The following is a 57671-nucleotide window of genomic DNA, read 5'->3' as shown; positions in this document are numbered from 1 at the left end:
AGGGTTTTTTCGAGGCGCGATTTCGCCAGTAAAAATTCGTTGTTGCCCGCAGACAGCTCTTCCAGACATTTTAAATAGGCGCACAGGGCGTCGGCCTGCTTTACGATGGCGCGCTCTTCGTCACTGCTGTAGTGCTCGTCAATCAGCGGCATAAAAATATCGCGCAGTTCTTCAGGCACCATATCCACCAGTTTTTGCTGGGCGATTTTTTCGATCGCTTTGTACTCATGGGCGATTTGGTTATTGAAGTACTTTACCGGCGTTGGCAAGTCTCCGGTTAACACTTCGCTGGCGTCGTGGTACATCGCCAGCAGCGCGATGCGCTCGGCATTCAGCGTACCGCCGAATTTGCGGTTTTTAATCGCCGCCAGAGCGTGGGCGACCATCGCCACCTGCAAACTGTGCTCGGAGACGTTTTCAGTGCGCACATTGCGCATCAGGGGCCAGCGGTTAATTAATTTCAGACGAGAAAGATAGGCGAAGAAGTGGCTTTGATTCATTTCAGGCGGTCTCTGGCTACGACAGAGTGCCATTGTGCGAGGTGTTGGGGGAAGATGCAAACCTTCCCCCTCGGGGTATTACTGATGGTAGTGCGACAGGAAACGGCCAAAACGGTTAATCGCCATTTCCAGATCGTCAAGACGCGGCAGCGTCACGATGCGCACATGGTCCGGCCAGGGCCAGTTAAAGGCGGTCCCCTGTACCAGCAGCACTTTTTCCTGTAACAGGAAATCCAGCACCATTTTCTGGTCGTCGTGAATGTTAAAACGCTTGCTGTCGATTTTTGGGAACATATACAGCGCGCCCTGCGGTTTCACGCAGCTGACGCCCGGAATATCGTTAATCAGCTCCCACGCCCGGTTGCGCTGCTCGTAGAGACGGCCCCCGGGCGTAATAAACTCGCTGATGCTCTGGTAACCGCCCAGCGCGGTCTGAATCGCATGCTGCGCCGGCACGTTGGCGCAAAGACGCATTGAGGCCAGCATTTCCAGCCCTTCAATATAGCCTTTGGCGTGTTTTTTCGGCCCGTTGAGCACCATCCAGCCCTGACGGAAACCCGCCACGCGGTAGGTTTTGGACAGTCCGTTAAAGGTCACGGTCAGCAAATCCGGAGCCAGCGCGGCGATGGAGTGGTGCTGCGCCTCGTCATACAGGATTTTGTCGTAGATTTCGTCAGCGAAAATAATCAGGTTGTGCTGGCGGGCGATCTCGACGATCTCCAGCAGCAACTCTTTTGAATACACCGCGCCCGTCGGGTTATTAGGGTTGATCACCACAATGCCGCGGGTGCGCGGCGTGATTTTGGCGCGAATATCGTCCAGATCCGGGAACCAGCCGGCGGATTCATCGCACAGGTAATGCACCGCTTTGCCGCTGGACAGCGAGACTGCGGCGGTCCACAGCGGGTAATCCGGCGCAGGAACCAGCATCTCGTCACCGCTGTTCAGCAGCGCCTGCATCGCCTGCACGATCAGTTCCGACACGCCATTACCGATATAGATGTCTTCTACCGTGACATCGCGCATATCATGCGCCTGGTAATGCTGCATGATCGCTTTACGTGCCGAATACAGACCTTTGGAATCACAATAGCCTTGTGCAGTCGGGAGATTGCGGATCACATCTACCAGGATTTCATCCGGGGCATCGAAGCCAAACGGGGCAGGGTTTCCGATGTTTAATTTGAGGACTTTGTTCCCTTCTTCTTCAAGGCGTTTCGCTTCTTTAAGAACGGGGCCACGAATGTCATAACAGACATTGTCGAGCTTACTGGATTTTTCGATGGGGGACATGCATCAAACCTTTTTGTGAGCCGTGCTTCCTGCCGTGGAAGCGGATGCGCACAATGTACTCTCCTGCAGGAGGGTTTTGAAGGTGTGCGCAAAGAGGCATAATAAAATCCCCTTCGAGCATTAGCATGGTTTGTTATCACATTTCGATATTAAATCCTAAATAAACAAGTATGTGTGGTTTTTAATATTGATTTACAGCGTAGCGCTGGGAGGTTTATACTTTTTATGTGAAATATCTGCTGCGTGAAGTAAGGCCTGAGCAAATTACTTCTGACAAATACTCAGAAAAAATGAATGTTTAATTTTACGCACTGATGTGTGTATCCCCTTTTCAAGGATGCAGTCACCGCAAGTCTGGCTTCTGTGTAAACAAAATCTTATTTGTAATTATTAAGGAAATTTAATTATTAGTCGAAAGCCTGGCGAGTTAAACAGATTATCTGAACAATCTTAATTAGCTCTTAAAACATTAACTCGATGAGATTAATCGTATCGAGACTTAAAAAATAGGGCGATTTAGGATATTATCGCCAGGTTCTACCTGAGTCTTAACGGTGTTTCATCGTTTTTTTCGTGTTATCTAACCAGTATGTTGAATTTAACTTATTGTTTTAACTGGCTTATTTTATTTAAGAATAAAAATTAAATTCTTACAATGATTTGTCTGGTAAACCCGCGTTAGGCGTTTTCACGTTACGCTTAACTGAAACGAATAAAAAATTATTTCATCCAGCGGATCTAGCTACTGGTAATTTTTTTTTAGGGTTTGTATGTTATATCTGTAGATATTATTCAGCGCGCAAAAGTCAGCTATATGTATGACTTAAAGGACTAATTCAGAATGATTGCGCTGGAAATCTTCTCCAGCAGATTTTTACCGAAAGGATGCATGCTTCAAATGGAATTGCTGGCGCTTCGATAACACATAGCAACAGATCCGGGGCAGCTCCCTATGAGCCACCTGATAGTGAATAACAATATGATAAACGCAAATCGTCCGATCCTTAATCTCGACCTCGATCTGCTGAGAACGTTTGTTGCCGTTGCCGATTTGAACACGTTTGCGGCGGCAGCGGCGGCAGTATGCAGGACTCAATCAGCCGTAAGCCAGCAAATGCAGCGGCTGGAGCAGCTCGTCGGCAAAGAGCTTTTTGCTCGCCATGGTCGCAACAAATTGCTTACTGAGCATGGTATCCAACTGCTGGGCTATGCCCGTAAAATTTTACGCTTCAATGATGAAGCATGTACGTCGCTAATGTTTAGCAGCCTTCAGGGCTCCCTGACTATCGGCGCATCCGATGAATCCGCAGATACCATCCTGCCTTTTATTTTAAATCGCATTAGTTCGGTTTATCCGAAGATTTCGCTTGATGTGAGAGTTAAACGCAATCCTTACATGATCGAAATGCTGATGCAGCATGAAGTCGATCTGGTGGTGACGACCACACAGCCGGATAACGCGGAATGCATGGTGCTGAGAACGTCTCCTACGCTGTGGTATTGCGCGGCGGATTTCATTCTGCCGAAAGGCGAGCCCGTGCCGCTGGTGGTGTTAGACGAACCCAGTCCCTATCGCGATGTAATAATTTCACATCTCAATAGCGAGAACATTCCCTGGCGGATCTCCTATATGGCCTCCACCCTTGCGGCGGTGCGCGCGGCGGTGAAAGCGGGGTTAGGGATAACGGCCCGTCCGGTCGAAATGATGAGCCCGGAGTTACGCGTGCTGGGTATCAGCGAAGGGCTGCCGATGTTGCCGGAAACGGAATACCTGCTGTGCCGTAATCCGCAGAGCGGCAACGAACTGACCCAGGTAATTTTTCAGGCCATGCAGACCCACTATAATCCGTGGGGCTACCAGATGGCCGCGACGGAAGGAAACAGCATGCTCATCGAGGATGGGCTCGAATAGCCTCCTCCCAAAGGATAACTGTTATAAACAAGCCCCTGATGCTTATAATGGCATCCGGGGCTTATTTTTTGCACATAACAGGGACAGTAAAGCGGCAAAATGTTCCCGCATTTCATCCCAGCGGAATCAGGCGAAGGCCGAGCCAGAAGCAAAACAGCCTTTCAAAATGATTGGAACGGCACCTAATGTTAAAAAATCAGCATTTTTGTTGTTTTTTTTTCCTGTCAATTAACAGAACCGTGTCTCAGATCAAGAAAATACCCTTACCAGGGGGGATGAATAGTTGAGAATTCCTGCCAAAATAAAGGGGCGTTTTTACACAGCTCACACAACGGACACGATTCAACAACATGAAAACTAAGATCTGCTGGCGTCAGAAAGCAGGTTAAAGGCATTAAATGTTAATGATGTGCTGCTGATGTAAATTAATGTGAGGATACTTTTGTTAAAGTTGACAAAAGGTTATAGAAAGGAGTAAAAATGCCCATCAATTCGCTGCTTGAGCCCTGTTTTGGTAGTGGTTGTACGGTTTTTTTATTCCTCCCCATGAATCAATGTGACGTTCATCTGCCAGTAAGAGCAGAGATTAACATCGTCACCATTAGAGTTAAGCAATGAGTATGTCTACATCCACTGAAGTCATCGCTCATCATTGGGCATTCGCTATCTTTCTTATCATCGCCATCGGCCTGTGTTGCCTGATGTTGGCGGGCGCTTTCTTTCTGGGTGGTCGCGCGCGCGGTCGTCAGAAAAACACGCCTTTCGAATCAGGGATCGACTCCGTCGGCACCGCTCGTCTGCGACTTTCCGCTAAGTTTTATCTGGTGGCGATGTTCTTCGTCATCTTCGACGTGGAAGCCCTGTATCTCTTTGCATGGTCAACCTCTATCCGTGAAAGCGGATGGGTTGGCTTTGTTGAGGCCGCAATTTTCATTTTAGTGTTACTGGCTGGTCTGGTTTATCTGGCACGTATCGGTGCGCTGGACTGGACGCCCGCTCGCTCGCGTCGTAGCCAAATTAACCCTGAACCTGGCAGTCACACTAATCGTCATCCGCAGTAACAGCGAGGCATTAAGATGGATTATACGCTCACCCGCATCGATCCTGACGGTGAGAATGACCGTTACCCCCTGCAGAAACAGGAGATCGTGACCGATCCCCTGGAGCAGCACGTTCATCGTAGTGTGTACATGGGCAAACTCGAGAATGCCGTACACGACATGGTGAACTGGGGTCGTAAAAACTCAATCTGGCCTTATAACTTTGGCCTTTCCTGCTGCTACGTGGAAATGGTGACGTCGTTTACCGCAGTCCATGACGTAGCGCGTTTCGGTGCAGAAGTATTGCGTGCGTCCCCGCGTCAGGCTGACCTGATGGTGGTGGCTGGCACCTGCTTTACCAAAATGGCGCCGGTTATCCAACGTCTGTATGACCAGATGCTTGAGCCAAAATGGGTCATCTCCATGGGCGCGTGCGCAAACTCTGGCGGCATGTACGACATCTACTCCGTGGTTCAGGGCGTGGATAAGTTCATACCGGTGGACGTGTACATCCCTGGCTGCCCGCCGCGTCCGGAGGCTTACATGCAGGCGCTGATGCTGCTGCAGGAGTCTATCGGCAAAGAGCGTCGCCCTCTGTCCTGGGTGGTTGGCGATCAGGGCGTATACCGCGCCAATATGCAGTCAGAACGCGACCGTAAACGTGGCGAACGCATTGCTGTAACTAACTTGCGTACACCAGACGAGATTTAATTTGCGCCTGTTGGATGTGGAACAGCCTTCGCATATCAATAAACAATAGCGCGAAGCCACTTCCGGCAGTCACCAAAGAACCATTTGCAATGGTGAAAAATATGACCGATTTAACCGCGCAAGACGCCGTACTGCCAGCATGGCAAACCCGCGATCATCTCGATGATCCGGTCATCGGCGAACTGCGTAACCGTTTTGGGCCGGATGCCTTTACTGTTCAGGCGACCCGCACCGGCGTACCGGTGGTGTGGGTAAAGCGTGAACAATTACTGGAAGTAGTGGATTTCCTCAAACGGCTCCCTAAGCCCTACGTCATGCTGTTCGATTTGCATGGCATGGATGAGCGTCTCCGCACCCACCGCGACGGTTTACCGGCCGCGGATTTTTCCGTTTTCTACCACCTGATTTCTATCGATCGCAACCGCGACATCATGCTGAAGGTGGCATTTTTAGAAAACGATCTGAACGTGCCGACGCTCACCAACCTGTTCCCGAACGCCAACTGGTATGAGCGTGAGACCTGGGAGATGTTCGGTATTACCTTTACCGGACACCCGCACCTGACGCGCATCATGATGCCGAACACCTGGGAAGGCCACCCGCTGCGTAAAGACTACCCTGCACGTGCGACTGAATTCGACCCGTTCGAACTGACAAAGCAGAAGCAGGATCTGGAAATGGAGGCGTTGACCTTCAAACCGGAAGAGTGGGGGATGAAGCGCGGGACAGAACATGAAGATTTCATGTTCCTGAACCTCGGCCCGAACCACCCGTCTGCGCACGGTGCGTTCCGCATCATCCTGCAGCTGGACGGCGAAGAGATTGTCGACTGCGTACCGGATGTCGGTTACCACCACCGTGGCGCCGAGAAGATGGGCGAGCGCCAGTCCTGGCACAGCTACATCCCGTACACCGACCGCATTGAATATCTTGGCGGTTGCGTTAATGAAATGCCATACGTGCTGGCGGTAGAAAAACTCGCGGGGATCACCGTGCCGGATCGCGTTAATGTGATTCGCGTAATGCTCTCCGAACTCTTCCGCATTAACAGCCATCTGCTTTATATTTCGACGTTTATTCAGGACGTTGGCGCGATGACGCCGGTGTTCTTTGCCTTTACTGATCGCCAGAAAATTTATGATTTAGTCGAAGCCATCACCGGCTTCCGTATGCACCCGGCCTGGTTCCGCATTGGCGGCGTCGCCCACGATCTGCCGAAAGGCTGGGAACGTCTGCTGCGCGAATTCCTCGACTGGATGCCGAAGCGTCTTGATTCCTATGAAAAAGCGGCGTTGCGCAACACCATCCTGAAGGGCCGTTCCCAGGGCGTTGCCGCTTACGGCGCGAAAGAAGCGCTGGAGTGGGGCACCACGGGCGCGGCGCTGCGTGCGACCGGTATTAACTTTGATGTGCGTAAATCACGTCCGTATTCCGGTTATGAGAACTTCGACTTTGAAGTGCCGGTGGGCGGTGGCGTCAGCGACTGTTACACCCGCGTGATGCTCAAAGTTGAAGAGCTGCGCCAGAGCTTGCGTATTCTTGAGCAGTGCTACAAGAACATGCCGGAAGGCCCGTTCAAGGCGGATCACCCGCTGACCACGCCGCCGCCGAAAGAGCGCACGCTGCAACATATCGAAACCCTGATTACTCACTTCCTGCAGGTTTCCTGGGGTCCGGTAATGCCGGCCAACGAATCCTTCCAGATGGTTGAGGCAACCAAGGGTATTAACAGTTACTACCTGACCAGCGACGGCAGCACCATGAGCTACCGCACGCGCATTCGTACCCCGAGCTTCCCGCACCTGCAGCAGATCCCGTCTGCCATTCGCGGCAGCCTGGTGTCCGACCTGATTGTCTATCTGGGTAGTATCGATTTTGTTATGTCTGATGTGGATCGCTAATTATGCACGAGAATCAACAACCACAGACCGAGGCTTTTGAGCTGAGTGCGGCAGAGCGTGAGGCAATTGAGCACGAAAAGCACCACTACGAAGACCCGCGTGCGGCGTCCATTGAAGCGCTGAAAATCGTACAGAAACAGCGTGGCTGGGTGCCGGACGGCGCAATCTATGCCATTGCCGAGGTGCTGGGCATCCCGGCGAGCGACGTCGAAGGCGTGGCCACGTTCTATAGCCAGATTTTCCGCCAGCCGGTTGGCCGCCACGTAATCCGCTACTGCGATAGCGTGGTGTGCCATATCACCGGTTACCAGGGCATTCAGTCGGCTATTGAAAAGCATTTGCAGATCAAGCCGGGCCAGACGACCTTTGATGGCCGTTTCACCCTGCTGCCGACCTGCTGCCTGGGCAACTGCGACAAAGGGCCGAGCATGATGATCGATGAAGACACGCATGCTTACCTGACGCCAGAGAAAATCCCTGACCTGCTGGAGCAGTACAAATGAAAACCGTCATTCGCACTCCAGAAACCCATCCGCTGACCTGGCGTCTGCGCGATGATGAACAGCCAGTGTGGCTTGACGAATACCGCAGCAAAAACGGCTATGAGGGCGCGCGTAAGGCCCTGACCGGTTTGTCGCCGGACGACATCGTCAATCAGGTAAAAGATTCGGGCCTGAAAGGCCGCGGCGGCGCAGGCTTCTCCACCGGTTTGAAGTGGAGCCTGATGCCGAAAGACGAATCCATGAACATCCGTTACCTGCTGTGTAATGCCGATGAAATGGAGCCGGGCACCTATAAAGACCGTCTTCTGATGGAACAGCTGCCGCACCTGCTGGTGGAAGGCATGCTGATCTCCGCGTTCGCGCTGAAAGCTTACCGTGGCTACATCTTCCTGCGTGGCGAATACATCGAAGCAGCGGATCGTCTGCGTCGCGCTATCGCAGAAGCCACCGAAGCGGGTCTGCTGGGTAAAAACATTCTCGGTTCCGGCTTTGATTTTGAGCTGTTCGTGCACACCGGGGCGGGCCGTTATATCTGCGGGGAAGAAACCGCGCTGATTAACTCGCTGGAAGGCCGCCGCGCTAACCCGCGCTCCAAGCCGCCGTTCCCGGCGAGCTCCGGCGTCTGGGGTAAACCGACCTGTGTGAACAACGTCGAAACCCTGTGCAACGTGCCGGCAATCCTCGCTAACGGCGTGGAGTGGTATCAGAACATCTCGAAGAGCAAAGATGCGGGCACCAAGCTGATGGGTTTCTCAGGCCGCGTGAAAAACCCGGGCCTGTGGGAATTGCCGTTCGGCACCACCGCGCGCGAAATCCTTGAAGACTACGCGGGCGGCATGCGCGACGGCCTGAAATTTAAAGCCTGGCAGCCAGGCGGCGCGGGGACTGACTTCCTGACTGAAGCGCATCTCGACCTGCCGATGGAATTCGAAAGCATTGGTAAAGCGGGCAGCCGTCTCGGCACCGCACTGGCGATGGCCGTGGATCACGAAATCGGCATGGTCTCGCTGGTACGCAACCTTGAAGAGTTCTTCGCACGTGAATCCTGCGGATGGTGTACGCCATGCCGTGACGGTTTGCCGTGGAGCGTGAAGATCCTGCGCGCGCTGGAGCGTGGGGAAGGGCAGCCGGGGGACATCGAAACCCTGGAGCAGCTGTGCCGCTTCCTGGGCCCAGGCAAAACCTTCTGCGCGCACGCGCCAGGTGCAGTCGAGCCGCTTCAGAGTGCGATTAAATATTTCCGCGACGAATTCGAAGCCGGGATCAAACAGCCGTTCAGCAATACCCATCTGATTAATGGGATTCAGCCGAACCTTTTAAAAGCACGCTGGTGATCCTGCCGTCTTAAGAGCAAAAGACGCGAAAAGCCTAATTTGATTAACGCTCAGTTTTAAACTGAGATAACTGGAAGCATGCTGACTATGGCTACGATTCATGTAGACGGCAAAGAATACGAGGTCAATGGAGCGGACAACCTGTTAGAAGCTTGTCTCTCTATGGGTCTTGATATTCCTTATTTTTGCTGGCATCCAGCGCTGGGGAGCGTTGGAGCTTGCCGCCAGTGTGCGGTGAAGCAATATCAGAACGCGGAAGATACCCGCGGTCGCCTGGTGATGTCCTGTATGACACCGGCAACCGACGGCACTTTTATTTCTATTGATGACGAAGAAGCGAAGCAGTTCCGCGAAAGCGTTGTGGAATGGTTGATGACTAACCATCCGCATGACTGCCCGGTGTGTGAAGAAGGCGGTAACTGCCATCTTCAGGATATGACGGTCATGACCGGTCATAGCTTCCGCCGCTATCGTTTTACCAAACGTACCCACCGCAATCAGGATCTCGGTCCGTTTATCTCCCACGAGATGAACCGCTGTATCGCCTGCTACCGCTGCGTGCGTTACTACAAAGACTACGCAGACGGCGAAGATCTGGGCGTGTATGGCGCACACGACAACGTCTACTTTGGTCGCCCGGAAGACGGCACGCTGGAAAGCGAGTTCTCCGGCAACCTGGTGGAAATCTGCCCGACCGGCGTATTCACCGATAAAACCCACTCCGAACGCTATAACCGTAAATGGGACATGCAGTTCGCGCCGAGCATCTGCCAGCAGTGCTCGCTGGGTTGCAACACCAGCCCGGGCGAACGCTATGGCGAACTGCGCCGTATCGAAAACCGCTACAACGGCACCGTGAACCACTACTTCCTGTGCGATCGCGGCCGTTTCGGCTATGGCTACGTCAACCTGAAGGACCGTCCGCGTCAGCCGGTTCAGCGCCGTGGCGATGACTGGATCACCCTCAACGCCGAGCAGGCGATGCAAGGGGCGGCGGATATTCTGCGCCAGTCGAAGAAAGTGATCGGCATCGGTTCCCCGCGCGCCAGCGTGGAGAGCAACTTCGCGCTGCGCGAACTGGTGGGCGCGGAAAACTTCTACACCGGTATCGCGGCGGGCGAACAACAGCGCCTCCAGCTGATGCTGGACGTGCTGCGCAACAGCGGCGTCCATACCCCGGCGCTGCGTGAAATCGAATCTTACGACGCGGTATTGATCCTCGGCGAAGACCTGACCCAGACCGGTGCCCGCGCGGCCCTGGCGGTGCGTCAGGCGGTGAAAGGCAAAGCGCGCGAAATGGCGGCGGCCCAGAAAGTGGCCGACTGGCAGATTGCGGCGATCCTGAACATCGGCCAGCGCGCTAGACACCCGCTGTTCGTCACCAACGTCGATAACACCCGTCTGGATGATATCGCCGCGTGGACCTACCGCGCGCCGGTTGAAGACCAGGCGCGTTTAGGTTTCGCCATTGCCCACGGCCTGGATAACAGCGCCCCGGCGGTTGACGGCATCGATCGCGATTTGCAAAACAAGATCGACGTGATCGTACAGGCGCTGGCCGGTGCCAAAAAACCGTTGATCATCTCCGGCACCAACGCTGGCAGCGCTGACGTGATCCACGCAGCGGCTAACGTGGCGAAAGCCCTGAAAGGCCGTGGCGCGGATGTCGGCATTACGATGATTGCCCGTGCGGTTAACAGCGTTGGCCTCGGCATGATCGGCGGCGGTTCGCTTGACGACGCGCTGACCGAGCTGGAAACCGGGGCCGCCGACGCGGTTGTGGTGCTGGAAAACGATCTGCACCGCCACGCTTCTGCCGCGCGCGTTGATGCGGCGCTCAGCAAAGCGCCGCTGGTGATGGTTATCGACCATCAGCGCACCGCGATCATGGACAAAGCCCATCTGGTACTGTCCACCGCGAGCTTCGCCGAGAGCGACGGTACGGTTATCAACAACGAAGGCCGCGCACAGCGCTTCTTCCAGGTGTATGAGCCGTCTTACTACGACAGCAGCATCACCATGCTGGAAAGCTGGCGCTGGCTGCACTCCCTGCACAGCACCGTGAAGAGCCGTGAAGTGGACTGGACGCAGCTTGACCATGTCATCGACGCGGTGGTTGAACAGTTGCCGCAGCTCGCGGGCATTAAAAACGCCGCGCCGGATGCCTCTTTCCGCATTCGCGGACAGAAACTGGCTCGTGAACCGCACCGCTACAGTGGCCGTACCGCGATGCGCGCCAACATCAGCGTGCACGAACCGCGCCAGCCGCAGGACAAAGACACCATGTTCGCCTTCTCCATGGAAGGGAACAACCATCCGGATGCGCCGCGTTCTCAGGTGCCGTTCGCCTGGGCTCCGGGCTGGAACTCCCCGCAGGCCTGGAACAAATTCCAGGACGAAGTGGGCGGGAAACTGCGCCACGGCGATCCGGGCGTGCGCCTGATCGAAGCGTCGGAAACCGGTCTGGATTACTTCAGCGACGTACCGGCAGGCTTCACGGCGCAGGACGGTGAATGGCGTATCGCGCCGTACTACCACCTGTTCGGCAGCGATGAGATGTCGCAGCGTTCGCCGGTGTTCCAGAGCCGTATGCCGCAGCCGTACATCAAGCTCAACCCGGTGGATGCCGCGAAGCTTGGCGTGAACGCGGGCGCGAAGGTCTCCTTCAATTACGACGGGCAGACCGTGACCTTACCGCTGGTGATCTCCGAAGGGCTGACGGCAGGGCAGGTCGGCTTACCTATGGGCATGCCGGGTATCGCGCCAGTGCTGGCCGGTGCGCGTCTTAAGGATCTGCAGGAGGCTCAACAATGAGTTGGTTAACACCGGATGTTATTGAGATTCTGCTGACCATCCTGAAAGCGGTTGTCATTCTGCTGGTAGTGGTAACTTGCGGGGCGTTCATGAGCTTCGGCGAACGCCGCCTTCTGGGCCTGTTCCAGAACCGCTACGGACCGAACCGCGTAGGCTGGGGCGGTTCGCTCCAGCTGGTCGCGGACATGATCAAGATGTTCTTTAAAGAAGACTGGGTCCCGCGCTTTACCGACCGCGTCATCTTTACGCTGGCGCCGATGATCGCCTTTACCTCGCTGCTGTTGGCCTTTGCGATTGTGCCGGTCAGCCCGAACTGGGTAGTGGCCGATCTCAACATCGGCATCCTGTTCTTCCTGATGATGGCAGGCCTCGCGGTGTACGCGGTGCTGTTCGCCGGCTGGTCGAGCAACAACAAATACTCCCTGCTGGGGGCGATGCGTGCGTCTGCGCAGACCCTGAGCTACGAAGTGTTTTTAGGCCTCTCTCTGATGGGCGTGGTGGCGCAGGCGGGTTCATTTAACATGACCGACATCGTCAATAACCAGGCGGACATCTGGAACGTCATTCCGCAGTTCTTTGGTTTTGTAACCTTTGCGATTGCCGGCGTGGCGGTGTGTCACCGTCACCCGTTTGACCAACCGGAAGCCGAGCAGGAACTGGCGGATGGTTACCACATCGAATATTCCGGTATGAAATTCGGTCTGTTCTTCGTGGGCGAGTACATCGGTATTGTTACCGTGTCGGCGCTGATGGTCACGCTGTTCTTCGGTGGCTGGCATGGCCCATGGTTGCCTCCTTTCATCTGGTTCGCGCTGAAAACCGCGTTCTTCATGATGATGTTTATTTTGATTCGCGCCTCATTACCGCGTCCGCGTTATGACCAGGTAATGTCCTTCGGCTGGAAAGTGTGCCTGCCGTTGACGCTTCTCAATTTGTTGGCAACGGCGGCTGTCATTTTGTGGCAGGCGCAATAAGGGGTGAAAAAACCATGACATTGAAAGACATAGTGGTGGGTTTCGGCACCCAGGTCCGTAGTATCTGGATGATTGGCTTGCACGCCTTTGCCAAACGCGAAACCCGCATGTATCCGGAAGAGCCGGTTTACCTGCCGCCGCGCTACCGTGGCCGCATCGTGCTGACGCGCGACCCGGACGGTTCCGAGCGCTGCGTTGCCTGTAACCTGTGTGCGGTAGCCTGTCCGGTAGGCTGTATCTCGCTGCAAAAAGCAGAAACCGTGGATGGCCGCTGGTATCCGGAATTTTTCCGCATCAACTTCTCACGCTGCATTTTCTGCGGCATGTGCGAAGAGGCCTGCCCGACCACCGCAATCCAGCTGACGCCGGATTTCGAAATGGGCGAGTTCAAACGTCAGGATCTGGTGTACGAGAAAGAGGATCTGCTGATTTCCGGTCCGGGCAAATACCCGGAGTACAACTTCTACCGGATGGCAGGTATGGCAATCGACGGAAAAGACAAAGGCGAAGCAGAGAACGAAGCCAAGCCTATCGACGTCAAGAGCCTGTTACCGTAAGGAGAGTGGCAATGGAATTCGCGTTTTATATATGCGCCCTTGTGGCAATACTCGCCACCTTACGGGTTATCACGCACACCAATCCGGTACACGCGCTGCTGTATCTGATCATTTCGCTGCTGGCGATTTCCGGCGTGTTCTTTTCACTGGGCGCTTACTTTGCCGGTGCGCTGGAAATCATTGTCTACGCGGGCGCCATTATGGTGCTGTTCGTGTTCGTGGTGATGATGCTCAACCTCGGCGGTTCCGAGATCGAACAGGAGCGCCAGTGGCTGAAACCGCAGGTGTGGATCGGTCCGGGCCTGCTGTCCGCCGTACTGCTGGCGGTGCTGGTTTACGCCATCATGAGCGTCAACGATCAGGGTATCGACGGTACGCCGGTGTCTGCCAAAGAAGTGGGGATTACGCTGTTTGGTCCTTACGTTCTGGCGGTGGAACTGGCCTCTATGCTGCTGCTGGCGGGCCTGGTTGTCGCCTTCCATGTCGGGCGCGAAGATCGTCCCGGCGAAGTGCTGAGCAACCGTCCTGAAGACCGGGCGAAAAGAAAATCGGAGGAGCACGCATGATCCCCTTACAACACGGGCTGATCCTCGCGGCCATACTGTTTGTGCTTGGGCTGACGGGCCTGGTTATCCGTCGCAATCTGCTGTTTATGCTGATTGGACTGGAAATCATGATTAATGCTGCCGCGCTGGCGTTTGTCGTCGCGGGAAGCTACTGGGGGCAGACGGACGGTCAGGTGATGTACATCCTGGCAATCAGCCTGGCTGCCGCGGAAGCCAGTATTGGCCTGGCGCTGTTGCTACAGCTCCATCGTCGTCGCCAGAATCTGAATATCGATTCAGTAAGTGAGATGCGTGGATGAACCTCCTTTGGTTAACCATTTTTCTGCCATTGATTGGCTATGTACTGCTGGCGTTCTCGCGCGGACGCTGGTCTGAGAATGTATCTGCGACCATCGGCATGGGCTCTGTGGGCCTGGCCGCGCTGGTCACGGCGTATGCGGGTATCGATTTCCTGAACAGCGGCCGCGAGCCGTTCGTTCAACCGCTCTGGACCTGGATGGCGGTCGGTGATTTCAACATCGGCTTCAATCTGGTGCTGGACGGGCTGTCGCTCACCATGCTGTCGGTGGTGACCGGCGTCGGTTTCCTGATCCACATGTTCGCATCCTGGTACATGCGCGGTGAAGAGGGCTATTCGCGCTTCTTCGCGTACACCAACCTGTTTATCGCCAGCATGGTGGTTCTGGTGCTGGCCGATAACCTGCTGCTGATGTACCTCGGCTGGGAAGGCGTGGGCCTGTGTTCTTACCTGCTGATCGGCTTCTATTATACCGATCCGAAAAACGGCGCGGCGGCGATGAAAGCCTTCGTGGTAACCCGTGTCGGTGACGTCTTCCTCGCGTTCGCGTTGTTCATCCTCTACAACGAGTTGGGCACCCTGAACTTCCGCGAGATGGTAGAGCTGGCTCCGCAGCACTTCGCTGACGGCAACACCATGATCCAGTGGGCGACGTTAATGCTGCTGGGCGGCGCGGTGGGTAAATCGGCGCAGCTGCCGTTGCAGACCTGGCTTGCGGACGCGATGGCTGGCCCGACGCCGGTCTCCGCGCTGATCCACGCCGCAACCATGGTGACGGCGGGCGTCTACCTGATCGCCCGTACCCATGGCCTGTTCCTGCTGACCCCGGAAGTGCTGCATCTGGTGGGTATCGTGGGTGCGGTAACGCTGGTGCTGGCGGGTTTCGCGGCGCTGGTGCAGACCGACATCAAACGCGTGCTCGCTTATTCCACCATGAGCCAGATTGGCTACATGTTCCTGGCGCTGGGCGTACTGGCGTGGGATGCGGCGATTTTCCATCTGATGACCCACGCGTTCTTTAAAGCCCTGCTGTTCCTGTCGTCCGGTTCGGTGATCCTGGCCTGCCACCACGAACAGAACATCTTCAAAATGGGTGGCCTGCGTAAGTCGATTCCGTTGGTCTACGTCTGCTTCCTGGTAGGCGGCGCGGCGCTGGCGGCGCTGCCGATGATTACCGCAGGCTTCTTCAGTAAGGACGAAATTCTGGCGGGTGCCATGGCTAACGGTCATATCAATCTGATGATCGCCGGTCTGGCGGGGGCGTTTATGACCTCGCTGTACACCTTCCGTATGATTTTCATCGTGTTCCACGGCAAAGAGCAAATTCACGCTCATGCAGGGAAGGGGATTACCCATCACCTGCCGCTGATCGTACTGCTGGTTCTGTCGACCTTCATCGGCGCGCTGATTGTGCCGCCGCTGCAGGGCGTACTGCCGGATACCACCGAGCTTGAGCATGGCCGTATGCTGACCCTGGAAATCGCTTCCGGCGTGGTCGCTATCGCGGGCATCGTGATTGCCGCGTGGCTGTGGCTGGGCAAACGCACCCTGGTGACGTCTATCGCCAACAGCGCGCCGGGCCGTCTGCTGGGCACCTGGTGGTACAACGCCTGGGGCTTTGACTGGCTGTACGACATGATCTTCGTAAAACCGTTCCTCGGTATCGCCTGGTTGATTAAACGCGATCCGCTGAATGCCCTGATGAACACCCCGGCGCTGCTGTCCCGCTTCGCAGGTAAAGGCCTGCTGTTTAGCGAGAACGGTTACCTGCGCTGGTACGTGGCGTCAATGAGCATCGGCGCGGTCGTGGTTCTCGGCCTGCTGATGGTGTTGCGTTGATCGATAAGTGAATTTTAAAAGAATTCGTTGAAAATCAGGCCCTTTCTGAGGGCCTTAAAAAGGAATGTAAATCGCCATGTTACTACCCTGGCTAATACTGATTCCCTTTATCGGTGGCTTTCTGTGCTGGCAAACTGAACGCTTCGGCGTGAAGGTGCCGCGCTGGATCGCACTGATCACGATGGGATTGACGCTGGCGCTCTCTTTGCAACTGTGGTTGCAGGGGGGTTATGGATTGACGCAAGCAGCGGGCCTGCCGCAGTGGCAGTCCGAGTTTGTGATGCAGTGGATCCCCCGCTTCGGGATCACCATTCACCTGGCAATTGACGGCCTTTCACTGCTGATGGTGGTGTTAACCGGTCTGCTGGGCGTGCTGGCTGTGCTCTGTTCCTGGAACGAGATCGAGAAATATCAGGGCTTCTTTCACCTTAACCTGATGTGGATCCTCGGCGGCGTCATCGGCGTGTTCCTTGCCATCGATATGTTCCTGTTCTTCTTCTTCTGGGAAATGATGCTGGTGCCGATGTACTTCCTGATCGCGCTGTGGGGGCACAAAGCCTCTGACGGGAAAACGCGTATCACGGCGGCCACCAAATTCTTTATTTATACCCAGGCAAGCGGCCTGGTGATGCTGATTGCCATCCTGGCGCTGGTGTTTGTGCACTACAACGCGACCGACGTCTGGACCTTCAACTACGAGCAACTGCTGAAAACGCCGATGTCTCATAACGTTGAATGGCTGCTGATGCTGGGCTTCTTCATCGCCTTCGCGGTGAAAATGCCGGTGGTGCCGCTGCACGGCTGGTTGCCGGATGCGCACTCCCAGGCACCGACGGCGGGTTCTGTCGACCTGGCGGGGATTTTGCTGAAAACGGCGGCCTACGGTCTGCTGCGCTTCTCGCTGCCGCTGTTCCCGAACGCCTCTGCGGAGTTCGCGCCTGTCGCCATGTGGCTGGGCGTGATCGGCATTTTCTACGGCGCGTGGATGGCCTTTACCCAGTACGACATCAAACGCCTGATCGCTTATACCTCCGTTTCCCATATGGGCTTCGTGCTGATCGCCATCTATACCGGCAGCCAGCTCGCTTACCAGGGCGCAGTGATCCAGATGATCGCCCACGGCCTGTCGGCGGCGGGTCTGTTTATTCTCTGCGGTCAGCTGTACGAGCGCCTGCACACCCGCGATATGCGGATGATGGGCGGCCTGTGGAGCAAAATTAAGTGGCTGCCTGCGCTGTCGATGTTCTTCGCGGTCGCGACGCTGGGTATGCCGGGCACCGGTAACTTCGTCGGTGAATTCATGATCCTGTTCGGCAGCTTCCAGGTTGTGCCGGTGATCACCGTGATTTCAACCTTCGGTCTGGTATTTGCATCGGTTTACTCGCTGGCGATGCTGCATCGCGCTTACTTCGGTAAAGCGAAAAGCCAGTTGAGCAACCAGGATCTGCCAGGGATGTCACTGCGCGAGCTGTTTATTATTCTGTTGCTGGTAGCGCTGTTGGTGCTGCTGGGCTTCTATCCGCAGCCGATTCTGGATACCTCGCATTCTGCTATGGGCAATATCCAGCAGTGGTTTGTTAATTCTGTTTCTACTACAAGGCCGTAATTCGCCATGACAATAACTCCACAACAACTGATCGCGCTGCTACCGCTGCTCGTCGTGGGCTTTACGGTAGTGGTGGTGATGCTCTCCATTGCGTGGCGACGCAACCACTTTGTGAATGCCACGATCTCGGTGGTCGGCCTTAACGCCGCGTTAATTTCCCTCTGGTTCGTTGGCCAGGCGGGAGCGATGGACGTGACGCCGCTGATGCGCGTTGACGGCTACGCCATGTTCTATACCGGCCTGGTGCTGCTGGCGAGCCTCGCCACCTGTACCTTCGCCTATCCGTGGTTAGAGGGCTATTACGACAACAAAGAAGAGTTCTATCTTCTGGTGTTGATCGCGGCGCTGGGCGGCATTCTGCTGGCTAACGCCAACCACCTGGCCTCGCTGTTCCTGGGTATCGAGCTGATCTCCCTGCCGTTGTTTGGCCTGATTGGCTACGCGTATCGCCAGAAACGTTCGCTGGAAGCCAGCATCAAGTACACCATTCTGTCAGCAGCGGCCTCGTCGTTCCTGCTGTTCGGTATGGCGCTGGTGTATGCGGAGTCCGGCAGCCTGTCGTTTGTTAGCCTCGGCAAGAGCCTGGCGGACAACATGCTGCACGAGCCGCTGCTGCTGGCGGGCCTGGGTATGATGATCGTCGGTCTGGGCTTCAAACTCTCTCTGGTGCCGTTCCACTTGTGGACGCCGGATGTGTATCAGGGCGCGCCTGCGCCGGTCTCCACCTTCCTGGCGACCGCCAGCAAAATCGCCATCTTCAGCGTGGTGATGCGTCTGTTCCTGTACGCGCCGGTGGGCGACAGCGAAGCGATTCGCGTGGTGCTGGGCATTATCGCGTTCGTATCGATTATCTTCGGTAACCTGATGGCGCTCAGCCAGACCAACATTAAACGTCTGCTGGGTTACTCCTCCATCTCCCATCTGGGCTATCTGCTGGTGGCGCTGATTGCGCTGCAAAGCGGCCAGATGTCGATGGAAACCGTGGGCGTCTATCTGGCCGGTTACCTGTTCAGCAGCCTTGGCGCGTTCGGCGTGGTCAGCCTGATGTCCAGCCCGTACCGTGGCCCGGATGCCGACTCGCTGTTCTCTTACCGTGGCCTGTTCTGGCACCGTCCGATCCTGTCGGCGGTCATGACGGTGATGATGCTGTCGCTGGCGGGTATCCCGATGACGCTGGGCTTTATCGGTAAGTTCTACGTGCTGGCCGTCGGTGTGCAGGATAGCCTGTGGTGGCTGGTTGCCGCCGTGGTGGTGGGTTCCGCGATTGGTCTCTACTACTACCTGCGCGTCGCGGTGAGCCTGTACCTGAACGCGCCGCAGCAGCTGAACCGCGATGCGCCGTCTAACTGGCAGTACAGCGCAGGCGGTATCGTGGTGCTGATCTCCGCGCTGCTGGTGCTGGTGCTCGGCGTATGGCCGCAGCCGCTGATTAGCCTGGTACAGTTAGCTGAACCGCTGATGTAATAGCGTAAACTCTGAAAAAACCGCCACTCGCTGGCGGTTTTTTTATATCTGCACCGTCATAAAATCTTCTGCGGCGAGGGTGTCAGGGAAGATTTCCCGGCACTCGCGCAGCAGCGCGTCGCAGCCCGTCTCGTCATAGCGGGAACTAAAATGGGTAATCACTAAGCGCCCGACCCCCGCAGCTTTGGCCACTTCGGCGGCCTGTACCGTGGTGGAATGGCCCCGGCTGTTGGCTTTTTCCGCCATTGCGGCTTCGAGGGTCGTTTCATGCACCATCAGATCCGCACCCTGCGCCAGCGCGACGGCATCCGGCGTTGGCCCGGTATCACCGAAAATCGCCAGGATTTTGCCTTTTTGCGCCGGTCCTGAATATTCTCTGCCGTGGATCACGCGACCATCGTCCAGCGTGACGGTTTCTCCGCGCTTGAGCTGCTGAAAATGCGGGCCAGGCATAACGCCCTCTGCTTTCAGGCGTGCGGCATCGAGCGCGCCAGGCTTATCGTGCTGCTCAATGCGGTAGCCGTAGCATTCCACCGGATGGGTGAGGGGATATGCTGTGACGCGGAATGCGTCATCACAAAACACTTCACCCGCAGTCACTTCAACGATCTCCAGCGGAAAGCCGGTCCAGGAGCCGCTGAGCCGCAACGCCATTTCAATAAACTGGCGTATGCCCTGTGGGCCATACACCGTCAGCGGATTTTCATTGCCCGCCATTGAGCGGCTGCACAACAGCCCCGGCAGGCCAAAAATGTGGTCGCCGTGCAAATGGGTGATAAAAATTTTGCTCAGCTTGCCGGGATTAAACGCCGTATGCAGCATTTGATGCTGGGTGCCTTCGCCGCAGTCGAACAGCCAGTAATGCGGCTGGTTATTCATCGGGTTAAACACCATCGACGTGACGTTGCGTGTTTTGCAGGGCACGCCCGCGGAGGTACCTAAAAATGTCAATTCCATCCCGCGTTATCCTCCTGAATGCTTTAGTATGAGAACGACCATTATGTACCATAAAGGAGCGCTCCATGATTCACTGGCACGATCTTCACCACTCAGAACTGGATGTCCCGACGCTGTACGCGATATTACAACTGCGTTGCGCCGTGTTTGTGGTTGAGCAAACCTGCGCTTATCAGGATATCGACGGTGACGATCTGGTCGGGGAGAACCGCCATATTCTCGGCTGGCATGACGGCAGGCTGGTGGCTTATGCGAGGATTCTGAAAAGCGATAATGATTTTGAGCCGGTAGTGATTGGCCGGGTGATTGTCGAGGCCAGCCTGCGCGGTGAAAACCTGGGTCAACAGCTGATGCGCCAAACCCTCGCCTCGTGCCTGCAGCACTGGCCTGGCAAGGCGTTATACCTTGGCGCGCAGGCGCATTTGCAGGCGTTTTATCAGCGCTTTGGCTTTGCGCCCGTTACCGGGGTCTACGATGAAGACGGCATTCCCCATATTGGAATGGCCAGAGAATAAGCGGCAAAAAGCGCTTCCCTTGTCTATATTTAGCTGACGTGTGTTAAATCCTGATGGAGAAAAGCGATGACTCAGAATAACGAACAGTTCAATACCCGGATTGATGATGATTTGTCACTGCTTAGCGATACGTTAGAGGAAGTGCTGCGCTCGTCGGGCGATCCGGCGGATCAGAAATACATTGAATTAAAAGCCCGTGCTGAACAGGCGTTAAACGATGTGAAAGCCCGCGTATCCAACGCGTCCGATAATTATTACTATCGGGCCAAAAAAGCGGTTTACCGCGCGGACGATTACGTTCACGAGCAGCCGTGGAAAGGCATCGGTATCGGCGCTGCCGCCGGTCTGGTGCTGGGTATTCTGCTGGCTCGCCGCTAAACGCGGTTTCCTCACCCCTGAAACCAGGGGTGAGGCGATATCCCCCAATGAGTGTAATTTTGTTTACCCACCAGACCACGTATAATGCGGGGTTTTTCAGGGAAACGAGGTACACGTGCATTCCATCTCCACCGCGTTGCAGCAAATCGCGCAACAATTGCGCGCAGAATTTCCTGTCTCCCCCGGTGTGCGGCGCTTCGCTGTACCGGTCTCCCTGAATCAAACTGACCCGCTTGCCTGGCTTGCCAGCCAGCCGGTTTATCCTCAGTTTTACTGGCAGCAGCGCAACGGCGATGAAGAGGTCGCGGCGCTGGGCGCAAGCCGCCATTTTTCTACCTTTGATGCTGCCCAGGCGTTCCTGGCAAACCAGTCCGACGCCGCGCTGCGCATCTGGGGGTTAAATGCCTTTGATACCGAGCGCAGCGCTCTGTTCCTGCCGCGCCTGGAATGGCGACGACACGGCGGCGGCGTGACCCTGGCGCTGACGGTGTGTAGCGACCATTCGCTGGCCGACGACGCCCGCGCCGCGCTGGCGTTTATCGATGCGCTTACCCCCGGTGAACCGCTGCCTGGCGCGCCGCTTGACTGCGTTGGCGAACGCCACTTCCCCGATCGTGCGGGCTGGACCCGGCTGATTAACCAGGCGACAGACGCCATCGCGGCGGGGCAGTTTGAGAAGGTGGTCGCCGCCCGCGCCAGCGATCTGCAATTTTCATCCCCGGTGAGTGCGGCGGCGTTTATGGCGGCCAGTCGCCGCGTCAATCTCCACTGCTACCACTACTTTATGGCGTTCGCGCCGGACGATGCTTTTTTAGGCTCCAGCCCGGAGCGCTTGTGGCGGCGCATTGACAGCGCCCTGCGTACCGAAGCGCTGGCAGGCACCGTGGCGAATCATCCCGACGAGGCGAAGGCCCAGGCGTTGGGCGAGTGGCTGATGAAAGACGATAAAAACCAGCGGGAAAATATGCTGGTGGTCGAAGACATCTGCCAGCGCCTGCAAAACGCCGTCAGTTCGCTGGACATCCTGCCGCCGCAGATTGTCAGGCTGCGCAAAGTGCAGCATCTGCGGCGCTGTATCTGGACCGAACTGCATCAACCCGACGACAGCCTTTGCCTGCACCGGCTTCAGCCCACGGCGGCGGTGGCGGGCCTGCCGCGTGAACCGGCGCGCCGGTTTATCGCTACCCATGAATCCTTTGTCCGCGAGTGGTACGCCGGGTCCGCTGGCTATCTCTCATTAAAACAGACTGAATTTTGCGTCGCCCTGCGCTGCGCCCGGGTTACCGGGCAGACGGTGCGGCTGTATGCGGGCGCGGGTATTGTTGCCGGCTCGCAGCCTGATGAAGAGTGGCAGGAGATCACCAACAAAGCGGCGGGTTTACGCACTTTGCTGGTGAGCTAACGCCAGAATCCCGACTCATATCAAAACAGTGAATGTCGCGCGCTTTATAATGGAGCGGCAAAATTGATACCGGACAACTTATGTCGACTAGTACTTTCAACCGCCGCTGGGCGACGGTGATCCTCGAAGCCTTAACCCGCCACGGCGTTCGCCATATTTGCATTGCGCCTGGCTCGCGTTCGACGCCGTTGACGCTGGCGGCGGCGGATAATCGCAACCTGACTCACCATACCCATTTTGACGAACGTGGATTAGGGCATCTGGCCCTCGGGCTTGCCAAAGCCAGCGGCGAGCCGGTCGCCGTGATCGTCACGTCCGGCACGGCGGTAGCCAATCTGTATCCGGCGGTGATTGAGGCCGGGTTGACCGGTGAAAAGCTCATTCTGCTCACCGCTGACCGCCCGCCAGAGCTGATTGACTGCGGCGCCAACCAGGCGATCCGCCAGCAGGGCATTTTTTCTTCGCATCCCACTGCGGCGCTGGATTTACCCAAGCCCAGCCCGGAGACGCCTGCCAAATGGCTGGTGTCGTCGATTGATTTGTTGTTAGGACAGCAGCGCGGCGGGGCGTTACATATCAACTGTCCATTCGCTGAACCGTTGTATGGCGAGCTGGACGATACCGGTCTCGCCTGGCAGGAGTCGCTGGGCGACTGGTGGCAGGACGATAAACCCTGGCTGCTGGCGGCAGAAGATCACCAAGCAGCGCTCCAGCATGACTGGGGCGCATGGCGGCGTAAAAAAGGCGTCATCATTGCCGGACGGATGTCGCCGCAGGAGGGCAAACAGCTGGCGGCCTGGGCGCAAACCCTGGGCTGGCCGCTGATTAGCGATGTGCTGTCGCAAACCGGGCAGCCGCTGCCCTGCGCCGATTTATGGCTGGCGAATCCCCGTGCTCAGACGTTACTGGGACAAGCGCAGATCGTTATCCAGTTCGGCAGCAGCCTGACCGGTAAACGCTTACTGCAATGGCAGGCCAGCTGCCAGCCGCAGGAGTTCTGGCTGGTGGATCCCCTGATCGGGCGGCTCGATCCGGCCCATCACCGCGGGCGTCGGCTAACGGCGCGCATCAGCGAATGGCTGGAGCGCCACCCCGCCGAACAGCGCGCGCCCTGGGCTGAGGAATTAACCGCGTTGTCGCAAACCGCCTGGCAACTGACGGACGCCGCCACCCGGTCATTCGGTGAAGCGCAACTGGCCCATCGGCTACCGGCGCTGTTGCCGGAACACGGTCAGCTTTTCGTCGGCAACAGCCTGGTGGTGCGTCTGGTGGACGCGCTGGCGCAGATGCCCCAGGGCTACCCGGTGCTGAGCAACCGTGGAGCCAGCGGCATCGACGGGCTGATCTCCACCACCGCCGGGGTGCAGCGCGGCACCGCGCGCCCGACGCTGGCCATCGTCGGCGATCTCTCGGCGCTGTACGATTTAAACGCCCTGGCGCTGTTGCGCCACGTTTCCGCGCCGCTGGTGCTGATTGTGGTGAATAACAACGGCGGGCAAATTTTCTCGCTGCTGCCTACGCCGGCAAGCGAGCGCGAGCGTTTCTACTGCATGCCGCAAAACGTGTCGTTTAAGCACGGCGCGGCGATGTTTGATCTTGAGTACCGCAACCCGACCACCTGGGAAGAGCTGCAAACCGCCGTAAGCGACGGCTGGAAGCGGCCTAATACCACCGTGGTGGAAATTAACGTGCCCTCGACCGACGGGACGCACACCCTGCAAAACCTGCTGGCGGCGGTCAGCCAGGCATGATCCTGAATGCGACTGCGCGTCCCGGTAAATCCGCCTCGCTGCCCTGGCTCGTCTGGCTGCACGGTTTTCTCGGCAGCCAGCAGGAGTGGCAGCAGGTCGCCGCGGCATTCAGCGATTACCCGCAACTGTTTATCGACTTGCCGGGCCACGGCGGCAGCGCCGGGGTGCGCGTCGCCAGTTTCGGGGACGCCAGCGCGCTGCTCGACGCCACCCTGGCGCACCACGCCGTCGCGCGATACTGGCTGATCGGCTACTCGCTGGGCGGGCGCATTGCCATGCACTACGCCTGCGGCGAACCGCGCGCCGGCTTGCAGGGGCTGATTGTCGAAGGCAGCCATCCGGGACTGACCGACCCGCAGGAGCGCGCAGCGCGTATCGCCTCGGACAGCCACTGGGCCAGACAATTTCGTGAAGCGCCCCTCGAACAGGTGCTGAACGCCTGGTATCAGCAGCCGGTTTTTGCCAACCTCAGCGCTGCGGCGCGTGGCGAACTCGTCGCGCTGCGGCGGAACAACCATCCGCAGGCGCTGGCCGCGATGCTGGAGGCGACCTCGCTGGGTCGCCAGGCCGATTTACGCGGGCAGCTTAGCCAGTTGCCGCACCCCTTTATCTATTTTTGCGGCGAGCAGGACAGTAAGTTTCGTGGCATCGCCACAACGCTTAACGTGCCCTGTCGCCTGATCACGGCTGCGGGCCATAACGCCCATCGCGAAGCGCCGCTGGCCTTCGCGCAAAGCCTGTCGCCACTTTTGCCTCAACCAGACTAAGGAATCACCATGCTCCATCTCGATGAACAGATGCTGAACGCCCCGATTGAATGGCAGGACTGCTCTGAAGGCTACACCGATATTCGCTATCACAAGTCGCCGGAAGGGATCGCTAAAATCACCATCAACCGCCCGCAGGTGCGTAACGCTTTCCGTCCGATTACCGTGAAGGAGATGATCCAGGCGCTGGCGGATGCCCGCTATGACGACAGCGTCGGCGTAATCATCCTGACCGGCGAAGGCGATAAAGCGTTCTGCTCCGGCGGCGACCAGAAAGTGCGCGGCGACTACGGCGGATACCAGGACGAGTCCGGCGTTCACCACCTCAACGTGCTGGACTTCCAGCGCCAGATCCGCACCTGCCCGAAACCGGTGGTGGCGATGGTGGCGGGATACTCCATCGGCGGCGGCCATGTGCTGCATATGATGTGCGACCTGACCATCGCGGCGGAAAACGCCATTTTCGGCCAGACCGGCCCGAAAGTCGGCTCGTTTGACGGCGGCTGGGGCGCATCCTATATGGCCCGCATCGTCGGCCAGAAGAAAGCGCGCGAAATCTGGTTCCTGTGCCGCCAGTACAACGCCCAGGAAGCGCTGGATATGGGCCTGGTCAACACCGTGGTGCCGATTGCCGATCTGGAAAAAGAGACCGTGCGCTGGTGCCGCGAAATGCTGCAAAACAGCCCGATGGCGCTGCGCTGCCTGAAAGCCGCGCTCAACGCTGACTGCGACGGTCAGGCGGGTCTCCAGGAGCTGGCGGGTAACGCCACCATGCTGTTCTACATGACCGAAGAAGGGCAGGAAGGACGTAACGCGTTTAACGAAAAACGTCACCCGGACTTCAGCAAATTCAAACGGAACCCGTAATGCGACAGGCACAACTCTGGCGGTATCAGATACCGATGGACGCAGGCGTTGTGCTTCGCGACCGTCGGCTGAAAACCCGCGACGGTTTACTGGTGCGCCTTGAAGAGCACGGGGCGCAGGGATGGGGCGAAATCGCCCCGTTACCAGGCTTTAGCGCCGAATCACTGGAAGAGGCGACGGACGCTGCGCTGGCGTGGCTTAACGGCTGGCGGCAGGGCGCAGACGCTGCGTTGCCTGAGCTGCCTTCGGCGGCGTTTGGCCTGAGCTGCGCGCAGGCGGAACTCGACGGCGCGCTGCCGGATGCCGCCGACTACCGAGCCGCGCCGCTGTGTACCGGCGATCCTGATGAGCTGTTCGCGCTGCTGAGCGCCATGCCGGGCGAAAAAGTCGCCAAGATCAAGGTCGGGCTGTATGAGGCGGTTCGGGACGGCATGGTGGTGAATCTATTGCTGGAAGCGATCCCGGATTTGTCGCTGCGCCTTGACGCCAACCGGGGATGGACGCCGCTGAAAGCCGAACAGTTCGCCAGATACGTCAATCCCGATTATCGTCCGCGCATCGCCTTTCTCGAAGAGCCGTGCAAAACCCGCGAGCAGTCACGGGCGTTTGCGGCGCAGACCGGCATCGCCATCGCCTGGGATGAAAGCCTGCGCGAAGCGGATTTTGTGATGCAGGCGGAGCCGGGGTTAAGCGCGGTGGTGATCAAGCCCACGCTCACCGGCAGCCTGGCGCGCGTTCGCGAGCAGGTGGCGGCGGCCCATGCCCAGGGATTAACGGCGGTGATCAGTTCGTCGATTGAATCCAGCCTCGGGTTGACCCAGCTGGCGCGCATCGCCGCCTGGCTGACGCCCAATACCATTCCCGGCCTCGATACCCTGTCGCTGATGCAGGCGCAACTGGTGCGCGCCTGGCCGGACAGCGCGCTGCCGGTGTGGTCCACCGATGCGCTGGAGCCGTTGTTGTGATCTTCACGCAGTGGCCCTGGCAGCACTGGGCGCAGCGGCGCGGCGACGCGATGGCGCTGACGTTCAGCGACCAGACGCTTAGCTGGCGGCAGCTTTGCCAGCAGGTGGATGCGCTGGCGGCGGGCCTGGCGCAGCAGGGGGTTAGCGACGGCGCGGGCGTGGCGCTGCGCGGGCGTAACAGCCCGCAGATGGTGCTGGCCTGGCTGGCGCTGATGCAGTGCGGCGCGCGGGTGCTGCCGCTCAATCCGCAACTGCCGTCGGCATTGCTTGATGAGCTGCTGCCCATGCTCAATATCGATTACGCGCTGGAGCTGGGCTGCGACGCGCTGCTGAGCCGCTTTCCCGCGCTGACGCTGACGCCGGGTGGATCCGCAGCAACAGGCGACTGGCAGCCGAACCGGATAGTCTCAATGACGCTGACTTCCGGCTCTACCGGCTTGCCGAAAGCGGCGGCGCACAGCGCACAGGCGCATCTGGCGTCGGCGCAGGGCGTGCTGGCGGCGATCCCGTTTCATCCGCAGGATCGCTGGCTGCTGTCGCTGCCGCTGTATCATGTCTCAGGGCAGGGAATTTTGTGGCGCTGGCTGCTGGCGGGCGCGCAGCTGGCGGTGCGCGAATCCGTTGCACTGCATGAGGCGCTGCGCGGCTGCACGCACGCCTCGCTGGTGCCGACACAGTTATGGCGCTTGCTCAACGATAATCAGCCGCTAACGCTCAAAGCCGTGTTATTAGGCGGCGCGGCGATCCCGGTCGCGTTAACCGATGCCGCTACCGAACGCGGCATTGCCTGCTGGTGCGGCTACGGCATGACCGAAGCGGCGTCTACCGTGTGCGCTAAACGGGCTGACGGCAAACCGGACGTCGGCGCGGCGCTGCCGGAACGCGCAGTGAAAATCGTTGACGGCGAAGTGTGGCTGCGCGCCGCCAGCCTCGCCAGCGGCTACTGGCGTAATGGAACAATCGTCCCCCTGCTGAATCAGGACGGCTGGTTCGCCACCCGGGATCGCGGTGAAATTCACGACGGGCGGTTAACGGTGCTGGGCCGGATCGATAACCTGTTTTTCAGCGCGGGCGAGGGCATTCAGCCAGAAGAGGTGGAGCGGGTGATTGTCACCCATCCGCAAATCAGCCAGGCGTTTGTGGTGCCGCTGGCGGACAGCGAATTTGGCCATCGTCCGGTGGCGATTGTGGAAGGCGAGGCCGATTTGGATCTCACCAGCCTTGCCGCATGGGTGAGCGACAAGCTGGCGCGTTTTCAGCAGCCGGTGCGCTGGCTGGCGCTGCCGCCGCATTTTAAAAACGGCGGGATTAAAATCTCGCGCCGGGCGTTGCAGCAGTGGGTCAACGGCGACCTCGATTAATTCAGAGCAACCCTCTCTTACTCAGCGTGGCGCGCGTCGCCACGTTTAAATCGTAATGCGGGAAATCTTCCGGCTTCACCCAGGCATGGTCCTGAAACTCCTCGTTCAGCACGATATCCCGGTTAGCCGCCACGCAGTCAAAAATCAAATAAATCATGTAGATCTCTTCCTGGCTGCCGTCGGCGTAGGTTTTCATCCGCACGTCATCCCTGAAGGTCCAGGGCGTCACGCGGGAAATCACCAGTTGCTCGCCCAGCTCTTCGGCGATTTCACGGCGCAGCGCCTGTTCCATGGTTTCGCCTGGCTCCATGCCGCCGCCTGAGAGCGCCCACTGGCCGGGAAACACGCCACGGTTATCGGCCATTTTACACAGTAAATACTCGCCCTGGTTTTCAATCAGCGGGCAGACAATAGTCCGTTGACGCATCGTCATATCCTTATTAGTCAGAAGGGGATAAGTGTAACGCGGCGGGATAAAAAGCGGGAGCCTGAACTCCCGCCTGACGGTTATTTTGCGGCTTTGATAGCGGCCAGCGCGGCAGCGACGCCTGCGCCGTAATCCGGGTGGACTTCGCTGAACAGACCGATCTGGCGCTGCTGGATAAACGCCGGCACGTCTTTCATATCGCCCGCGATACGCTGGAACATGCGCTGATGCTCCTCGTCGCTCAGCAGTTCAAACAGCTTGCGCGGCTGGCTGAAGTAGTCGGTATCTTCGCGATGGTTCCAGTGGTCCGCTGCGCCTTCAAGGGTCAACGGCGGCTCGCTGAAATCGGGCTGCTCCTGGAACACGCCAAAGCTGTTCGGCTCATAAGTTGGTCCGTTGCCGCTGTTGCCGTCCACGCGCATCGCGCCGTCGCGGTGATAGTTATGGAACGGGCAGCGCGGCTTGTTGACCGGGATCTGATGGTGGTTAACGCCTAAACGGTAGCGGTGGGCATCGCCATAAGAGAACAGGCGGCCCTGCAACATGCGGTCCGGCGAGAAACCAATGCCGGGCACCACGTTAGCCGGGGACATCGCCACCTGCTCGACTTCAGCAAAATAGTTATCCGGGTTGCGGTTCAGCTCCAGTTCGCCCACTTCAATCAGCGGATAATCGCCGTGCGGCCAGACTTTGGTCAGGTCGAACGGGTTATACGGCGTTTGCGAGGCTTCCGCTTCCGGCATCACCTGCACGTACAGCTTCCAGCGCGGGAAATCGCCGTTCTCGATATGTTCGAACAGGTCGCGCTGCGAGCTTTCACGATCTTCCGCCACCAGACGTTTAGCGTCGTCGTCCATCAGGTTAGCGATGCCCTGCCGGGATTTCAGGTGGAATTTCACCCAGAAACGCTCGTTGTTAGAGTTGATAAAGCTGAAGGTGTGGCTGCCGAACCCGTGCATGGTGCGATAGGAGAACGGCAGGCCGCGGTCGCTGAAATCGATGGTTAACTGGTGCAATGATTCCGGTTGCAGGGAGAAAAAATCCCACTTGTAGGTGTTATTACGCAGGTTAGTGCGCGGATCGCGTTTTACTACGTGGTTGAGATCCGGGAATTTCAGCGGATCGCGCAGATAAAACACCGGCGTGTTGTTGCCGACCAGATCCCAGTTGCCCTCTTCGGTGTAAAACTTGATGGAGAATCCACGGATATCGCGTTCGGCATCCGCAGCGCCGCGTTCACCGGCCACGGTGGAGAAACGAATAAACAGGTCAGTTTTTTTACCAATTTGGGAAAAGAGTTTCGCGCGGGTGAAAGCGGTAATGTCATGGGTGACGGTGAAAGTGCCGTATGCGCCGGAACCTTTCGCGTGCATACGGCGTTCGGGGATCACTTCACGGTCGAAATGGGCTAATTTCTCAAGGAACCAGACATCCTGTAGCAGCATCGGACCACGCGGGCCAGCGGTCGCGACGTTATTGTTATGGGCAACCGGTGCGCCTGCGGCGGTGGTCAATCCTTTTTTAGTCATTGTATATCTCCTGAATGAATATAACCGTTAGTTCCATGTGGGTATTCAATATCAACATGGCGCTATTTTTTAAAACGTGCCTTGATCAACAACAATGTGCGCGCCCCTATCGTAAAAATCGGCTCGGGTATTCCTCTTAAAATAATGTTTATTTTCAAATGATTACACTTAACCTATCAATGAAATAGATAGATACATTGCGTAGCCCGTCGATAACGGTACAATGCGCCGTTTTACGCAGTTTGCGTGGAGTTTGCGGACGATTTCCGTGGGGTGAAAGGAATGAAAAAATTACTTCTAGCCGGCGCAGCCGGATTTATGTTGGTTTCTCTCTCTGCCAGCGCTATTAGCATCAGCGGCCAGGCGGGCCAAAAATACACCAACCTTGCCGTGGGCATGGGTACCGACACCAGCGGCCTGGCGTTGAGCGGCAACTGGGCGCACAACGACGATCATGGCGATATCGCGGGATTAGGCCTGGGCCTGAATCTGCCGCTGGGGCCGTTTATGGCTACCGTCGGCGGTAAAGGTGTTTATCTGAACCCGAACGCGGGCGATGAAGGCTATGCGGCGGCAGTTGGCGGCGGTCTGAGCTGGAAACTCAGCGACAGTTTCAGCGTGTTCGGTGACTATTATTATTCACCCGACTCCCTGTCCAGCGGTGTGAACGATTATCAGGAAGCCAGCGCGGGCGCGCGTTTCACAGTGATGCGTCCCATTAGCGTGGAGGCAGGCTACCGTTACATCAACATGACGGGTAAAGATAACGACGCTGACAGCAAAGTGGCTGACGGCCCGTATGTCGGCGTTAGCGCACACTTCTAAGCAATCCTGACGCGGCCTTGCGCCGCGTCATCTCCTGCAATTTCTCCGCACGCTTGCGCTATAGTAAGGCGTTCCCATCTCGCGGAGAAAATAATGTTAAAAGTAGAAATGCTGTCAACGGGCGACGAAGTGCTGCACGGTCAAATCGTTGATACCAATGCCGCCTGGCTCGCCGATTATTTTTTTAACCAGGGTGTTCCGCTCTCCCGCCGCAATACCGTCGGCGACAAACTTGAAGATTTAGTGGCCGTGCTGCGCGAACGCAGCCAGCAGGCCGATATTCTCATCGTCAACGGCGGCCTCGGCCCAACCAGCGACGACCTGAGCGCCGAAGCCGCCGCGCAGGCGTTGGGCGAAGAGCTGGTGCTGCATGAAGCATGGCTGGAGCATATGGCGCGCTTCTTTTCTGAGCGTGGGCGCGTGATGGCTCCCAGCAACCGCAAACAGGCGCTGATCCCCGCCAGCAGCGAAATGATCGACAATCCGGTGGGCACCGCCTGCGGATTCGCTATCACCCTCAACCGTTGCCGCATCTTTTTCACGCCGGGCGTTCCCTCCGAATTCAGGCAGATGGTGCAGCAGGAGATCCTGCCGCGCCTGCAACAGCAGTTTTCACTGCCGTCCGCGCCGGTGTGCCTGCGCTTAACCACCTTTGGCCGTTCGGAAAGCGATCTCGCCCAGAGCCTTGACGGTCTTAGCCTGCCGCCGGATGTGGTCATCGGTTACCGCTCTTCCATGCCGATAATTGAACTCAAACTGACCGGCCCCGGCGAACAGCGCGCGGCGATGGAGGCCCTGTGGCCGGAAATCCGCAAAGTAGCGGGGGAGAGCGTGATTTTTGAAGGCACCGAAAGTTTACCGGCGCAAATTGCCCGCAACCTTAACGAGCGGCAGTTAAGCCTGACCCTGAGCGAGCAGTTCACCGGCGGCCTGCTGGCTCTCCAGCTTTCCCGCGAGGCAGCGCCGCTGCTGGCCAGCGAAGTGGTGCCTGCCCAGCAGGAAACGTTGACCCAAACCGCCCACTGGACGGCGGAGCGGCGGATTAACCATTTCGCCGGACTGGCGCTGGCGGTCTCGGGCCTGGAAGAAGATCACCTTAACTTTGCGCTATCCACACCGGAAGGCACCCACGCTCTGCGGGTGAAGTTCAACACCACACGTCACAGCGTACAGGTGCGCCAGGAAGTGTGCGCCATGATGGCGTTAAACATTCTGCGCCGCTGGCTGAACGGCAAAGATATCGCCAGCGATCACGGCTGGATTAACGTGGTGGAATCGCTATTTATTGAATGATGGCGTCGCCGGGAGCCTCTCCCGGCGCGTTTTAGTCCAGCCAGTTGTACTCTCTGCAAAAAAAATCTGTGCGTTGAATCGCATTTTCAATTCGAAATTGTGCCAGCCCGCTGGACCGGCGGCGAAATTTGACGCCCTTCACAAATTGACCTGACGACAACCGCAACACTGATTCCAGTATCAAAGACTGGAGTCCAGTATGTTGGAATCAACCAAAGTTCCGGCGCTCACCCGCGCCATCGATATTCTCAATTTTATCGCCCAGGTTGGTCCGTGCAGCGCGGCGCGAATTATTGATGAACTCGCCATTCCGAAAAGTACCGCCTATCTGCTGTTGGGTGAGCTTAAGCGCCAGCGCTTCCTCAGTATTGATAATCAGGATAACTACTGCCTGTGGACCAAGCTGGTTGAACTGGCGGGGCATGCGCTCAGCAAACTGGATTTGCGTGAACTGGCGCGCCCGCGGTTAACTCAACTGATGGATGAAACCGGGTTGCTGTGCCATTTGGGCATCATTGATAACCAGAACGCCTATTACATCCTCAAAATCGAATCCTCTTCCACCATCAGCGTGCGCTCCCACGAGGGGAAAAGCCTGTCGCTGTACCGCTCCGGTATCGGCAAATGCCTACTGGCGTGGCAACCGGAGGCGGTGCGCGACACGATTATCAGCCAGCTAACCTGGCAGCAGGCCACGCCCACCACCATCATGAACCCCCGGCAGCTTGATGACGAACTGGCGCGCATTCGTTACCGGGGCTGGAGTTTTGATAACGGCGAAGATTATCCCGACGTGCGCTGCGTGGCCGCGCCGGTGTTTAACGCCACTAACGCGCTGACTGCCGCTATTTCCGTGGTGGGAACCCGTCAACAAATCAACGATGACAATCGCGATTACCTGGCCGGGAAGGCAATTGCCTGCGCCAAAGATATTTCACGACTTCTGGGCTGGAAAAGCCCTTTCGAACGACAAGCTTCATAACAAGGAGAACATCATGACCCTACCAAAAATTAAACAGGTCCGCGCCTGGTTTACCGGCGGCGCAACGGCGGAGAAAGGCGCTGGCGGCGGCGATTATCACGATCAGGGCGCGCATCACTGGATTGACGACCATATCGCCACCCCGATGAGTAAATACCGCGAATATGAGCAGTCGCGCCAGTCGTTCGGCATCAACGTGCTGGGCACGCTGATTGTTGAAGCGGAAGCCGATAACGGCCAGACCGGATTTGCGGTCTCCACGGCAGGTGAGATGGGCTGCTTTATCGTCGAAAAGCATCTGAATCGCTTTATTGAAGGTAAATGCGTTAGCGACATCAAACTGATCCATGACCAGATGCTGGGTGCGACGATGTATTACTCCGGCTCCGGCGGGCTGGTAATGAACACCATTTCCTGTGTCGATCTGGCGCTGTGGGATCTGTTCGGCAAAGTGGTTGGGCTGCCGGTGTACAAACTGCTTGGCGGCGCGGTGCGTGAAGAAATTCAGTTTTATGCCACCGGCGCGCGCCCGGATCTGGCGAAGGAGATGGGCTTTATCGGCGGGAAAATGCCGACCCACTGGGGGCCGCACGACGGCGACGCGGGGATCCGCAAAGATGCCGCGATGGTGGCGGAATACCGCGAAAAATGCGGCCCGGATTTCTGGCTAATGCTGGACTGCTGGATGAGCCAGGATGTGAATTACGCCACCAAACTGGCTCACGCCTGTGCGCCGTATAATCTGAAATGGATCGAAGAGTGTCTGCCGCCTCAGCAGTATGAAGGCTATCGCGAACTCAAGCGCAACGCGCCTGCGGGCATGATGGTAACCAGCGGGGAGCATCACGGCACTTTGCAGTCATTTCGCACGCTCTCTGAAACCGGCATCGACATTATGCAGCCTGATGTCGGCTGGTGCGGCGGGTTGACCACGCTGGTAGAAATTGCCGCTATCGCCAAAGCGCGCGGACAGCTGGTGGTGCCGCATGGCTCGTCAGTGTACTCCCACCATGCGGTGATCACTTTCACCAATACGCCGTTTAGCGAATTCCTGATGACCAGCCCGGATTGCTCGACGCTGCGTCCGCAGTTTGACCCCATCCTGCTGGACGAGCCGGTGCCGGTGAATGGACGTATTCACAAGTCGGTGCTGGATAAACCGGGCTTCGGCGTTGAACTCAACCGCGACTGCAATCTGAAGCGTCCTTACAGCCACTAAACCGCTGCGCCGCGCCTTTCTGCGCGGCGTTCACTGAAGGATTTTGCTATGAGCATGACCTTGCTTGACGGCGTGGTGAAGAAAAACCGCGCGCGTTTGATCCCGTTTATGCTGGCGCTGTACGTGCTGGCGTTTCTTGATCGCTCCAATATTGGCTTTGCCAAAGAGACTTACCAGATTGATACCGGCTTAAGTAACGAAGCCTACGCGCTGGGCGCAGGGATTTTCTTTGTGGTGTACGCCTTTTTGGGCGTTCCGGCCAATCTGATGATGCGCAAACTGGGCGCCAGGAACTGGATTGGCGGCACCACGCTGCTGTGGGGATTTTTATCCGCCGCCATGGCCTGGGCGGATACTGAAGCGAAGTTTTTATTGATTCGCACCCTGTTAGGCGCGGCAGAAGCGGGCTTTTTCCCGGGGATGATTTACCTGACATCGCAGTGGTTCCCGCAGCGTAACCGCGCCAGCATCATGGGGCTGTTTTATATGGGCGCGCCGCTGGCGTTGACGCTGGGTTCGCCGCTCTCCGGCGCGCTGCTGGAAATGCACGGTTTTATGGGCCATCCCGGCTGGTTCTGGATGTTTGTGATTGAAGGGCTGCTGGCAGTGGGCGCGGGTGTGTTCACTTTCTTCTGGCTGGATGACACGCCCCAGCAGGCGCGGTTCTTATCTGCTGACGAAAAACAGGTGTTGATGAAGCAGCTTGCCAGCGAAGAGGAGAAAAAAATGACCTCGCGGCTGTCCGATGCGCTGCGCAACGGTCGCGTCTGGCAACTGGCGATTATCTATCTGACCATTCAGGTGGCAGTTTACGGGTTGATTTTCTTCCTGCCGACCCAGGTCGCCGCGCTGTTAGGCACCAAAGTGGGCTTTACCGCCTCGGTGGTAACGGCGATTCCCTGGGTATTTGCCCTGCTGGGCACCTGGCTTATTCCGCGCTATTCCGACCGTACCGGCGACCGACGCAACGTGGCGGCGCTGACGCTGCTGGCGGCGGGCATCGGTATTGGGCTTTCCGGACTGTTGTCGCCGGTGCTGGCTATCGTAGCGCTGTGCGTGGCGGCTGTCGGGTTTATTGCCGTCCAGCCGGTGTTCTGGACCATGCCGACGCAACTGCTTTCCGGAACCGCGCTGGCCGCCGGGATTGGCTTCGTGAACCTGTTCGGCGCGGTCGGCGGCTTCCTCGCGCCGATTATTCGCGTCAAAGCCGAGACGGTTTTCGCTAATCCTGCGGCGGGATTACTGACACTGGCGGGCGTTGCCATCATTGGGGCAATGATTATTTTCTCACTCAGCGTGGCGCGTCAGGTTACGCACTCCAGCAATGCACATTCGTAGAATTAACGGTAAGGATCACTATGAACGATATTTTTATTAATCCTTTTAAAGAGGCATTGGCGCAGGGCGAGGTCCAGATTGGCTTGTGGCTGAGTTCTACCACGTCTTATATGGCGGAGATCGCCGCCACGTCCGGGTATGACTGGCTGTTAATCGACGGCGAACACGCGCCTAATACCCTTCAGGATTTGTATCACCAGTTGCAGGCGATGGCGCCTTACGCCAGCCAGCCGGTGATCCGACCGGTAGACGACACTCGCAGCCTGATTAAGCAGGTGCTGGATATCGGTGCCAGAACCCTGCTGATCCCAATGGTCGAGAGCGCGCAGCAGGCACGCGATATTGTGTCTGCGATGCGTTATCCCCCCGAGGGCGTGCGCGGCGTAGGAGCCAGCGTGGCGCGCGCGGCGCGCTGGGGACGGGTTGATAACTATATGGCGCGGGCCAACGAGGCGCTGTGCCTGCTGATTCAGGTAGAAAGCAAAGCGGCGCTGGATAACCTCGATGAAATCCTTGAGGTGGAGGGTGTGGATGGCGTGTTTATCGGTCCCGCTGATTTATCCGCCTCACTGGGCTATCCGGATAACGCCGGGCATCCCGAGGTGCAACGCATTATCGAGCAGAGCATTCGCCGCATTCGTAAAGCCGGTAAGGCGGCGGGTTTTTTGGCGGTGGACCCGGTAATGGCCCAAAAGTGCCTGGCATGGGGGGCGAACTTTGTTGCCGTCGGCGTCGATACCCTGCTGTACAGCGAAGCACTGGATGCGCGTCTGAAGATGTTTAAACCGGACGGGATCGAACGGCGGGTTAAAAGCAGTTATTAACGTTCAGCCCGCATGGGGTTAACAGGCGGGCGAGTTGTCAGCCCAGCGCCTGCGCCAGCAGGGTAATCGGATGTTCGCAGCGTTTGCTGGTGGACATCTCGATTTGCCATTTGCAGGTTTCGCAGTCGGTGATCACCAAATCCACGCCGCTCTCCTCAATCTGCTTAAACAGCGGCTCGCCGATGGCTTGCGACGTGGGGTAGTTCTCCGATTTAAAGCCGTAAGTGCCGGCAATCCCGCAGCAGCGTGAATCCAGTACCTGCACGTCCACGCCGGGGATGCGTTTCAGCAATTCCAGGGTATAAATCGCCCAGCCCATTTTTTCCATATGGCAGGGCGTGTGATAGGCCACGCGCAGCGGCGTCGGTTTAAGATTTAGCGTTGCGCCAGCTTCCAGCCGCCGCCACAGGAAGCGGGTCGCCAGTTCGATGCTGTCGCGCAGCGGGGTGGTATCCACATCCAGCACGTGCGGATACTCGTCGCGTAGCGTGAAGGTGCAGGTCGAGGAGGTGGCGATCACCGGCAGACGGCGTTCAACAATTGCTTCTTCCAGTGAACGGGCATTGACCCGCGCCTGTTTGCGCGCTTTATCGACAAACCCGTTGGCGATCAGCGGCACGCCGCAGCACTTCTCTTTGCTCAATAATTCCACCCCAATGTTCATGGCGTTGAACACTTTCACCAGGTCTTTGCCGAGGGTGGAATTGTTGTAATTGACGTAGCAGCCATGGAAAAACGCGACTTTATCGGCAAACTGCGCCTGGGCTGCCGCCTGCTTGCGATACCACTGGCGAAAAGTGCCGAAAGCATATTTCGGCAGGCTGCGGCGATGATCGATTTTTAGCGCTTTATCCAGCAGCTGGCGCACCGGTTTCATGCCGGTTGCGGCGTTGACCAGCGGCGCAAACGGCGTGGAGAGCGAGCCCATGATGTCGGTATGGCTAAGCAGCGCATCGCGCAGCGATGGGTTATGCGGCGCATATTCCGCCCTGGCGCGCTGAATGATGTCGCCGATTTTCACATCCGACGGGCAGGCCACTTCGCAGCGTTTGCAGTTGGTGCAGTATTTCAGCGCCTCGTCGTACAGCGTCGGATCTTTAAGACGCAGCCGCGCGCCGTCCGGCCCGGCCTGTTTCGGCCCCGGATAATGCGGATTGGCGCGGCTCACCGGGCAGGCGGTGGTACACACGGTGCATTTAATGCAGCTTTCGAAACCGGTCTCCCTCAGGCTCATAATCTGCTCCCTGTCTCAATAATCTGTTGGGCGGCATGCAGGGCGGTGATCGCGCAGACGCCTCCGCCGCAGCCCTGGGTAATGGGATCGAACCCGCCGAGCACGGTGCCGATGGCGTACACGCCGTCCAGCGTTTCGCCGTTGCGGGACGGCTGGAGGCGGGCATTGGTTTTCACGCCGATAGACTGCCACGGCTGGGCGTGGAAAAAGTCCGGGTGGCTCCAGTCGCCGTTAGCGGCATAATCCAGCAGATCCAGATCGAAAATCGCTTCGCGTACCCGCTGGCGTTCGGCCACCAGTCCATTGCTGAAGAAACTGCCGCTGGCGAGCACCACGTGACGCGCCTTGAGCGCGATATCGCCGTGATTGCGGGTCCACACCTGGTGCAATCCCGCCTCGCTGCGCGTGACGCCGGTCACCGCGTCGCCTTCCATAATAATGCCGCCGGTCTGGCGGAAATAGCGCGCCAGCGCGTTGTGCATCCGCATCCCCGGCACCGACGGCGGAAGGGTAGGGATAAAATTCAGCGCGCAGGGCAGGGCGTGCTGCAATTGCGCGGGCAGGTCCGGCTGCTCCAGACCCACCACGGCGGGCAGCAGCAGCGCATCATAGCCCGGCGCGAGAGCGGCCAGTTCTTTGAGCAGTTCCGGCGTGTAGCGCGCATCGTCCAGCATCCGGGCGATATTCACCGAGCGGAATTCGCTGGGGTTCTGGCGCAACACGTCGAGTACCGGCAGCGCCAGCTCGCCGGTATCGGCCTCGATACCCTGCTGTTTGAGCTGGTCGGCCACCATCAGCGGTTCAAAATCGAGGAAACCCGCAATGCCCACCACGCAAATGCGTTTGCCGGTCAGCGGCGCGCAGGGCGCATCCTGCTGGCTCAGCCACGCCGTGCGCCATTTTCCGAGCGGCGTCAGGCGCGAATGGGCATAGCGCCAGTGGCCCTGCAATGTCAGCCCGGCGCGGGCCAGCAGCGCTTCGGCATGGTCAGCATAATTCAGCACCGCCGCCGCGCCCAAATGCGCATACGGGTGCTGCGGGGACTGGGTGATTAATTCGCACAGCCCGCTTTCGATATCGCCGATCGGCGTGCCGTCGGCGAGATGGCTCAGCAGATCCAGCGAGCCGGAAGAGAAGTGCAGGGCGCTCTGGCCCCGGCTGACCATCGCGCAGCGCAGGCCCGCTTCACCGAGCTTAATGCCGCACAGCAGGCCCGCGAGGCCGCCGCCGATAATCACGCTATCAAATTTCATGGCGCTGCTCCTTTTCCAGACCACATAATCCCTGGTAAACCCAGCGGGTAAATTCCGCCTCGCGCAGCGCGTCGCCGTATGCCACAGGCGCGATGCCTTTCCAGCGCTCGTTGAGGAACTGCGACAGCTCGCGGCAGGACTGCATTCCGTTCATCACCCCGAAGCGCTGTAAGAGTCCGGCGGCGCGGCAGGCGCACAGCTCGCCCTGACAGGTGCCCATGCCGACGCGGGTGCGGCGGCGTAAATCCACCAGTTTGCTGACGGCGAGCGATTCCACGGCGTAGCGCACTTCACTGGCGGTGACCGCCTCGCATTCGCACACCAGGCTTTGATTAAGCCGCGCGTCGTTCAGCCAAACGGCGGCGCGTTCACCGTGGCGATACACGGCGGAGCCGCGCACCATGGTCGGCAGGGAGATCACTTTACGCAGCGTGGCTTCGGGCTCTTCACGCGAGCCGGGCAGCGGCGTATCGGCGGTGGTACAGGGCGTGGTGTTACCCAGCTTGCGACACACCGCGTCGGTGGCCCATTCCGCCATCAGCCGGTAGGTCATCAGTTTGCCGCCGGTAATGGTGATGAAACCTTCAAGCCCGTCGCGCTCTGCGTGGTCCAGCAGCACAATGCCGCGGCTGACGTTGCGTCCGCTGGGATCGTCATCGGTGGCAACCAGCGGTCGTACCCCGGAGTAGGCGCGCAGAATGCGGGTTTGCGCCATGCGCGGCGCGAGCTTCGCCCCTTCGCGCAGCAGAATGTCCACTTCGCTGGCAGTGACGCGGGTATTGTCGATTTGGTCGTAGTCGACGCGGCTGGACGTGGTGCCAATCAGCGAAATGGTATCGCCCGGCACCAGAATGTCGGCGTCGGCGGGTTTACGGCAGCGGTTAATCACCTGCTGATTAATACGATGGCCGAGTATCAGTAACGCGCCCTTGGCGGGCAGCATACGGATGCGTAAATCGGCATACTCGGCAATATGCGCTCCCCAGATCCCGGCGGCGTTCACCACCACATCTGCGTAGATGTCGCGCGTTTCACCATGCTGATGGTCGAAAACGCGCACGCCGCGAACGTGACCGCTTTCGCGGATCAGGCCTGTGACTTCGTGCCAGGTATACAACAACGCGCCGTGTTCGCGTGCATCCAGCATATTGGCGGTGGTCAGACGGAACGGGTCAACGGTGCCGTCGGGCACCCGCACACAGCCTACCAGCGCCGGGTTAACGCTGGGTTCAATGTTCAGCGCTTCTTGTGGAGTCAGTAATTCAGTATCGATACCCGCATGCTGGCAGGCATTAATAAACTGACTCTGCCACTCAAAAGAATCTTCCGGCAGGGTAATAAACAGCCCGCCAGTGGGTTCAATGCAGTGACGCGCCACTTTTTTCAGGATGCGGTTTTCCGCAATACACTCTTTTGCCGATTCCGGATCGTTGACCGCGTAGCGCGCGCCGCTGTGCAGTAATCCGTGGTTGCGCCCGGTCGCGCCGGTGGCGAAGTCGTGGCGCTCCAGTAAGATGGCCCTGAGGCCGCGTCGCGCGCAGTCTCTGGCGATACCCGCGCCGGTCGCGCCGCCGCCGATAATCACCACATCCGCTTGTTCTGGTCCCATCGCCTCGTCCTCTCAACACTCTGCTGTTTTAACTATTTAGCCACATTTTTGGTGTGGTTTGTTTGATAACGAGCAAATTCGAACGAAAAACGAAAGTTATGTGACTTGAGATGCACCTTTTTGAGCGATTGTAATAAAAATGAAACAATCTGTGCGATGTTTCACAGCATTTGCAGTGAATTTTGATTACCATCACGCTCGGAAAAGAAAATTTCCGCTGTTTTTCGTTTTCATTGAGTACTTATCTGGGCCTGGAGAGAGCAATGCTAAGTATCTTTAAACCTGCGGCGCATTCGGCAAGACTGCCTGCAGAAAAGATCGATCCCGTTTATCGCCGGTTACGCTGGCAGATTTTCATGGGGATATTTTTTGGGTACGCGGCCTATTATCTGGTGCGAAAAAACTTCGCGCTGGCAATGCCGTATTTGATTGAACAGGGATTTTCACGCGGGGATCTGGGGTTTGCGCTGTCGGGCATCTCCATTGCTTACGGCTTCTCGAAGTTCATCATGGGTTCGGTGTCTGACCGTTCCAACCCACGGGTGTTTTTACCCGCTGGCCTGATTCTGGCGGCGGCGGTGATGCTGTTTATGGGTTTCGTGCCCTGGGCGACATCGAGCATTGCGATTATGTTCGTGCTGCTGTTCCTGTGCGGCTGGTTCCAGGGAATGGGGTGGCCGCCGTGCGGACGCACCATGGTGCACTGGTGGTCGCAGAAGGAGCGCGGCGGGATTGTCTCGGTGTGGAACTGCGCCCATAACGTGGGCGGCGGTATTCCTCCGCTGCTGTTCCTGCTGGGCATGGCATGGTTTAACGACTGGAAAGCGGCGCTGTATATGCCGGCATTCGCGGCCATCATCGTGGCGCTGTTCGCGTTTGCGCTGATGCGCGATACCCCGCAGTCGTGCGGCCTGCCGCCGATTGAAGAGTACAAAAACGACTATCCGGATGACTACAGCGACAAGCACGAAGAAGAGCTGACCGCGAAGCAGATCTTTATGCAGTACGTGCTGCCTAACAAACTGCTGTGGTACATCGCGATTGCCAACGTATTTGTCTATCTGCTGCGTTACGGCATTCTCGACTGGTCGCCGACCTATCTGCGTGAAGTGAAGCATTTCGCGCTGGATAAATCCTCCTGGGCTTACTTCCTGTATGAGTATGCAGGGATCCCGGGTACGCTGCTGTGCGGCTGGATGTCGGATAAAGTGTTCCGTGGCAACCGTGGCGCGACCGGCGTGTTCTTTATGACGCTGGTGACCATCGCGACCATCGTTTACTGGCTCAACCCGGCGGGCAATCCGCATGTGGACATGGCCTGTATGATCGTGATCGGCTTCCTGATTTACGGTCCGGTGATGCTGATTGGTCTGCATGCGCTGGAGCTGGCGCCGAAAAAAGCGGCGGGGACGGCGGCGGGCTTTACCGGTCTGTTCGGCTACCTCGGCGGCTCGGTTGCCGCGAGCGCCATCGTCGGTTACACCGTGGACTTCTTCGGCTGGGACGGCGGCTTTATGGTGATGATCGGCGGCAGCATCTTAGCGGTGCTGCTGTTGATTGTGGTAATGATTGGTGAGCGTAAGCATCACCAGGAAGTGCTCGCGAAACGCGGGTAATAAAAAAGGCTGAACCCGCGGGTTCAGCCTTTTTCCATTCTACAGTTCGATTTCAATATCGCCCTGCGCCCGGCAACAGCAGGGAAGAATATCCCCCGGTTCGATAAACGCCAGCGGCTCAATCAACCAGGTGACTTCACCCGCATGCAGGCGGGTACGGCAGGAACCGCAATACCCTTCACGACACTGATACTCCACCGCAATCTTATGCGACTCCAGCGCCGCCAGCAGGGAAGGGTGCTCATCCTGGCACAGCAGCTGTGCGCCCGAGAGCCGAAGCGTAATACGGCTCATCTTAAAGCTGGAAATTGCTCAGATCGTCGGTATCGACTTCCGAGTCGATCTGGCCGACCAGGTAAGAACTCACTTCCACTTCCTGCGGCGCAACCTGCACGTTATCGGACACCAGCCAGGTGTTGATCCACGGAATCGGGTTGGAGCGGGTTTTGAACGGCAGTTCGAGACCCACCGCCTGCATGCGGATATTGGTGATGTATTCCACATACTGGCACAGGATGTCTTTGTTCAGGCCGATCATCGAGCCGTCGCGGAACAGGTAGTCCGCCCACTCTTTTTCCTGCTGCGCCGCCAGCACAAACAGATCGTAAGATTCCTGTTTGCACTCTTCGGCGATTTCCGCCATCTCCGGGTCATCCGCGCCGGAGCGCATCAGGTTCAGCATGTGCTGAGTGCCGGTCAGGTGCAGGGCTTCATCGCGGGCGATCAGGCGAATGATTTTGGCGTTGCCTTCCATCAGTTCGCGTTCGGCGAAGGCGAAGGAGCAGGCGAAGCTGACGTAAAAGCGAATGGCTTCCAGCGCGTTCACGCTCATCAGGCACAGGTACAGCTGCTTTTTCAGGTTACGCAGGTTAACGGTCACGGTTTTGCCGTTCACCGTGTGGGTGCCTTCGCCCAGCAGATGCCAGTAGCTGGTCATCTCGATCAGGTCGTCGTAGTAGCCGGAGATATCTTTGGCGCGCTTTAAGATCTCGTCATTGGTTACGATATCGTCAAACACAATCGCCGGATCGTTAACGATGTTACGGATGATATGGGTGTAGGAACGCGAGTGGATGGTCTCAGAAAACGCCCAGGTTTCTACCCAGGTTTCCAGCTCGGGAATAGAAATCAGCGGCAACAGCGCCACGTTCGGGCTACGGCCCTGAATGGAATCCAGCAGCGTCTGGTATTTCAGGTTGCTGATGAAGATATGTTTTTCGTGATCCGGCAACGCCTGGTAATCGATACGGTCGCGGGAAACATCCACTTCTTCGGGGCGCCAGAAGAAGGAGAGTTGCTTTTCAATCAGCTTTTCGAAGATGTCATATTTTTGCTGATCGTAGCGGGCCACGTTAACCGACTGGCCAAAAAACATCGGCTCCAGCAACTGGTCGTTTTTGGTCTGTGAAAAGGTGGTGTATGCCATGAATAAGAGTCCTGTCTTACGGAATAAAGGCGGGGAAATCCCCGCCCTGATTTTTTAGATTTTGCACGCGCCGCTTTCGCAGCCGTCGTCCTGAATCGACGGGGCCAGATCGTCCTGCGCATCCTCCGCGCCGTCGCGGGTGTTTTGATAGTACAGCGTCTTCACGCCGAATTTATAGGCGGTGAGCAAGTCTTTCAGCAGCTGCTGCATCGGCACTTTTCCGGACGGGAAACGCGTCGGATCATAGTTGGTGTTCGCCGAAATCGCCTGATCGATAAACTTCTGCATGATGCCAACCAGTTGCAGGTAACCGTCGTTGCCCGGCATTTCCCACAGCAGTTCATAGTTGTCTTTCAGCAGCTCGTAGTCCGGCACCACCTGACGCAGAATGCCGTCTTTGGAGGCTTTAATGCTCACGTGGCCGCGCGGCGGCTCAATGCCGTTGGTGGCGTTGGAGATCTGCGACGAGGTTTCAGACGGCATCAGCGCAGAAAGCGTGGAGTTGCGCAGACCGTGAGTTTTGATCGACTCGCGCAACGCTTCCCAGTCCAGATGCAGTTTCTCGTTGGTAATGCCGTCGAGATCCTTTTTATAGGTATCGATCGGCAGAATGCCCTGGCTGTAGGTGGTTTCGTTGAACCACGGGCACGCGCCTTGCTCTTTCGCCAGCTCGTTAGAGGCTTTCAGCAGGTAGTACTGAATGGCTTCAAAGGTTTTGTGCGTCAGGTTGTTGGCGCTGCCGTCGGAGTAACGCACGCCGTGTTTCGCCAGATAGTAAGCGAAGTTAATCACGCCGATGCCCAGGGTGCGACGGCCCATTGCGCCGCGTTTCGCCGCCAGAATCGGGTAATCCTGATAATCCAGCAGCGCATCCAGCGCGCGCACCGCCAGGGTCGCCAGCTCTTCGAGATCGTCCAGAGAGTCGATCGCGCCGAGGTTAAACGCCGACAGGGTACACAGGGCGATTTCGCCGTTTTCGTCGTTAACGTCTTCCAGCGGTTTGGTCGGCAGGGCGATTTCCAGGCACAGGTTGGACTGGCGCACCGGCGCGACAACCGGGTCGAACGGGCTGTGGGTGTTGCAGTGGTCAACGTTCTGGATGTAGATACGGCCCGTCGAAGCGCGTTCCTGCATCATCAGGGAGAACAGTTCTACCGCTTTAATGCGCTGTTTGCGGATGCTGTCGTCTTTTTCGTATTTAGTGTACAGACGCTCGAATTCGTCCTGATCGGCGAAGAACGCGTCATACAGGCCCGGGACGTCGGACGGGCTGAACAGGGTGATGTCTTCGCCCTTCAGCAGACGGGTGTACATCAGTTTGTTGATCTGCACGCCGTAGTCCATGTGGCGCACGCGGTTGCCTTCCACGCCACGGTTGTTTTTCAGCACCAGCAGGCTTTCCACTTCCAGATGCCACATCGGGTAGAACAGCGTCGCTGCACCGCCGCGCACGCCGCCCTGAGAGCAGGATTTCACCGCAGTCTGGAAATGCTTGTAGAACGGGATGCAGCCGGTGTGGAACGCTTCGCCGCCACGGATCGGGCTACCCAGCGCGCGAATGCGGCCCGCGTTGATGCCGATACCGGCGCGTTGGGAAACGTATTTCACAATGGCGCTGGAGGTGGCGTTGATGGAATCCAGGCTGTCGCCGCACTCGATCAACACGCAGGAGCTGAACTGGCGGGTTGGGGTGCGCACGCCGGACATAATCGGCGTCGGCAGCGAGATTTTAAACAGCGACACCGCGTCATAGAAACGCTTCACGTAGTCCAGACGGGTTTCACGCGGATAGTTTGAGAACAGGCAGGCCGCCACCAGCATATACAGGAACTGGGCGCTTTCGTAGATATCGCCGGTAACGCGGTTCTGTACCAGGTACTTGCCTTCCAGCTGCTTCACCGCAGCGTAGGAGAAATTCATATCACGCCAGTGGTCGATAAAACCGTCCATCTGCTGGAACTCTTCTTCCGTGTAGTCTTCCAGCAGATGACTGTCGTATTTGCCGAGCTCAATCATCTTCACAACGTGGTCGTAAAGTTTCGGCGGCTCGAACTGGCCGTAGGCTTTTTTACGCAGGTGGAAAATCGCCAGGCGGGCAGCCATGTACTGGTAATCCGGCGCGTCGCGGGAGATCAGATCCGCCGCAGCTTTGATGATGGTCTCATGGATATCGGAAGTCTTGATGCCGTCATAAAACTGGATATGAGAACGTAACTCGACTTGCGAGACCGAAACGTCCTTTAACCCTTCCGCAGCCCAGTCGAGGACGCGATGGATTTTATCCAGATTGATGCGCTCCTGGCGGCCGTCGCGTTTTGTAACCAGCAGACTCTGATTCATGTTTACCTGTCCGTGAATGTCCGTGAAAAAAGAAATATCCCCCCGTTTATCCACAATCCGGCTTTTGTGACTAAACCTGTGGATAAATACTATATATGGGGGCTGTGAGATAAGTTAGACGCTATATGGTGAGTATTCTAGTAGGGAATCTTTTCAGAACAAGGGTTGATTTTGATGTTAATTTGCGGTTACCAAACCTGGTTTTTGGCTAAGTACAGGTGCCATAAGGCCTAAGGGCACTGTCAATAACTTAGAAAAAAAATTCAAAATTTGATCGAGTGCCGATTTCCTGGCCGTTACGGTAAATTGCGCAACGTAATGCTGCGCAATCATGAGATCAAAAAACTATGACTAATTCCGGTCCTTCGCCTGGGTGTGCAACATATAATTTACATCTACCCCTGGGCCAAGGCTGAAACGGTTGGTCAACGGGTTAAAATGCAGCCCGGTCATATGGCGCTCCTGAAGCGGCGTCTGATCCACCCAGTTCAGCAGTTCGGCAGGCTTGATAAATTTCTTAATGTCGTGGGTGCCTTTGGGCACCATGCGCAGAATGTACTCCGCGCCGACCACTGCCATCAGCCAGGATTTGCCGTTGCGATTGAGCGTGGAGAAGAATACATGGCCGCCGGGCTTCACCAGTTGAGCGCAGGCGTTGACCACCGAAGCCGGGTCCGGCACGTGCTCCAGCATCTCCATGCAGGTCACCACGTCATACTTCTGCGGGTGCTGCGCCGCATGTTCTTCCACGGTTTCCTGCACGTAATCTACCGCCACGCCGCTTTCCAGCGCGTGCAGACGCGCCACCTGCAGCGGCTCTGCGCCCATATCCAGCCCGGTCACCTTCGCGCCCTGGCGCGCCATGCTCTCGCTCAGGATGCCGCCGCCGCAGCCGACGTCCAGCACGGTTTTGCCAAACAGGCCGCCTGCGCGTTCGGTGATATAGCCGAGGCGCAGCGGGTTAATACGGTGCAGGGGCTTGAACTCGCCTTCGGTGTCCCACCATTGCGAGGCCACGGCTTCAAATTTGGCGATTTCGCCCCGATCGACGTTATGCCCGACCGGCGGTTTTTCGGCATTCATCAGCGCTATTACTCCTTTAGTTTCAATTCTCCGGAGTATAACAGGCGAGGGCGGCTAATAAACCCTTATCCCCGGTCATTCGACTTACCGCAATCAGGCGCACTGTGTTATAATTTCCGACCTTTGATTCCGGGACATAGTAGAGGGATAACGGTCAGATGAGCGACCTTGCCAGAGAAATTACACCGGTCAACATTGAGGAAGAGCTGAAGAGCTCCTATCTGGATTACGCGATGTCGGTTATTGTCGGCCGCGCGCTTCCGGACGTCCGAGATGGCCTGAAACCGGTACACCGTCGCGTACTTTACGCCATGAACGTTTTGGGCAATGACTGGAATAAAGCCTACAAAAAATCCGCGCGTGTCGTGGGTGACGTCATCGGTAAATACCACCCCCATGGTGACTCCGCGGTTTATGACACTATCGTTCGTATGGCGCAGCCGTTTTCCCTGCGTTATATGCTGGTCGACGGCCAGGGTAACTTCGGTTCCATCGACGGCGACTCAGCGGCGGCGATGCGTTATACCGAAATCCGCCTGGCGAAAATCGCCCATGAGCTGATGGCCGATCTCGAAAAAGAGACGGTTGATTTCGTCGATAACTACGACGGCACGGAAAAAATCCCTGACGTCATGCCGACCAAAATTCCTAACCTGTTGGTTAACGGCTCCTCCGGTATCGCGGTGGGCATGGCGACCAACATTCCGCCGCATAACCTCACCGAGGTGATCAACGGCTGCCTGGCCTACATCGACGATGAAGACATCAGCGTCGAAGGCCTGATGGAACACATCCCAGGCCCTGATTTCCCGACTGCCGCCATTATCAATGGCCGTCGCGGTATTGAAGAGGCGTACCGCACCGGTCGCGGCAAGATTTATATTCGCGCCCGCGCGGAAGTGGAAGTCGACGCCAAATCCGGCCGTGAAACCATCATCGTTCATGAAATTCCGTATCAGGTGAACAAAGCGCGCCTGATCGAGAAGATCGCCGAGCTGGTGAAGGATAAACGCGTGGAAGGCATCAGCGCGCTGCGCGACGAGTCTGATAAAGACGGGATGCGCATCGTGATTGAAATCAAACGCGACGCGGTGGGCGAGGTGGTGCTGAACAACCTCTACTCCCAGACTCAGCTTCAGGTTTCTTTCGGTATCAACATGGTGGCACTGCACCATGGCCAGCCGAAGATCATGACCCTGAAAGAGATCCTGTCGGCGTTTGTCCGTCACCGCCGTGAAGTGGTGACCCGCCGTACCATTTTCGAACTGCGTAAAGCCCGCGACCGCGCGCACATCTTAGAAGCGCTGGCGATTGCCCTGGCGAACATCGACCCGATTATCGAGCTGATTCGCCGCGCGCCGACGCCGGCGGAAGCGAAAGCGGGCCTGATCGCCCAGTCGTGGGATCTGGGCAACGTGAAAGCGATGCTGGAAGGCGCAGGCGACGATGCGGCGCGTCCGGAATGGCTGGAGCCGGAATACGGTATTCGCGACGGCAAATACTGGCTGACCGAGCAGCAGGCCCAGGCGATCCTCGATCTGCGTCTGCAAAAGCTGACCGGCCTTGAGCATGAAAAACTGCTCGACGAATATAAAGAACTGCTGACCCAGATTGCCGAACTGCTGCATATTCTCGGCAGCGCCGACCGTCTGATGGAAGTGATCCGCGAAGAGCTGGAGCTGGTGCGCGATCAGTTCGGCGACAAACGCCGTACCGAAATCACCGCCAACAGCGCCGATATCAATATCGAAGATCTGATCAGCCAGGAAGACGTGGTCGTTACCCTGTCGCATCAGGGCTACGTGAAGTATCAGCCGCTGTCTGATTACGAAGCGCAGCGCCGTGGCGGTAAAGGTAAATCTGCCGCGCGCATCAAAGAAGAAGACTTTATTGACCGCCTGCTGGTGGCCAACACCCACGACACCATCCTGTGCTTCTCCAGCCGGGGCCGTTTGTACTGGATGAAGGTTTACCAGCTGCCAGAAGCGAGCCGTGGCGCACGTGGCCGTCCGATCGTCAACCTGCTGCCGCTGGAAGCCAACGAACGTATCACCGCTATTCTGCCGGTGCGTGAGTATGCTGAAGGCGTCAACGTGTTTATGGCGACCGCCAGCGGCACCGTGAAGAAAACCGCGCTTAAAGAGTTCAGCCGTCCGCGCACCGCCGGCATCATCGCCGTTAACCTTAACGAAGGTGATGAGCTGATTGGCGTGGATCTGACCTCCGGCAGCGATGAAGTGATGCTGTTCTCCGCGCAGGGCAAAGTGGTGCGCTTTAAAGACGACGCGGTGCGTCCGATGGGCCGTACCGCCACCGGCGTGCGCGGTATCCGTCTGATGGACGGTGACAGCGTGGTGTCGCTGATCGTACCGCGCGGAGAGGGCGCTATCCTGACCGTGACGCAAAACGGCTACGGTAAGCGCACGGCGGCGGATGAGTATCCGACCAAGTCGCGCGCCACCAAAGGCGTCATCTCCATCAAGGTCACCGATCGCAACGGGCCGGTCGTTGGCGCGGTTCAGGTCGATGACTGCGACCAGATCATGATGATCACCGATGCCGGTACTTTAGTCCGTACCCGCGTTTCGGAAATCAGCGTGGTGGGCCGTAATACCCAGGGCGTGATCCTGATCCGTACCGCGGAAGATGAAAACGTGGTCGGCCTGCAACGTGTGGCCGAGCCGGTGGATGACGAAGAGCTGGACAGCATCGACGGCACTGCCGCAGAAGGCGATGATGACATCGCGCCGGAAGCGGACAACGACGACGATGCGGCTGATGACGCTGAAGAGTAATCGTTAGCAGCTAAAAACAACAAGGGCCGGATAATCCGGCCCTTTTTTTGTCTGTAGAAAACCCCAGCCAGGCCCATAAACTGCGCGCCTGTTGCCTTAATGACCTTCCCATTACTCATCAGCGGGTCATTCAGTCGCATTACACCGTTTATAACTTAATTTCTTTTAATGAGCTTTCATTGTTCCCATGCCCAAAACAGCCACAACAGGCACTCCAATTAATTGCAATGGTGACGTAACAATATCCGCTGCAATAGTGACAGGATACAGGACGGCACCCGCTACAGCCGGAGAGGTGGTCGTGGTTTCTTTATAAAATTCAATATGTACTGGATTATGGAACATCAACACTTTATTAATGTCCTGGTGAGGGTTTTTATTATGAATTCTTCCAGAAAGGAAACGTACAGCAAGCTCACACTTATTACTGGTAAAGCAATTAAAACCATGTCGTCTCAGGGAACGACGAACATCGTCATTCAAATTTTCACTTTTATAATAGATGGAGATGTTTCCAGTAAACGAACGCCCATCATTTGAAATGACAAATTTTTCACTCCCCTGCGCCGTAAGATATTTCTTGTCAATGTCATCATCACTAAGAATATCTACAATTACATCGCCTCCACTCGCGAGTAAGTAATCAAAGTTTTTACCAATAAAAACCCAACCTTCTTTTTTATTATTATCAACGCCTTTAGAAAATCCAACAATATCATCATTGCTATATGACAGTGATATATCCTTGCCATCGCCAATTTTTTTGGAGAGGGCAGAAGTCAAACACCCGGACAAAAATGAACAAAGTACAAACAAAAATAATAGCTTATACATTTTAAAGCCAATCAGTTTAGTTATTCTCATATTCTACATCCTTTTAAATTAATAACCCTTTCGCCCTGCATCCATATTGCACTGCCTATGAGCCAGCCGGTATAGCTTTTCACTTCTGGCACTTTGTCCGGTTGCCTCACCACAATACGTGGATCATCAAACGGTCCGGACGACATATACAGCCGGCGTTTGGTCTGCAAAAAAACCGATCGTTGACGACAGTAAAAGAATATCACCACGGGGCGATCAATTCATCCCGTCAGGTTCATTTTCACCAGAACAAGGCTTCGTAGTCTCCTGAAATCCAAAAACCATCAGCCTCCCAACCAGCAATAGTTTTATATCGTTCAGACGGATGGAAATGTTTGTTGGTAAAAATCCTATAAAACTGACTAACAGGTTCGGTATGAATACCCCGCTGAGCGTCCGTATGCCAGATTTCCCTTTGCAATCCCCGCCCTTTGATTTCAGATAACGCTGATCGTCAAAGCGGTACACCACCTGAATGGGCGTCTCTCTGGCATGGCAATCTGAAATAACCAACATCGTCGATAAAACGAGGCCAGCTGAGTGCTTTATATTCATGCCATCCCTGCAGCCATGATTCCCACCACGATTAAGCGCCCGCTATTCCCCGCTCTGCGTCAGATGTTGTCTTCGGCATACCCCTTGCAGAATTACCACTGCCTGATTACCCGCAGATAAATCACCGGAAAAACCCAACGTCAGTCTATTAAGTATTTAATGAATATAACTTCATAATTATGTTTAGAAGGACAACAAAGGAATAAGTGGTTTCAGCCCTTTGTGAGTTTATCTGAGGCTCGAATTAACGAGCCTCATTTCCTCAGGCGATCAGCATGACGGCTAAATCAGAGGATATTTATCTAGTTCATCCTTTCGACAATCATCGCAATGCCTTGCCCGCCGCCGATGCACAGCGTCGCCAGACCCAGGGTTTTATCCCGCGCGGCCAGCGCATGGAGCAGGGTAACCAGAATGCGCGCTCCGCTGGCCCCGATGGGGTGACCGAGCGCAATCGCGCCGCCGTTGACGTTAACCTTTTCCCTGTCAAAATCCAGCAGTTGACCGACGGCAAGAAACTGCGCGGCGAAGGCTTCGTTGGCTTCGATTAAATCGATATCCGCCAGCGTTAACCCGGTTTGCTGCAACACGTTTTGCGTTGCAGGCACCGGGCCGAGCCCCATCATCGACGGCGCAACGCCGCCGCTGGCATAGCCGCGAATACGGGCGAGCGGCGTTAAGCCCGCCGCCCGCGCGGCATCTTCCGCCATCACCACCAGCGCCGCCGCGCCGTCGTTAATGCCGGAGGCGTTTCCGGCGGTCACGGTGCCGTTTTTATCAAAAGCCGGATGCAGCGACGCCAGGCCATCCAGGGTCGTACCCGCTTTGGGAAATTCATCGACGGCAAACTGGATTTCCGCTTTACGGCTTTTCACCGTAACCGGCACGATTTCCCGGGCGAACGCCCCGGATTCGATGGCGGCAAGCGCTTTTTGCTGTGAATCGAGCGCGGCCTGATCCTGCATGGCGCGCGTGATCCCGTGGGCTTTGGCGACGTTTTCCGCCGTAATGCCCATATGGTAGCCTTCGGTGGCGCACATCAGTCCATCACGCAGGATCACATCCGAAAGCTCACCGTCGCCCAGCCGGTAACCCCAGCGCGCTTTGGCGTTCAGCAAATACGGCGCCTGGCTCATGTTCTCCATACCGCCCGCCACCAGCGCGTTGGCCTGGCCTGCCTGAATCGCTTGCGCCGCCAGCGCCACGCTTTTCAGCCCCGAGCCACACACTTTATTGACCGTGAAGCCGCAGACGGATTCCGGCAGGCCTGCCTTCAGCAGCGCCTGACGCGCCGGGTTTTGCCCCAGCCCGGCCTGCAATACGTTACCCATAATGGCTTCGTCAATCGGCTGCCCGTCCAGGCCGGCGCGATGCAGCGCTTCCCGGATGACCAGCGCCCCTAAATCCACTGCGCTAACGCCTGCCAGCGCGCCATTGAAGCTGCCCATCGCCGTACGGACGGCGCTTACGATAACGGCATTTTTCATGTTTGATTCCTTTTTAAAGCGACGTTAAAACAGCGTCAGACCGATGACGAAGATGACCCCGGAGAACAACAGGGCGGTGATGCAGTAGCCCATGATGTCGCGTACCCCCAGCCCCGCAATTGCCAGTGCCGGTAAGGCCCAGAACGGCTGCGCCATGTTCATCCACTGTTCGCCGTAGGCGATAGCCATTACGGATTTACCCAGATCGGCCCCTAACGCCTGCGCGGCAGGCATCACGAACGGCCCCTGGATCACCCAGTGGCCGCCGCCTGACGGCACGGCAAAGTTAATCAGCGCAGAACTAAAGAAGGTCATCACCGGGAAGGTGTCTTTGTTGGCGACGTTAATGAAAAACTCGGTGATCAGGCCGCCGAGGCCGGAGTGCTCCATCATCAGCTGGATACCGGCATAGAACGGGAACTGCACCAGAATGCCTGCGGTGCTGCGGGCCGCTGCGACAATGGCGCGCATATAGGCCATCGGGGTTTTGTGCAGCAGTAAACCGACAATCATAAACATCATGTTGACGGTATTGATGGTGATGTTGAACCCTTTCTCGGCAAAGTAATAACCGAGATAGACAATCCCCAGCGCGCCGATAATCAGCGCCAGAATGCGGCTCTCTTCGAGGCGTTCTGACGGCGGCGCGTCTTTCGGCAGCACTTTCTGGAAATCCGGCTCTTCCATCAGCAGCTTCGGATCGACAGATACCACGTCGCCCGCTTTCGGCATCATCAGGCGCGTGACGAAGGGCATCACGGCGATCAGACCAAGGGTGATGAAAATATTGAAACCGGCGAACAGCGTCTGGCCGACCGGCACCAGCCCGGCGATATGTTCAACCGGGTTGCCCGGCGTGGCGGCCAGCAGCGGCATTGACCCTGAAAAGCCGCCGCCCCAGGTCAGAAAGCCGATATAGGCGCAGGCGATTAACAGCGGATAGTCTGAGCCGGGCACGCGGCGGGCCACTTCCCGGGCGAACATCGCGCCGACCACCAGGCCAAAGCCCCAGTTAATCACGCAGGCGACGGAGCCGAAGAAGGTGACCAGCATCACGCCCTGGACCGGCGTGCGGGCCGCCGATGCGGCGGTACGCAGGATTTTTTTTACCGGGCCGGAGCTGGCCAACGCGTGGCCGGTCACGATAATCAGCGCCATCTGCATACCGAAGGCCAGCAGGTTCCAGAAGCCGTCGCCCCACATTTTCACCATATCGAGCGGGGTGTGGGGCGTCAGCCACAGGGCGATGCCAAAGGTGATTAACGTCAGCAGCATGGCGAAAATCAGCGGGTCCGGCAGATAGCGGCTAACCAGACGGGTCATAAAGCGGGAAAGGCGACCAATCATGAGGCACCCCGCTCAGCCATGGTTTTCAGGCCGCTGGAGACCGCGAATTCCGCCTCGGTGCGGGCGCGCACGGTATCGACGTCAACGCCCGGCGCGGTTTCGATCAGCCACATTTTACCGTCGATAAACTCAAATACCGCCAGCTCGGTGACCAGCATATTCACCGCATGCTGGGCGGTGAGCGGCATGGTGCAGTGGCGCAGAATTTTTGCTGACCCGTCTTTGGCGCAGTGTTCCATGGCGATAATCACTTTGCGCGCGCCGGTTACCAGGTCCATCGCGCCGCCCATGCCGGGCACCATTTTGCCAGGCACGACCCAGTTCGCCAGGTTAGCCTCCTGATCCACCTGCAATCCGCCCAGTACGCAGGCATCGATATGGCCGCCGCGGATCAGGGCAAAAGACATGGCGCTGTCGAATATCGCCGCCCCCGGCAGAATACCGCACGGCTGACCGCCGGCATTCACCAGGTCCGGGTGCTGCTCGGTCACCGGGCCGAGGCCCAGAAAACCGTTCTCCGATTGCAGCGTAATATGCACATCCGCAGGGAGATAATTAGCCACCAGGGTGGGCAAACCAATCCCCAGGTTGACGACATCGCCGTCGTTGAGTTCCTGCGCCACGCGGCGCGCAATACGTTGTTTAGCATCCATGATTAAGCTTCCTGGCTGATGATATGGTCGATAACCGCGCCTGGCGTGACGACGTGATCAGGTGCGATAGCGCCGACCGGAACGATTTCGTCGGCTTCCACCAGGGTGATATCCGCCGCGAGGGCGATAAGCGGGTTGAAGTTGCGCGCGCTAAGTTGATAGGTCAGATTGCCGAGGGCATCGGCCTGATGGGCGCGGATCAGCGCCAGGTCGGCACGCAGCGGCAGCTCGACTAAATATTTTTTGCCGTCGAGGGTCAGGGTCTGTTTGCCTTCCTCCACCACGGTGCCGACGCCGGTGGGCGTCAATACGCCGCCAAGGCCTGCGCCGCCGCAGCGGATCCGTTCAATCAGCGTGCCCTGAGGCACCAGCACCACGTCCATTTCGCCCGCGATCATCCGCCGCCCGGTTTCCGGGTTGGTGCCGATATGGGAGGCGATGACTTTCTTAACCCGGCCATTAACAATCAACGGGCCGATGCCGACGTCAACAAAGGCGGTGTCGTTCGCAATCAGCGTTAAATCGCGCACGCCCGAGGCCAGCAGCGCCTCCACCAGACGGGGTGGCGTGCCCACCCCCATAAAACCGCCAACCATAATGGTCATGCCGTCGCGGAAGAGGCGACTGGCCTGCTGTAGCGTAAGGTGTTTCTCTTTCATGTGACTTCCCTATGATGACTCCGTAATGGGTACGCAGCGGTAATAGCAAGGGAAGTGCCAGAGCGGGAGAAAGATAAAAATTAATTCCAACTTGCTGTTTGATAAGCGTTTTATCGAAGTGGCGCCCGAGGCGGGCCAGGCTGGAACCAGGCAAAAACTTGCACAGTGCGCAAATCTTTGCCTGGCAATAAATGGTTGCGGGCGGGGTCAGTCGATGCCGTATTCCTGGAGTTTGTACATCAGCGCACGACGGCTGATGCCCAGTTCCAGGGCCGTATGGGTGCGGTTTCCGTCATGTCTGGCTAACGCGCCCAGCAGCAGCTGTTTTTCATAGGCTTTAACGGCGTCTTTCAGGCCGCCCGGCATGATGGCGGGCGGAGGTGCGCCTTCCGGGGCTGCCGATCCGCGCTGGAATTCCAGCGGGAGATCGTCTGCGAAGATCACTACGCCGGTACTCATGATCACCGCGCGCTCCATCACGTTAGCCAGCTCCCGCACGTTGCCGGGCCACGGCCAGCGATTGAGCAGCGCCAACGCATGCGGATCGATTTCTATAATGTCGCGCTGATTTTCCGCGGCAAATTTTTGGGCAAAATGGTTGGCGAGCAGCGGGACGTCGCCATGCCGCTGACGCAGCGGAGGGATTTCCAGATGGATTACGTTGAGCCGGTAAAACAGATCTTCGCGAAACAGCCCCTGCGCCACGCTCTCCGCCAGGTTCCGGTTGGTGGCGGCCAGTATGCGGATATCCACTTTGATGGTCTGATTGCCGCCAACCCGCTCAAATTCCCGCTCCTGCAAGACGCGCAGCAGTTTTACCTGTAAATTGAGCGGCATTTCGCCGATTTCATCCAGCAGCAGCGTACCGTGATGGGCGCGCTCAAACAGCCCCTGACGCTGCCCCTGCGCGCCGGTAAACGCGCCTTTCTCATGGCCGAACAGCTCGCTTTCCAGCAGCGAATCGGGCAGGGCGGCGCAGTTGATTTTGATAAACGGCCCGCTGGCGCGGCGGCTGTGGTAGTGAATGGCGCGGGCGATCAGCTCCTTGCCGGTGCCGCTTTCGCCGGAGATCAAGACGTTGGCGTTACTCAACGCGATTTTCGCAGTATCGCGGCAGATTTCCATCATGCACGGCGTATTGGTCAGAATATGCCCCCACTGCCAACTCTCGCTCAGCGCCTGGTGCAACTCGCGGATCTCTTCTTTCATTGACTGGAGCTGGAGCGCGCGGTTAATCACCATATTCAGCTCTTCGAGGTCGAAGGGTTTGATCACGTAGTCAAACGCCCCCTTGCGCAGCGCCTCCACCGCCGTTTCCACGGCGGCATAGGCCGTCATCAGCACCACCGGAATTTTCGGGTTGATGGCATGCATCTGCTGGAGCGCCTCAAGGCCATTTAATTCCGGCATGCGGATGTCCATGAGCACCACGTCCGGCTGACTGTCGCGAAAGAGCTGTAGCGCCTCAACGCCGTTGCGCGCGCACAGGGTGTGATGGCCGGAAAGGGTAAAGGCGGTATTGAGCATCAGACGCACGTTTTCTTCGTCGTCGACAATCAGAATGCGGTACATGGGTTTCATAACGGCTGCGTTCCCTGAAAGTGAAGCGGCAAAATTAAGGTAAATGTCGCGCCGCGGCCGGGCTCGCTCACCAGCTGGATGTCGCCGTGATGGGCGTTGATGATCCGCTGGCTGAGCGCCAGTCCCAGCCCGGTCCCGGAGGCTTTAGTCGTGAAAAAGGGATCGAAGATTTTTTTCTGATGTTCAGGAGCGATGCCGCAACCGTCATCCTGAATGGCAATCGCCTGATGGGCGTCGTCCCAGCGCAGGGTGCGAATGGTGATGTTGCCCCGGGTGCTGATGGCCTGAACGGCGTTAATCAGGATATTCAGCAGCACCTGCTTAAGCAGTTCGCCATCGGCGTTAATAGGGGGCAACGCGCTGTCGTAGTGGGTGGCGAAGTGAATGCGTGCTTCCAGACCGGACGTTTGAATCAGCACCAGACATTCATCGAGCAGCTGATTAAGGTGGACTGGCT

Annotated in this window: 50 protein-coding genes (2 of these 50 running past the window's edge); 30 read left to right on the top strand and 20 right to left on the bottom strand. The window is 57.3% G+C overall.

The features are described from left to right. On the bottom strand, positions 1-500 hold the 5' portion of the coding sequence (gene yfbR / locus GV764_RS12825; RefSeq protein WP_161660491.1) for a 5'-deoxynucleotidase. 100 nt of this gene lie to the left of the window's left edge; only the first 500 of its 600 coding nucleotides appear in the window; its start codon is at positions 498-500; its stop codon lies beyond the left edge, outside the window. A 78-nt stretch (positions 501-578) separates the two neighbouring features. Beyond that, the gene (gene alaA / locus GV764_RS12820) at positions 579-1793 is read right to left on the bottom strand and encodes an alanine transaminase AlaA (RefSeq protein ID WP_161660490.1); all 1215 of its coding nucleotides are present in this window, start codon (positions 1791-1793) and stop codon (positions 579-581) included. A gap of 979 nt (positions 1794-2772) precedes the next feature. Here alaA and lrhA point away from each other — a divergent pair. From lrhA to nuoN, 14 genes are all read left to right on the top strand, one after another. Further along, the gene (gene lrhA, locus GV764_RS12815) at positions 2773-3705 is read left to right on the top strand and encodes a transcriptional regulator LrhA (RefSeq protein ID WP_161660489.1); all 933 of its coding nucleotides are present in this window, start codon (positions 2773-2775) and stop codon (positions 3703-3705) included. A 614-nt stretch (positions 3706-4319) separates the two neighbouring features. Then, positions 4320-4766 carry an NADH-quinone oxidoreductase subunit NuoA gene (gene nuoA, locus GV764_RS12810; RefSeq protein WP_125291540.1) on the top strand — a complete coding sequence of 149 codons (447 nt, stop codon included), beginning with the start codon at positions 4320-4322 and terminating at the stop codon, positions 4764-4766. A 15-nt stretch (positions 4767-4781) separates the two neighbouring features. After that, a complete protein-coding gene (gene nuoB, locus GV764_RS12805; RefSeq protein WP_002463453.1) occupies positions 4782-5456 on the top strand; it encodes an NADH-quinone oxidoreductase subunit NuoB in 675 nt (224 codons plus the stop codon). Between the two features lie 89 nt (positions 5457-5545). Beyond that, positions 5546-7357, top strand: a complete 1812-nt coding sequence (gene nuoC, locus GV764_RS12800; RefSeq protein ID WP_161660488.1) for an NADH-quinone oxidoreductase subunit C/D — start codon at positions 5546-5548, stop codon at positions 7355-7357. Between the two features lie 2 nt (positions 7358-7359). After that, entirely contained in the window at positions 7360-7860 is a 501-nt protein-coding gene (nuoE, locus tag GV764_RS12795; protein ID WP_002463451.1) for an NADH-quinone oxidoreductase subunit NuoE, read from the top strand. Continuing rightward, positions 7857-9194 carry an NADH-quinone oxidoreductase subunit NuoF gene (nuoF, locus tag GV764_RS12790; protein WP_161660487.1) on the top strand — a complete coding sequence of 446 codons (1338 nt, stop codon included), beginning with the start codon at positions 7857-7859 and terminating at the stop codon, positions 9192-9194. Before nuoE ends, nuoF begins: the two co-directional genes overlap by 4 nt. Positions 9195-9281: 87 nt before the next feature. Continuing rightward, positions 9282-12008 (top strand): NADH-quinone oxidoreductase subunit NuoG, encoded by a 2727-nt coding sequence (gene nuoG, locus GV764_RS12785; protein WP_161660486.1) that lies wholly within the window; start codon positions 9282-9284, stop codon positions 12006-12008. After that, positions 12005-12982: an NADH-quinone oxidoreductase subunit NuoH gene (gene nuoH, locus GV764_RS12780; protein WP_161660485.1), complete on the top strand. Its 978-nt coding sequence runs from the start codon at positions 12005-12007 to the stop codon at positions 12980-12982. The genes nuoG and nuoH overlap by 4 nt, the downstream gene beginning before the upstream one ends. A 14-nt stretch (positions 12983-12996) precedes the next feature. After that, positions 12997-13539 (top strand): NADH-quinone oxidoreductase subunit NuoI, encoded by a 543-nt coding sequence (gene nuoI / locus GV764_RS12775; RefSeq protein ID WP_125291545.1) that lies wholly within the window; start codon positions 12997-12999, stop codon positions 13537-13539. 11 nt (positions 13540-13550) lie between these two features. Further along, positions 13551-14105 carry an NADH-quinone oxidoreductase subunit J gene (nuoJ, locus tag GV764_RS12770; protein WP_161660484.1) on the top strand — a complete coding sequence of 185 codons (555 nt, stop codon included), beginning with the start codon at positions 13551-13553 and terminating at the stop codon, positions 14103-14105. After that, on the top strand, positions 14102-14404 hold the full coding sequence (gene nuoK / locus GV764_RS12765; RefSeq protein WP_002463445.1) for an NADH-quinone oxidoreductase subunit NuoK: 303 nt from the start codon (positions 14102-14104) through the stop codon (positions 14402-14404). Before nuoJ ends, nuoK begins: the two co-directional genes overlap by 4 nt. Next, entirely contained in the window at positions 14401-16242 is a 1842-nt protein-coding gene (gene nuoL, locus GV764_RS12760) for an NADH-quinone oxidoreductase subunit L (protein ID WP_161660483.1), read from the top strand. Before nuoK ends, nuoL begins: the two co-directional genes overlap by 4 nt. 76 nt (positions 16243-16318) lie before the next feature. Next, positions 16319-17848, top strand: a complete 1530-nt coding sequence (gene nuoM / locus GV764_RS12755; protein ID WP_161660482.1) for an NADH-quinone oxidoreductase subunit M — start codon at positions 16319-16321, stop codon at positions 17846-17848. Between the two features lie 6 nt (positions 17849-17854). Then, positions 17855-19312 (top strand): NADH-quinone oxidoreductase subunit NuoN, encoded by a 1458-nt coding sequence (gene nuoN / locus GV764_RS12750; RefSeq protein ID WP_161660481.1) that lies wholly within the window; start codon positions 17855-17857, stop codon positions 19310-19312. Positions 19313-19354: 42 nt separating this feature from the next. Here nuoN and rnz read toward each other — a convergent pair whose 3' ends face one another. Further along, positions 19355-20269, bottom strand: coding sequence for a ribonuclease Z (gene rnz, locus GV764_RS12745; protein WP_161660480.1), 915 nt, complete (start codon positions 20267-20269; stop codon positions 19355-19357). Between the two features lie 65 nt (positions 20270-20334). Here rnz and GV764_RS12740 point away from each other — a divergent pair, with 65 nt between their 5' ends. The 8 genes from GV764_RS12740 (at position 20335) to menE (ending at position 28275) form a co-directional block, all read left to right on the top strand. Next, positions 20335-20784, top strand: a complete 450-nt coding sequence (locus GV764_RS12740) for a GNAT family N-acetyltransferase (RefSeq protein WP_161660479.1) — start codon at positions 20335-20337, stop codon at positions 20782-20784. A 66-nt stretch (positions 20785-20850) separates the two neighbouring features. Then, the gene (gene elaB, locus GV764_RS12735) at positions 20851-21162 is read left to right on the top strand and encodes a stress response protein ElaB (RefSeq protein WP_161660478.1); all 312 of its coding nucleotides are present in this window, start codon (positions 20851-20853) and stop codon (positions 21160-21162) included. Positions 21163-21277: 115 nt separating this feature from the next. Further along, positions 21278-22564, top strand: a complete 1287-nt coding sequence (gene menF / locus GV764_RS12730) for an isochorismate synthase MenF (protein WP_161660477.1) — start codon at positions 21278-21280, stop codon at positions 22562-22564. 80 nt (positions 22565-22644) lie between these two features. Further along, positions 22645-24315, top strand: a complete 1671-nt coding sequence (gene menD / locus GV764_RS12725) for a 2-succinyl-5-enolpyruvyl-6-hydroxy-3-cyclohexene-1-carboxylic-acid synthase (RefSeq protein ID WP_161660476.1) — start codon at positions 22645-22647, stop codon at positions 24313-24315. Further along, a complete protein-coding gene (menH, locus tag GV764_RS12720; RefSeq protein WP_161660475.1) occupies positions 24312-25082 on the top strand; it encodes a 2-succinyl-6-hydroxy-2,4-cyclohexadiene-1-carboxylate synthase in 771 nt (256 codons plus the stop codon). Before menD ends, menH begins: the two co-directional genes overlap by 4 nt. A gap of 9 nt (positions 25083-25091) precedes the next feature. Next, positions 25092-25949 (top strand): 1,4-dihydroxy-2-naphthoyl-CoA synthase, encoded by an 858-nt coding sequence (gene menB, locus GV764_RS12715; protein ID WP_161660474.1) that lies wholly within the window; start codon positions 25092-25094, stop codon positions 25947-25949. Further along, positions 25949-26914, top strand: coding sequence for an o-succinylbenzoate synthase (gene menC, locus GV764_RS12710; protein WP_161660473.1), 966 nt, complete (start codon positions 25949-25951; stop codon positions 26912-26914). The genes menB and menC overlap by 1 nt, the downstream gene beginning before the upstream one ends. Beyond that, positions 26911-28275, top strand: coding sequence for an o-succinylbenzoate--CoA ligase (menE, locus tag GV764_RS12705; protein ID WP_161660472.1), 1365 nt, complete (start codon positions 26911-26913; stop codon positions 28273-28275). Before menC ends, menE begins: the two co-directional genes overlap by 4 nt. Position 28276: 1 nt before the next feature. On the opposite strand, the gene nudI is transcribed toward menE, so the two are convergent. Together nudI and katA are read right to left on the bottom strand one after the other, a co-directional pair. Continuing rightward, entirely contained in the window at positions 28277-28702 is a 426-nt protein-coding gene (nudI, locus tag GV764_RS12700; RefSeq protein WP_161660471.1) for a nucleoside triphosphatase NudI, read from the bottom strand. An 80-nt stretch (positions 28703-28782) separates the two neighbouring features. Further along, on the bottom strand, positions 28783-30231 hold the full coding sequence (gene katA, locus GV764_RS12695) for a catalase KatA (protein ID WP_161660470.1): 1449 nt from the start codon (positions 30229-30231) through the stop codon (positions 28783-28785). Between the two features lie 282 nt (positions 30232-30513). Here katA and GV764_RS12690 point away from each other — a divergent pair, with 282 nt between their 5' ends. From GV764_RS12690 to yfaU, 6 genes are all read left to right on the top strand, one after another. Next, a complete protein-coding gene (locus tag GV764_RS12690) occupies positions 30514-31056 on the top strand; it encodes a YfaZ family outer membrane protein (protein ID WP_161660469.1) in 543 nt (180 codons plus the stop codon). A gap of 93 nt (positions 31057-31149) precedes the next feature. After that, complete coding sequence (locus GV764_RS12685) at positions 31150-32349, top strand: nicotinamide mononucleotide deamidase-related protein YfaY (RefSeq protein ID WP_161660468.1); 1200 nt, start codon at positions 31150-31152, stop codon at positions 32347-32349. 199 nt (positions 32350-32548) lie between these two features. Further along, complete coding sequence (locus GV764_RS12680) at positions 32549-33331, top strand: IclR family transcriptional regulator (RefSeq protein ID WP_161660467.1); 783 nt, start codon at positions 32549-32551, stop codon at positions 33329-33331. Between the two features lie 13 nt (positions 33332-33344). Continuing rightward, positions 33345-34550: an L-rhamnonate dehydratase gene (rhmD, locus tag GV764_RS12675; protein WP_161660466.1), complete on the top strand. Its 1206-nt coding sequence runs from the start codon at positions 33345-33347 to the stop codon at positions 34548-34550. A gap of 48 nt (positions 34551-34598) precedes the next feature. Beyond that, positions 34599-35888, top strand: a complete 1290-nt coding sequence (locus GV764_RS12670; protein ID WP_161660465.1) for an MFS transporter — start codon at positions 34599-34601, stop codon at positions 35886-35888. A 20-nt stretch (positions 35889-35908) separates the two neighbouring features. After that, a complete protein-coding gene (yfaU, locus tag GV764_RS12665) occupies positions 35909-36712 on the top strand; it encodes a 2-keto-3-deoxy-L-rhamnonate aldolase (protein ID WP_161660464.1) in 804 nt (267 codons plus the stop codon). 37 nt (positions 36713-36749) lie between these two features. Here the strand turns inward: yfaU and glpC are convergent, their stop codons facing one another. Genes glpC through glpA form a run of 3 tightly spaced genes read right to left on the bottom strand, consistent with a single transcriptional unit; the run spans position 36750 to position 40808 of the window. Further along, positions 36750-37946, bottom strand: a complete 1197-nt coding sequence (gene glpC / locus GV764_RS12660) for an anaerobic glycerol-3-phosphate dehydrogenase subunit GlpC (protein WP_161660463.1) — start codon at positions 37944-37946, stop codon at positions 36750-36752. Continuing rightward, positions 37943-39199 (bottom strand): glycerol-3-phosphate dehydrogenase subunit GlpB, encoded by a 1257-nt coding sequence (gene glpB / locus GV764_RS12655; RefSeq protein ID WP_161660462.1) that lies wholly within the window; start codon positions 39197-39199, stop codon positions 37943-37945. Before glpB ends, glpC begins: the two co-directional genes overlap by 4 nt. Continuing rightward, positions 39189-40808 (bottom strand): anaerobic glycerol-3-phosphate dehydrogenase subunit A, encoded by a 1620-nt coding sequence (glpA, locus tag GV764_RS12650; protein WP_161660461.1) that lies wholly within the window; start codon positions 40806-40808, stop codon positions 39189-39191. Before glpA ends, glpB begins: the two co-directional genes overlap by 11 nt. A gap of 263 nt (positions 40809-41071) precedes the next feature. On the opposite strand from glpA, the gene glpT reads away from it, so the two are divergent. After that, on the top strand, positions 41072-42424 hold the full coding sequence (gene glpT / locus GV764_RS12645) for a glycerol-3-phosphate transporter (RefSeq protein WP_161660460.1): 1353 nt from the start codon (positions 41072-41074) through the stop codon (positions 42422-42424). Between the two features lie 39 nt (positions 42425-42463). Here the strand turns inward: glpT and yfaE are convergent, their stop codons facing one another. From yfaE to ubiG, 4 genes are all read right to left on the bottom strand, one after another. Next, positions 42464-42718 carry a class I ribonucleotide reductase maintenance protein YfaE gene (gene yfaE / locus GV764_RS12640; protein ID WP_161660459.1) on the bottom strand — a complete coding sequence of 85 codons (255 nt, stop codon included), beginning with the start codon at positions 42716-42718 and terminating at the stop codon, positions 42464-42466. Position 42719: 1 nt separating this feature from the next. Then, entirely contained in the window at positions 42720-43850 is a 1131-nt protein-coding gene (gene nrdB, locus GV764_RS12635; RefSeq protein WP_161660458.1) for a class Ia ribonucleoside-diphosphate reductase subunit beta, read from the bottom strand. A 54-nt stretch (positions 43851-43904) separates the two neighbouring features. Continuing rightward, positions 43905-46190, bottom strand: coding sequence for a class 1a ribonucleoside-diphosphate reductase subunit alpha (gene nrdA, locus GV764_RS12630; protein ID WP_161660457.1), 2286 nt, complete (start codon positions 46188-46190; stop codon positions 43905-43907). Between the two features lie 351 nt (positions 46191-46541). Further along, positions 46542-47273, bottom strand: a complete 732-nt coding sequence (gene ubiG, locus GV764_RS12625) for a bifunctional 2-polyprenyl-6-hydroxyphenol methylase/3-demethylubiquinol 3-O-methyltransferase UbiG (protein ID WP_161660456.1) — start codon at positions 47271-47273, stop codon at positions 46542-46544. Between the two features lie 158 nt (positions 47274-47431). On the opposite strand from ubiG, the gene gyrA reads away from it, so the two are divergent. Continuing rightward, positions 47432-50068, top strand: coding sequence for a DNA topoisomerase (ATP-hydrolyzing) subunit A (gene gyrA, locus GV764_RS12620; RefSeq protein WP_161660455.1), 2637 nt, complete (start codon positions 47432-47434; stop codon positions 50066-50068). 165 nt (positions 50069-50233) lie between these two features. Here the strand turns inward: gyrA and GV764_RS12615 are convergent, their stop codons facing one another. The 8 genes from GV764_RS12615 to atoS all read right to left on the bottom strand — a co-directional run. Beyond that, positions 50234-50932, bottom strand: coding sequence for a YidX family protein (locus tag GV764_RS12615; RefSeq protein ID WP_161660454.1), 699 nt, complete (start codon positions 50930-50932; stop codon positions 50234-50236). Between the two features lie 216 nt (positions 50933-51148). Further along, positions 51149-51487 (bottom strand): hypothetical protein, encoded by a 339-nt coding sequence (locus tag GV764_RS22105; RefSeq protein ID WP_236651872.1) that lies wholly within the window; start codon positions 51485-51487, stop codon positions 51149-51151. A 302-nt stretch (positions 51488-51789) separates the two neighbouring features. Beyond that, entirely contained in the window at positions 51790-52974 is a 1185-nt protein-coding gene (locus tag GV764_RS12605; RefSeq protein ID WP_161660453.1) for an acetyl-CoA C-acetyltransferase, read from the bottom strand. 24 nt (positions 52975-52998) lie between these two features. Next, positions 52999-54321: a TIGR00366 family protein gene (locus GV764_RS12600; RefSeq protein WP_161660452.1), complete on the bottom strand. Its 1323-nt coding sequence runs from the start codon at positions 54319-54321 to the stop codon at positions 52999-53001. Beyond that, positions 54318-54974 carry a 3-oxoacid CoA-transferase subunit B gene (locus GV764_RS12595; RefSeq protein WP_161660451.1) on the bottom strand — a complete coding sequence of 219 codons (657 nt, stop codon included), beginning with the start codon at positions 54972-54974 and terminating at the stop codon, positions 54318-54320. Before GV764_RS12595 ends, GV764_RS12600 begins: the two co-directional genes overlap by 4 nt. A 2-nt stretch (positions 54975-54976) precedes the next feature. Next, entirely contained in the window at positions 54977-55633 is a 657-nt protein-coding gene (atoD, locus tag GV764_RS12590; protein WP_161660450.1) for an acetate CoA-transferase subunit alpha, read from the bottom strand. A gap of 207 nt (positions 55634-55840) precedes the next feature. Further along, positions 55841-57214, bottom strand: coding sequence for an acetoacetate metabolism transcriptional regulator AtoC (atoC, locus tag GV764_RS12585; RefSeq protein WP_161660449.1), 1374 nt, complete (start codon positions 57212-57214; stop codon positions 55841-55843). Next, positions 57211-57671, bottom strand: the end of a protein-coding gene (gene atoS / locus GV764_RS12580; RefSeq protein WP_161660594.1) for a two-component system sensor histidine kinase AtoS. 1360 nt of this gene lie beyond the right edge of the window; only the last 461 of its 1821 coding nucleotides appear in the window; its start codon lies off the right edge, out of view — the gene reads right to left on this strand; its stop codon occupies positions 57211-57213. The genes atoC and atoS overlap by 4 nt, the downstream gene beginning before the upstream one ends.

The organism is Atlantibacter hermannii, assembly GCF_009907385.1.
GTDB lineage: Bacteria > Pseudomonadota > Gammaproteobacteria > Enterobacterales > Enterobacteriaceae > Atlantibacter > Atlantibacter hermannii_A.
Note: the sequence above shows the minus strand (reverse complement) of the source record. Positions and strands in the feature narration are given on the sequence as shown.

What these genes read in the sequence shown, in the direction of transcription:
- alaA (WP_161660490.1), bottom strand. Translation starts at nt 1,793, where the DNA reads ATGTCCCCCATCGAAAAATCCAGTAAGCTCGACAATGTCTGTTATGAC.
- lrhA (WP_161660489.1), top strand. Translation starts at nt 2,773, where the DNA reads ATGATAAACGCAAATCGTCCGATCCTTAATCTCGACCTCGATCTGCTG.
- nuoA (WP_125291540.1), top strand. Translation starts at nt 4,320, where the DNA reads ATGAGTATGTCTACATCCACTGAAGTCATCGCTCATCATTGGGCATTC.
- nuoB (WP_002463453.1), top strand. Translation starts at nt 4,782, where the DNA reads ATGGATTATACGCTCACCCGCATCGATCCTGACGGTGAGAATGACCGT.
- nuoC (WP_161660488.1), top strand. Translation starts at nt 5,546, where the DNA reads ATGGTGAAAAATATGACCGATTTAACCGCGCAAGACGCCGTACTGCCA.
- nuoE (WP_002463451.1), top strand. Translation starts at nt 7,360, where the DNA reads ATGCACGAGAATCAACAACCACAGACCGAGGCTTTTGAGCTGAGTGCG.
- nuoF (WP_161660487.1), top strand. Translation starts at nt 7,857, where the DNA reads ATGAAAACCGTCATTCGCACTCCAGAAACCCATCCGCTGACCTGGCGT.
- nuoG (WP_161660486.1), top strand. Translation starts at nt 9,282, where the DNA reads ATGGCTACGATTCATGTAGACGGCAAAGAATACGAGGTCAATGGAGCG.
- nuoH (WP_161660485.1), top strand. Translation starts at nt 12,005, where the DNA reads ATGAGTTGGTTAACACCGGATGTTATTGAGATTCTGCTGACCATCCTG.
- nuoI (WP_125291545.1), top strand. Translation starts at nt 12,997, where the DNA reads ATGACATTGAAAGACATAGTGGTGGGTTTCGGCACCCAGGTCCGTAGT.
- nuoJ (WP_161660484.1), top strand. Translation starts at nt 13,551, where the DNA reads ATGGAATTCGCGTTTTATATATGCGCCCTTGTGGCAATACTCGCCACC.
- nuoK (WP_002463445.1), top strand. Translation starts at nt 14,102, where the DNA reads ATGATCCCCTTACAACACGGGCTGATCCTCGCGGCCATACTGTTTGTG.
- nuoL (WP_161660483.1), top strand. Translation starts at nt 14,401, where the DNA reads ATGAACCTCCTTTGGTTAACCATTTTTCTGCCATTGATTGGCTATGTA.
- nuoM (WP_161660482.1), top strand. Translation starts at nt 16,319, where the DNA reads ATGTTACTACCCTGGCTAATACTGATTCCCTTTATCGGTGGCTTTCTG.
- nuoN (WP_161660481.1), top strand. Translation starts at nt 17,855, where the DNA reads ATGACAATAACTCCACAACAACTGATCGCGCTGCTACCGCTGCTCGTC.
- rnz (WP_161660480.1), bottom strand. Translation starts at nt 20,269, where the DNA reads ATGGAATTGACATTTTTAGGTACCTCCGCGGGCGTGCCCTGCAAAACA.
- GV764_RS12740 (WP_161660479.1), top strand. Translation starts at nt 20,335, where the DNA reads ATGATTCACTGGCACGATCTTCACCACTCAGAACTGGATGTCCCGACG.
- elaB (WP_161660478.1), top strand. Translation starts at nt 20,851, where the DNA reads ATGACTCAGAATAACGAACAGTTCAATACCCGGATTGATGATGATTTG.
- menD (WP_161660476.1), top strand. Translation starts at nt 22,645, where the DNA reads ATGTCGACTAGTACTTTCAACCGCCGCTGGGCGACGGTGATCCTCGAA.
- menH (WP_161660475.1), top strand. Translation starts at nt 24,312, where the DNA reads ATGATCCTGAATGCGACTGCGCGTCCCGGTAAATCCGCCTCGCTGCCC.
- menB (WP_161660474.1), top strand. Translation starts at nt 25,092, where the DNA reads ATGCTCCATCTCGATGAACAGATGCTGAACGCCCCGATTGAATGGCAG.
- menC (WP_161660473.1), top strand. Translation starts at nt 25,949, where the DNA reads ATGCGACAGGCACAACTCTGGCGGTATCAGATACCGATGGACGCAGGC.
- nudI (WP_161660471.1), bottom strand. Translation starts at nt 28,702, where the DNA reads ATGCGTCAACGGACTATTGTCTGCCCGCTGATTGAAAACCAGGGCGAG.
- katA (WP_161660470.1), bottom strand. Translation starts at nt 30,231, where the DNA reads ATGACTAAAAAAGGATTGACCACCGCCGCAGGCGCACCGGTTGCCCAT.
- GV764_RS12690 (WP_161660469.1), top strand. Translation starts at nt 30,514, where the DNA reads ATGAAAAAATTACTTCTAGCCGGCGCAGCCGGATTTATGTTGGTTTCT.
- GV764_RS12685 (WP_161660468.1), top strand. Translation starts at nt 31,150, where the DNA reads ATGTTAAAAGTAGAAATGCTGTCAACGGGCGACGAAGTGCTGCACGGT.
- GV764_RS12680 (WP_161660467.1), top strand. Translation starts at nt 32,549, where the DNA reads ATGTTGGAATCAACCAAAGTTCCGGCGCTCACCCGCGCCATCGATATT.
- rhmD (WP_161660466.1), top strand. Translation starts at nt 33,345, where the DNA reads ATGACCCTACCAAAAATTAAACAGGTCCGCGCCTGGTTTACCGGCGGC.
- GV764_RS12670 (WP_161660465.1), top strand. Translation starts at nt 34,599, where the DNA reads ATGAGCATGACCTTGCTTGACGGCGTGGTGAAGAAAAACCGCGCGCGT.
- yfaU (WP_161660464.1), top strand. Translation starts at nt 35,909, where the DNA reads ATGAACGATATTTTTATTAATCCTTTTAAAGAGGCATTGGCGCAGGGC.
- glpC (WP_161660463.1), bottom strand. Translation starts at nt 37,946, where the DNA reads ATGAGCCTGAGGGAGACCGGTTTCGAAAGCTGCATTAAATGCACCGTG.
- glpB (WP_161660462.1), bottom strand. Translation starts at nt 39,199, where the DNA reads ATGAAATTTGATAGCGTGATTATCGGCGGCGGCCTCGCGGGCCTGCTG.
- glpA (WP_161660461.1), bottom strand. Translation starts at nt 40,808, where the DNA reads ATGGGACCAGAACAAGCGGATGTGGTGATTATCGGCGGCGGCGCGACC.
- glpT (WP_161660460.1), top strand. Translation starts at nt 41,072, where the DNA reads ATGCTAAGTATCTTTAAACCTGCGGCGCATTCGGCAAGACTGCCTGCA.
- yfaE (WP_161660459.1), bottom strand. Translation starts at nt 42,718, where the DNA reads ATGAGCCGTATTACGCTTCGGCTCTCGGGCGCACAGCTGCTGTGCCAG.
- nrdB (WP_161660458.1), bottom strand. Translation starts at nt 43,850, where the DNA reads ATGGCATACACCACCTTTTCACAGACCAAAAACGACCAGTTGCTGGAG.
- nrdA (WP_161660457.1), bottom strand. Translation starts at nt 46,190, where the DNA reads ATGAATCAGAGTCTGCTGGTTACAAAACGCGACGGCCGCCAGGAGCGC.
- ubiG (WP_161660456.1), bottom strand. Translation starts at nt 47,273, where the DNA reads ATGAATGCCGAAAAACCGCCGGTCGGGCATAACGTCGATCGGGGCGAA.
- gyrA (WP_161660455.1), top strand. Translation starts at nt 47,432, where the DNA reads ATGAGCGACCTTGCCAGAGAAATTACACCGGTCAACATTGAGGAAGAG.
- GV764_RS12615 (WP_161660454.1), bottom strand. Translation starts at nt 50,932, where the DNA reads ATGAGAATAACTAAACTGATTGGCTTTAAAATGTATAAGCTATTATTT.
- GV764_RS22105 (WP_236651872.1), bottom strand. Translation starts at nt 51,487, where the DNA reads ATGAATATAAAGCACTCAGCTGGCCTCGTTTTATCGACGATGTTGGTT.
- GV764_RS12605 (WP_161660453.1), bottom strand. Translation starts at nt 52,974, where the DNA reads ATGAAAAATGCCGTTATCGTAAGCGCCGTCCGTACGGCGATGGGCAGC.
- GV764_RS12600 (WP_161660452.1), bottom strand. Translation starts at nt 54,321, where the DNA reads ATGATTGGTCGCCTTTCCCGCTTTATGACCCGTCTGGTTAGCCGCTAT.
- GV764_RS12595 (WP_161660451.1), bottom strand. Translation starts at nt 54,974, where the DNA reads ATGGATGCTAAACAACGTATTGCGCGCCGCGTGGCGCAGGAACTCAAC.
- atoD (WP_161660450.1), bottom strand. Translation starts at nt 55,633, where the DNA reads ATGAAAGAGAAACACCTTACGCTACAGCAGGCCAGTCGCCTCTTCCGC.
- atoC (WP_161660449.1), bottom strand. Translation starts at nt 57,214, where the DNA reads ATGAAACCCATGTACCGCATTCTGATTGTCGACGACGAAGAAAACGTG.